This is a genomic window from Meridianimarinicoccus marinus (genome assembly GCF_040689105.1).
In the GTDB taxonomy this organism is placed as follows: Bacteria; Pseudomonadota; Alphaproteobacteria; order Rhodobacterales; family Rhodobacteraceae; genus Meridianimarinicoccus; species Meridianimarinicoccus marinus.
The window spans coordinates 1-50398 of the sequence record NZ_JBFBVU010000029.1 but is presented as its reverse complement, the minus strand read 5'-3'; the positions used below and the strand labels follow the sequence as shown (position 1 = coordinate 50398).

36 protein-coding genes are annotated in these 50398 nt (G+C 65.2%); 19 read left to right on the top strand and 17 right to left on the bottom strand.

The features are described from left to right. The 9 genes from AB0T83_RS17020 to AB0T83_RS16980 all read left to right on the top strand — a co-directional run. On the top strand, positions 1 to 208 hold a 208-nt coding region (locus AB0T83_RS17020), incomplete at its 5' end, for a hypothetical protein (protein WP_366194424.1). Positions 209 to 331: 123 nt separating this feature from the next. Next, entirely contained in the window at positions 332 to 841 is a 510-nt protein-coding gene (napF, locus tag AB0T83_RS17015) for a ferredoxin-type protein NapF (RefSeq protein ID WP_366194423.1), read from the top strand. After that, positions 838 to 1098 (top strand): chaperone NapD, encoded by a 261-nt coding sequence (locus tag AB0T83_RS17010; RefSeq protein WP_366194422.1) that lies wholly within the window; start codon positions 838 to 840, stop codon positions 1096 to 1098. Before napF ends, AB0T83_RS17010 begins: the two co-directional genes overlap by 4 nt. Positions 1099 to 1114: 16 nt before the next feature. Then, positions 1115 to 3607 (top strand): nitrate reductase catalytic subunit NapA, encoded by a 2493-nt coding sequence (gene napA / locus AB0T83_RS17005; RefSeq protein WP_366194421.1) that lies wholly within the window; start codon positions 1115 to 1117, stop codon positions 3605 to 3607. Positions 3608 to 3636: 29 nt separating this feature from the next. Further along, positions 3637 to 4458, top strand: coding sequence for a ferredoxin-type protein NapG (gene napG, locus AB0T83_RS17000; RefSeq protein ID WP_366194420.1), 822 nt, complete (start codon positions 3637 to 3639; stop codon positions 4456 to 4458). Then, complete coding sequence (gene napH / locus AB0T83_RS16995; RefSeq protein ID WP_366194419.1) at positions 4455 to 5366, top strand: quinol dehydrogenase ferredoxin subunit NapH; 912 nt, start codon at positions 4455 to 4457, stop codon at positions 5364 to 5366. Before napG ends, napH begins: the two co-directional genes overlap by 4 nt. 21 nt (positions 5367 to 5387) lie before the next feature. Then, complete coding sequence (locus AB0T83_RS16990) at positions 5388 to 5831, top strand: nitrate reductase cytochrome c-type subunit (protein ID WP_366194418.1); 444 nt, start codon at positions 5388 to 5390, stop codon at positions 5829 to 5831. A gap of 26 nt (positions 5832 to 5857) precedes the next feature. Next, a complete protein-coding gene (locus AB0T83_RS16985) occupies positions 5858 to 6559 on the top strand; it encodes a NapC/NirT family cytochrome c (RefSeq protein ID WP_366194417.1) in 702 nt (233 codons plus the stop codon). 72 nt (positions 6560 to 6631) lie between these two features. Beyond that, positions 6632 to 6889, top strand: coding sequence for a hypothetical protein (locus AB0T83_RS16980; protein WP_366194416.1), 258 nt, complete (start codon positions 6632 to 6634; stop codon positions 6887 to 6889). A gap of 304 nt (positions 6890 to 7193) precedes the next feature. Here AB0T83_RS16980 and AB0T83_RS16975 read toward each other — a convergent pair whose 3' ends face one another. After that, a complete protein-coding gene (locus tag AB0T83_RS16975; RefSeq protein ID WP_366194415.1) occupies positions 7194 to 7325 on the bottom strand; it encodes a helix-turn-helix domain-containing protein in 132 nt (43 codons plus the stop codon). A gap of 106 nt (positions 7326 to 7431) precedes the next feature. Between AB0T83_RS16975 and AB0T83_RS16970 the strand changes: the two genes are divergently transcribed. The 3 genes from AB0T83_RS16970 to AB0T83_RS16960 all read left to right on the top strand — a co-directional run bounded on the left by AB0T83_RS16970 (position 7432) and on the right by AB0T83_RS16960 (position 8973). Continuing rightward, positions 7432 to 7902, top strand: a complete 471-nt coding sequence (locus tag AB0T83_RS16970) for a nucleoside deaminase (protein ID WP_366194414.1) — start codon at positions 7432 to 7434, stop codon at positions 7900 to 7902. Between the two features lie 285 nt (positions 7903 to 8187). Further along, positions 8188 to 8415 carry an ABC transporter substrate-binding protein gene (locus AB0T83_RS16965; RefSeq protein WP_366194413.1) on the top strand — a complete coding sequence of 76 codons (228 nt, stop codon included), beginning with the start codon at positions 8188 to 8190 and terminating at the stop codon, positions 8413 to 8415. Between the two features lie 126 nt (positions 8416 to 8541). Continuing rightward, positions 8542 to 8973, top strand: coding sequence for an ATP-binding cassette domain-containing protein (locus AB0T83_RS16960; RefSeq protein ID WP_366194425.1), 432 nt, complete (start codon positions 8542 to 8544; stop codon positions 8971 to 8973). A gap of 470 nt (positions 8974 to 9443) precedes the next feature. Here AB0T83_RS16960 and AB0T83_RS16955 read toward each other — a convergent pair whose 3' ends face one another. From AB0T83_RS16955 to AB0T83_RS16945, 3 genes are read right to left on the bottom strand one after another with little or no spacing between them, the layout of a single operon-like run. Next, on the bottom strand, positions 9444 to 10292 hold the full coding sequence (locus AB0T83_RS16955; RefSeq protein WP_366194412.1) for a fumarylacetoacetate hydrolase family protein: 849 nt from the start codon (positions 10290 to 10292) through the stop codon (positions 9444 to 9446). Further along, positions 10289 to 11599 (bottom strand): phosphopyruvate hydratase, encoded by a 1311-nt coding sequence (eno, locus tag AB0T83_RS16950; RefSeq protein WP_366194411.1) that lies wholly within the window; start codon positions 11597 to 11599, stop codon positions 10289 to 10291. Before eno ends, AB0T83_RS16955 begins: the two co-directional genes overlap by 4 nt. Continuing rightward, positions 11596 to 12633, bottom strand: a complete 1038-nt coding sequence (locus AB0T83_RS16945) for a phosphotransferase family protein (RefSeq protein WP_366194410.1) — start codon at positions 12631 to 12633, stop codon at positions 11596 to 11598. Before AB0T83_RS16945 ends, eno begins: the two co-directional genes overlap by 4 nt. Positions 12634 to 12715: 82 nt before the next feature. On the opposite strand from AB0T83_RS16945, the gene AB0T83_RS16940 reads away from it, so the two are divergent. Continuing rightward, positions 12716 to 13705 (top strand): LacI family DNA-binding transcriptional regulator, encoded by a 990-nt coding sequence (locus AB0T83_RS16940; protein ID WP_366194409.1) that lies wholly within the window; start codon positions 12716 to 12718, stop codon positions 13703 to 13705. Between the two features lie 57 nt (positions 13706 to 13762). Here the strand turns inward: AB0T83_RS16940 and tal are convergent, their stop codons facing one another. Then, a complete protein-coding gene (tal, locus tag AB0T83_RS16935) occupies positions 13763 to 14701 on the bottom strand; it encodes a transaldolase (protein WP_366194408.1) in 939 nt (312 codons plus the stop codon). Between the two features lie 138 nt (positions 14702 to 14839). Here tal and AB0T83_RS16930 point away from each other — a divergent pair, with 138 nt between their 5' ends. Both AB0T83_RS16930 and AB0T83_RS16925 read left to right on the top strand, forming a co-directional pair. After that, positions 14840 to 16621, top strand: a complete 1782-nt coding sequence (locus AB0T83_RS16930) for an SLC13 family permease (RefSeq protein ID WP_366194407.1) — start codon at positions 14840 to 14842, stop codon at positions 16619 to 16621. 74 nt (positions 16622 to 16695) lie between these two features. Continuing rightward, complete coding sequence (locus AB0T83_RS16925; protein ID WP_366194406.1) at positions 16696 to 17409, top strand: endonuclease/exonuclease/phosphatase family protein; 714 nt, start codon at positions 16696 to 16698, stop codon at positions 17407 to 17409. Between the two features lie 17 nt (positions 17410 to 17426). Here AB0T83_RS16925 and AB0T83_RS16920 read toward each other — a convergent pair whose 3' ends face one another. The 6 genes from AB0T83_RS16920 to AB0T83_RS16895 all read right to left on the bottom strand — a co-directional run bounded on the left by AB0T83_RS16920 (position 17427) and on the right by AB0T83_RS16895 (position 23775). After that, the gene (locus AB0T83_RS16920; protein WP_366194405.1) at positions 17427 to 18344 is read right to left on the bottom strand and encodes an N-carbamoyl-D-amino-acid hydrolase; all 918 of its coding nucleotides are present in this window, start codon (positions 18342 to 18344) and stop codon (positions 17427 to 17429) included. Further along, positions 18341 to 19570, bottom strand: a complete 1230-nt coding sequence (locus AB0T83_RS16915; RefSeq protein WP_366194404.1) for a Zn-dependent hydrolase — start codon at positions 19568 to 19570, stop codon at positions 18341 to 18343. Before AB0T83_RS16915 ends, AB0T83_RS16920 begins: the two co-directional genes overlap by 4 nt. Beyond that, positions 19567 to 20808, bottom strand: coding sequence for a diaminopropionate ammonia-lyase (locus AB0T83_RS16910; protein ID WP_366194403.1), 1242 nt, complete (start codon positions 20806 to 20808; stop codon positions 19567 to 19569). The genes AB0T83_RS16915 and AB0T83_RS16910 overlap by 4 nt, the downstream gene beginning before the upstream one ends. A gap of 75 nt (positions 20809 to 20883) precedes the next feature. Beyond that, positions 20884 to 21921 (bottom strand): TRAP transporter substrate-binding protein, encoded by a 1038-nt coding sequence (locus AB0T83_RS16905; RefSeq protein WP_366194402.1) that lies wholly within the window; start codon positions 21919 to 21921, stop codon positions 20884 to 20886. 37 nt (positions 21922 to 21958) lie between these two features. Beyond that, positions 21959 to 23242 (bottom strand): TRAP transporter large permease, encoded by a 1284-nt coding sequence (locus AB0T83_RS16900; protein ID WP_366194401.1) that lies wholly within the window; start codon positions 23240 to 23242, stop codon positions 21959 to 21961. Further along, the gene (locus tag AB0T83_RS16895; RefSeq protein ID WP_366194400.1) at positions 23242 to 23775 is read right to left on the bottom strand and encodes a TRAP transporter small permease; all 534 of its coding nucleotides are present in this window, start codon (positions 23773 to 23775) and stop codon (positions 23242 to 23244) included. Before AB0T83_RS16895 ends, AB0T83_RS16900 begins: the two co-directional genes overlap by 1 nt. A gap of 141 nt (positions 23776 to 23916) precedes the next feature. Between AB0T83_RS16895 and AB0T83_RS16890 the strand changes: the two genes are divergently transcribed. Both AB0T83_RS16890 and AB0T83_RS16885 read left to right on the top strand, forming a co-directional pair. Further along, a complete protein-coding gene (locus tag AB0T83_RS16890; RefSeq protein WP_366194399.1) occupies positions 23917 to 24738 on the top strand; it encodes a MurR/RpiR family transcriptional regulator in 822 nt (273 codons plus the stop codon). A gap of 187 nt (positions 24739 to 24925) precedes the next feature. Beyond that, positions 24926 to 42568 (top strand): Ig-like domain-containing protein, encoded by a 17643-nt coding sequence (locus AB0T83_RS16885; RefSeq protein WP_366194398.1) that lies wholly within the window; start codon positions 24926 to 24928, stop codon positions 42566 to 42568. Between the two features lie 51 nt (positions 42569 to 42619). Here AB0T83_RS16885 and AB0T83_RS16880 read toward each other — a convergent pair whose 3' ends face one another. The 6 genes from AB0T83_RS16880 to AB0T83_RS16855 all read right to left on the bottom strand — a co-directional run bounded on the left by AB0T83_RS16880 (position 42620) and on the right by AB0T83_RS16855 (position 48681). Further along, positions 42620 to 43630, bottom strand: coding sequence for an ABC transporter ATP-binding protein (locus AB0T83_RS16880; protein ID WP_366194397.1), 1011 nt, complete (start codon positions 43628 to 43630; stop codon positions 42620 to 42622). Then, a complete protein-coding gene (locus AB0T83_RS16875) occupies positions 43627 to 44655 on the bottom strand; it encodes a Gfo/Idh/MocA family protein (RefSeq protein ID WP_366194396.1) in 1029 nt (342 codons plus the stop codon). Before AB0T83_RS16875 ends, AB0T83_RS16880 begins: the two co-directional genes overlap by 4 nt. Next, positions 44652 to 45491 carry a carbohydrate ABC transporter permease gene (locus AB0T83_RS16870; protein WP_366194395.1) on the bottom strand — a complete coding sequence of 280 codons (840 nt, stop codon included), beginning with the start codon at positions 45489 to 45491 and terminating at the stop codon, positions 44652 to 44654. The genes AB0T83_RS16875 and AB0T83_RS16870 overlap by 4 nt, the downstream gene beginning before the upstream one ends. 11 nt (positions 45492 to 45502) lie before the next feature. Beyond that, a complete protein-coding gene (locus tag AB0T83_RS16865) occupies positions 45503 to 46426 on the bottom strand; it encodes a carbohydrate ABC transporter permease (protein WP_366194394.1) in 924 nt (307 codons plus the stop codon). 75 nt (positions 46427 to 46501) lie between these two features. Continuing rightward, a complete protein-coding gene (locus AB0T83_RS16860; RefSeq protein ID WP_366194393.1) occupies positions 46502 to 47758 on the bottom strand; it encodes an ABC transporter substrate-binding protein in 1257 nt (418 codons plus the stop codon). A gap of 35 nt (positions 47759 to 47793) precedes the next feature. Further along, a complete protein-coding gene (locus tag AB0T83_RS16855) occupies positions 47794 to 48681 on the bottom strand; it encodes an N-acetylmuramic acid 6-phosphate etherase (RefSeq protein WP_366194392.1) in 888 nt (295 codons plus the stop codon). A gap of 158 nt (positions 48682 to 48839) precedes the next feature. Between AB0T83_RS16855 and AB0T83_RS16850 the strand changes: the two genes are divergently transcribed. After that, positions 48840 to 49724 (top strand): glucosamine kinase nucleotide-binding domain-containing protein, encoded by an 885-nt coding sequence (locus AB0T83_RS16850; RefSeq protein ID WP_366194391.1) that lies wholly within the window; start codon positions 48840 to 48842, stop codon positions 49722 to 49724. Continuing rightward, on the top strand, positions 49721 to 50398 hold a 678-nt coding region (locus AB0T83_RS16845), incomplete at its 3' end, for a GntR family transcriptional regulator (protein WP_366194390.1). The genes AB0T83_RS16850 and AB0T83_RS16845, both read left to right, overlap by 4 nt.

The following is a 50398-nucleotide window of genomic DNA, read 5'->3' as shown; positions in this document are numbered from 1 at the left end:
CCTCCGAACGCATGGGGTGAGCGCGGGCACGCTGATCCGAAACCCGTCCAAATTCACCTTCGGTGCGGTCCGTCTGAGCCGTGGATTGGCCTGTCCAGAGGCAGAGGTCATGTCGCGCGGCGCACGCGGATACTTGATCCTGCGGAAAGCGACAGAAATACGTGGGAATATCTTCGCGCAATGTCAAATGGCCAGACGGAAAATCTAAAGATATGCGACAAGATGGCCTTTGGAGGGCTGCGAAAATGGTGCATCCTTGGGCTGCGGGTCGGATTCTGGTGCAGACAGCAGAAGGGACGCTCCGCCGCGCAAGAAAAAGATCGGCAGCTGAATGGCAACCGCAACAAGTCGCAGGGAATTTCTGAGGGGGAGGATCGGGCACGACGCCCGCTCTGTGATGCGTCCGCCGGGCGCGTCTGCCGCGTTTCTGGACGCCTGCACGCGCTGTTCCGACTGCATTTCCGCCTGCCCCGAAGGGATCCTTGTGCGCGATGCGGATAACGGCCCCGTGGTGGATTTTTCGAAAGGCGCCTGCACGTTTTGCGGGCAATGTGCCGAGGCCTGTCCGACCGAGGCCCTGATGCCGGATCGGGTCGCGGCCTGGTGCTGGAAGGCGCGGGTGGCTGACAATTGCCTGTCGATGAACGGTGTCACCTGCCGCAGCTGCCAGGATTCCTGCGAATCTTCGGCAATTTCATTTCGTTTGGCGTTGGGAGGGATTTCTCGGCCTGTAATTGACCTCGGTCAATGCACGGGGTGCGGCGGATGTGCTTATTCCTGCCCAACTGGCGCCATCGACTTCTATCATCCGGAAATCACGAACAAGGAGGCTGCGGAGTGAACATCTGTGGATGCCTCGTGCATGTTGCAAAGGACAAGGCCGACGCGGCCAAGTCCAAAATGACCGGCATGGCCGGGGTCGAGGTCCATGCCGCCACCGACGACGGAAAATTCGTCGTGGTGGTGGAAGACACCGACGACAAACGCGCCTCTGACCAGATCATGGCGCTTCACCAGATCCCCGGCGTGATTTCGGTCACGCTGAACTACCACCATTTCGAAGACCTTTCCCAGCGGGTCCCACTCGCCAGTCGCTAAGCCGGAGAACAGACGCATGACCATTTCGGACTCTCGCCGGACATTCCTGAAAGCCACCGCCGCCGCCAGCACCGCCGCGGCCGCGGGCATTCCTCTTGCAAGCGGCCAGGCCGCCGCACAGGTACGCACCCCCGACATCCGCTGGGACAAGGCCGCCTGCCGCTTCTGCGGCACCGGCTGTTCGGTTCTGGTCGGCACCAAGGACGGCCGCGTCGTGGCCACCCAGGGCGACCCCGATGCCCCGGTGAACCGCGGGCTGAACTGCATCAAGGGCTATTTCCTGTCCAAGATCATGTATGGGCAGGACCGGCTGACCACACCGCTGCTGCGCAAGACCAATGGCGTCTATGACAAGAACGGCGAGTTCGAGCCGGTGAGCTGGGACGAAGCTTTCGACATCATGGCCGAGAAGTGGAAAGAGGCGCTGGCCAAGAAGGGCCCGACTTCGGTCGGCATGTTCGGCTCGGGCCAGTGGACGGTCTGGGAAGGCTATGCCGCCGCCAAGCTGATGAAGGCCGGCTTCCGCTCCAACAACATCGACCCCAACGCGCGGCACTGCATGGCCTCGGCCGTGGTCGGCTTCATGCGCGCCTTCGGCATCGACGAGCCGATGGGCTGCTACGACGATCTGGAACATGCGGATACCTTCGTGCTCTGGGGCTCGAACATGGCCGAGATGCACCCGATCCTGTGGTCGCGCCTGACCGACACCCGCCTGACCAAGCCGGGCTGCGAAGTGCACGTGCTGTCGACCTTCGAGCATCGCAGCTTCGAGCTGGCCGACAACGGCATGGTCTTCACGCCGCAGGCCGATCTGGCGATCCTGAACTACATCGCCAATTACATCATCCAGAACGACGCGGTGAACTGGGATTTCGTCAACGCCCATGTGAACTTCAAGCGGACCGATACCGATATCGGCTATGGCCTGCGCCCCGAGCATGAGCTTCAGCAGGCTGCGGCCAACCCGGATTCGGGCAAGCTGTCGGACATGACCTTCGAGGAATACGCCGAGTCGGTGTCCGAATATACGCTGGAGAAAGCCTCCGAGATTTCCGGCGTTCCCGAAGCGCAGCTTGAGCGTCTGGCCCAGCAATACGCCGACCCGGACCGCAAGGTCATGAGCCTGTGGACCATGGGCTTCAACCAGCACACCCGCGGATCCTGGGTGAATGGGCTGATGTACAACGTTCACCTGCTGACCGGCAAGATCTCGGAACCCGGCAACTCGCCCTTCTCGCTGACCGGCCAGCCCTCGGCCTGCGGCACCGCGCGCGAGGTCGGCACCTTTGCCCACCGTCTGCCCGCCGACATGGTGGTCGCCAACGACAAGCACCGCGAGATCTGCGAAACCGCCTGGAACATCCCCGAAGGCACCATCCCGCCGAAGCCGGGCTTCCATGCAGTGCTGCAGAACCGGATGCTGAAGGACGGGGTGCTGAACGCCTATTGGGTGCAGTGCAACAATAACATGCAGGCCGCCCCCAACATGAACGAGGAAGGTCTGCCGGGCTATCGCAACCCGGAGAACTTCATCGCCGTGTCGGACCCCTATCCGACCGTGACCGCCATGTCCGGAGACCTGATCCTGCCCACGGCCATGTGGGTGGAAAAGGAGGGCGCCTATGGCAACGCCGAACGCCGCACCCAGTTCTGGCACCAGCAGGTGGATGCACCGGGCGAGGCGAAATCGGACCTGTGGCAGTTGATGGAATTCTCCAAGCGCTTCACGGTCGAGGAAGCCTGGGGCGATGAACTGCTGGCCAAGATGCCGGAGCACGCGGGCAAGACCCTGTACGAGGTCCTGTTCGAGAATGGCGTCGTCAACCAGTTCCCGCTGTCGGAAACCGCCGAGGGCTTTGCCAACGCCGAATCCGATCACTTCGGCTTCTATGTCCAGAAGGGCCTGTTCGAGGAATACGCCGCCTTCGGGCGCGGCCACGGCCACGACCTGGCGCCCTTCGACATGTACCACAAGGCCCGCGGTCTTCGCTGGCCGGTGGTCGACGGCAAGGAAACGCTCTATCGCTTCCGCGAGGGCTATGACTCCTATGTCGAAGAGGGCAAGGGGGTCGAGTTCTACGGCAACCCGGATGGCCGCGCGAAGATCATCTTCGCCCCCTTCGAGCCTGCCCCTGAAGTTCCGGATGAGGAATTCGACCTGTGGCTCTGCACCGGTCGGGTGCTGGAGCATTGGCATTCCGGGTCGATGACCCGTCGGGTGCCGGAACTGCACCGCGCTTTCCCGTCCGCCGTGGTCTACATGCATCCTGACGATGCCCGCGACCGCGACCTGCGCCGGGGGCAGGAGATCCTGATCTCCTCGCGCCGGGGCGAGATGCTGAGCCGGGTGGAAACCCGGGGCCGGAACAAGCCGCCGCGCGGCCTGGTCTTCGTGCCGTGGTTCGACGAGGGCCAGCTCATCAACAAGCTGACGCTGGATGCGACCTGCCCGCTGTCGAAGGAAACCGACTTCAAGAAATGCGCCTGCAAGGTCGAGCGCGCCTGAGCCCGGACTGAGCCAAGGAACGCAACGCCATGCCTGCCGAAGGAGGAAAGCCACGCTCTACCGACCGCCGCCGGTTCCTTCGGGACGCGGCGCGGGCGGCGGGCGGGTGCGCGATTGCCGGGATGGGTCTGACCTATCTGGCGCGGGATGCCCGCGCCTTGCCGGCCGAGGCGTTGCGGCCGCCCGGCGCGTTGCCAGAAGACGACTTTCTGGCGGCCTGCATCCGCTGCGGGCTGTGCGTGCGGGATTGTCCCTATGACACCTTGAAACTGGCGGAACTGGGAGAAGACGGGCCGGCCACCGGCACGCCCTATTTCACCGCCCGCGACGTGCCTTGTGAGATGTGCGACGACATCCCCTGCGTGGCAGCCTGTCCGACCGGCGCGCTGGATCCGGCGCTGGACAATATCGACGACGCCGAAATGGGGGTCGCGGTCCTGGTCGATCAGGAAAACTGCCTGAACTTCCTCGGGCTGCGCTGCGATGTCTGCTACCGGGTCTGCCCGGTGATCGACAAGGCGATCACGCTGGAATTGCGCCACAACGAGGTCTCGGGCCATCACGCCATCTTTGCGCCCACGGTGCATGCGGAATATTGCACCGGCTGCGGTGTCTGCGAGAAAAGCTGCGTCCTGCCGGAAGCCACGATCAAGGTGCTGCCGATGCGGCTGGCCCGGGGCAGCTCGGCGGAGCACTACCGCAGGGGTTGGGAAGAAAAGGAACTGAAGGGCGCGCCGGTGGTCGAAGGCATCATCGATCTGCCCGACCGCCTGCCCGGACCGGGCACCGACAACCTTGCCGCGCCCGGCGGGTTCGAGCCGGCCTTCAAGCTTCCGGGGGCAGGGCAATGAGCGTCAAGACAAGACTGCCCGTCGGACAAGAGGCCATCCGCGAAAAAGGCTGGATCGGCGCGCATCGCTTCTTGCTGTTGCGGCGCCTGAGCCAGGCGTTCTTCCTGGTCTTGTTCCTGCTGGGACCGTGGTTTGGCCTATGGTGGGTCACCGGCACGCTGGCCGGGTCGCGCACCTTCGGGGTGCTGCCGCTGACCGATCCGCTGGTGCTGCTGCAAGGCATGGTCGCCGGGCATTGGCCGGAGTTCACCGCCCTGCTGGGCGCGGTCATCGTGTTGGTGGCCTATGGGCTGATTGGCGGTCGGGTCTATTGCTCGTGGGTGTGCCCGATCAACCCGGTCACCGATGCCGCCCATTGGCTGCACGACAAGCTGGGGATGCCGAGGGGCTGGCAGCCCAAGCGCAACACGCGCTTCTGGATCCTTGGCGCGGTTCTGGCGGCCTCGGCGATCTCGGGCACCATTGCGTGGGAGTTGATCAACCCGATCACCATGCTGCACCGCGGCCTTGTCTTCGGCATGGGCTTTGCCTGGGCGCTGGTCGTGGCGGTGTTCCTGTTCGACCTGGTGGTCGCCCGGCGCGGCTGGTGCGGTCACATCTGTCCGGTCGGCGCATTCTACAGCCTTGTTGGCGCCCGCAGCCTGCTGCGCGTCAGTGCGGTCAACCGGCAGGCCTGCGACGACTGCATGGACTGCTACGCGGTCTGCCCGGAACAACAGGTGATCTCGCCTGCCCTGAAGGGCAAGCCGGGGGAGACCCCGATCATCCTTTCCCCAGACTGTACCAACTGCGGGCGCTGCATCGATGTCTGCTCGGTCGATGTCTTCGCCTTCACCCATCGCTACGACCAACGTGTCGTCCCCCTCACGGAACCGGCAGAGCCCAATGCCACCAGAAACGCCGCCTGAACGGAAGAACGGAGAACAAAGATGAATAAGCAGGTCCTTGCGGGTGTCTCCGCCCTGGTCGTAACCCTTTCTCTGGCCGGATGGGCCGTGGCGCAGGGGGCCGGAGGCGTCACCTCGCTTCGCGGCGCCGATGTGGACGAGCCGCAGTTGCTCGACCAGGTGCCGCGCCAGATCGAAGGCCGCATGGTGCGAAACTACCGCCAGCAACCACCCCTGATTCCGCATTCCGCCACCCAGTACCAGATCGATCTGCGCACCAACCAGTGCCTGAGCTGTCACGACTGGACCAACGCCGGAGAACGCGGCGCGCCGACCCTGTCGATGACCCATTACCTGGATCGCGACGGCAACGAGCTGGACCAGGTCGCCGGAACCCGCTGGTTCTGCAACCAGTGCCATGTGCCGCAAGCCAACACCCCTGAGCTGGTCGGGAATGATTTCCAACCGTCCACGAACCTGCGCTGAACCGGTGAGGTCAAGGAGACACCAACATGGCTGATCCAAAAGACAAGACACGACGCAAGGGCCTGCTTGGCTTGTGGGACAGGTTCTGGACCCCGAACGGGATACTCAGCATCGGTTTCATTCTGATCGCGGGCTTTCTGACCGGCATCATGTTCTGGGGCAGCTTCCACTGGTCGCTGGAACTGACCAACACCGAGGAATTCTGCGTGTCCTGCCACACGATGGAAACAAACCTCGGCGAATACCGCGAGACCATCCACTACAACAACCACTCGGGCGTGCGCGCAACCTGCCCCGATTGCCACGTTCCGAAGGAATGGAACCACAAGGTCAAGGCCAAGATCATGGCCGCCAAGGACGTGTACCACGAGTTGCTGGGCACCATCGCGACCGAAGAGAAATACGAGGAACGGCGGTTGCACATGTCGGCCTCGGTCTGGCGCAAGATGAAGGCCTCGGACAGCCGCGAATGCCGCAACTGCCATGCCTTCGAATACATGGATTTCACCATTCAGGAAAACCGCGCCTCGGCCGAACACCAGCGCGCGCTTGACAACAATATGACCTGTATCGACTGTCACCAGGGCATCGCCCATGCGCTGGCACCGGGATACATGGAAGAATACAAGAAGATCGTCGAGGAACTGGGCGGCGAGCCGGAACTGTCGCAAAGTTCGATTGTCGATCTGCAGGCGATCCGCAGCTTCCTGAGCGAAAAATCCGAATGAGCAGAGACATCGACCGGCCCTCCGCCGTGTGCGGGTGGCCGGGTGGACAGACATCTACTTGGGAAGGCTGGTATGCTTGATTTCTTTGGAACCATTGCGGGCAACATCCTCAGTTTGCCGGGGATTCTGGGCCTTGCCCTTGGGATGATGACGCGAAACTGGTCGCTGGCGGCCTCGATGGGCGGCTTTGTCGGCATCCTGAACACGCTGATCTTCGCGCATTTCTCCTTCGCCGAGATTGCCGTCTACGACCTGTTGATCGCGGTCGGTGTGGGCGCCGCGGCGGGCCTTGTTGGCTGCGCCATCCGGCACCGGGGCGCGCTGGCCTGACAAACCGGCGCGGCGGCGCGGCCAGGCAGGCGCGGAACAGGCCGCCGACCTTCGGGTTCGGCGGCTTTTCCATGCGATAGGGCCGCTTTCGCGGATCCCGGACCCTGCCCTCGGGGCCGTGACCGGGCGCATGGACCGCACCCAGATGGTACTGGCGGGTCTGCACCACCACCAGCCAGGACAGGCGTGGCATGTGAAGGCGACGATCATGTCCAGCTCCAGCGCACCGCCGCGTCCCGCAGGGCCTCGCCCCGGCGGTCAGGCCGATGCGGCTGGCGATGCGCACCAGAAGCCGGGTGTCGAATCAGCGCTCCAGTAACTGGCTCTGGCAGCTGAGCGCTGGGACCGAAATGTTCAGCCGGTCTGTCACGGCGTGGATGGAATCCGACTGCGACACGACGATGAAGGATCGGATTTCACGGGTGAAGACAGACATGGGGCATGTGTTAGAATTCACGCAACGCCATGTGACGTGTTTTCTACCCTTGAAACGGCCCGGGTCGGTCTAGGACTTGGGCGACCCCACCAACCCCGGAGGTTCCATGCCCGACGATCTGAAACTCCTGCAACGGACAATCGACATTGCCCTGGAGTCCCGCGCCTCGGGAAACCATCCTTTCGGGGCGCTTCTGGCGGATGCGGATGGCAACATCCTGATCGAATGCGGCAACACCCACAGCACCGATGGCGGCACCGGCCATGCCGAGCTGAACGTGGCGCGGGCCGCCGCCGGTGCCCATAGCCCCGAGTTCCTTGCCGGATGCACGCTTTATACTTCGGTCGAACCCTGCAGCATGTGCGCCGGGGGCTGCTATTGGGCCGGGATCGGCCGTGTGGTCTTTGGGATGACCGAGGTGCGGCTGGCCGAACTGACCGGCGACAATCCCGAGAATCTGACCATGTCGCTGCCCTGCCGGCAGGTGCTTGCCGCCGGCCAGCGCGACGTGCAAGTTTCGGGGCCGTTTCCCGAACTCGAAGCGCAGATCCTGCGCACCCACGAGGGGTTCTGGTGATCTGTCGTCAGCCCCGGAAATTCCGCGAGAAGGTAAACCGAATGACACGGGCCCTCTGACCGCTTCGGCCGGGTTGGCCGGACTGGCGCTGCCCGCCGTGTCGCAGGACAAGGTGACCGATCCGCTGACCAAATCCGATCCCGGCGCGCTGGGGCCGCCGCTGATGACCGGACGCGCCGATGCCATCATCGCCTGGCTGACCGACGAGGCGCGCTCCAAGGGGCAGGCCGCCGAAGCCGGCGGGGATGGTGGTCCTGCCCTGGGCCGATGCCGGTCTGGCGCTGTATGCCGCCGCCCGTGGCCGCGGACAGGTTCCTCGCAAAGCGTCCCGACGTGGCCCGCCGCTTTGTCGCGGCTTTTCGGAACTCGCTGGAGTTCGCTCAGGCCAACCCGGATGCCGCAGTTGCCGCACAGGTGCCGGAACTGTCGGCGGAAGACGTCAAGGGATCGTGGCTGGATGCCTCGCAACTGGTGTTCAACCGGTGTCCGACGAGCCGGGACCGGGCACTTTGATGCGGAACGGCTGGCCGCCACATGGGCGCGGATTTCGGCGGCACAGGGGTTGGACGCAGATGCGCTCGATCCTGAAAGCGTCGTCGACCGTTCCTTCCAGATGTCGGAGCAAGCCCCTTGGCCCTGGTGAAAGATGCCATCCGCGTCGACGGCCCGAACCAGAGCTTCGCACCCGAAAGCGGGCCGCTGACCGCGCTTTCCGGCGGTATGCAGCAAAGGGTGGGCATCGCCCGCGCGCTTTTCCTGAACCCCGACATCCTGCTGATGGACGAACCGTTCTCGGCGCTGGACGCGCTGGCCCGCGACGCCATGGCGCATGAACTTCTGTCTCTGAGCGACCCGAACCCCAAGACCGTGCTGTTCATCGCCCATTCCATCCCCGAGGCGATGTTGCCGGCCGACCGGATCGTGGTCATGGGCGCCCGCCCGGGCCGGATCGGCGCCGACATGGCGGCGCCGCTTGGCCGCCCCCGCGATGACACCGCCCTGCGCGCGCCCGAGGTGCAGGAGTTTGCCGCCGAGTTGTGCAACCTGCTGATCGTGAGGGAGGTCGCGTGATGTGCGTCGATGCCGATATCGCTGCTCCGGTGCAGAAGCGCGCGGACCCGCTGCTGGTGGTGATCCAGTCGGTGCCTGTGGTGGCGGTGGCTCCGATCATCATCGTGGTGCTGGGCACCGACGATGCGCCGCCCAAGGGCGGGGTCATGGCCTGCACCATCGGCGACATGCCGATGCGCTGGTCCGATGACAGGCTGCTGTCATATCTGCGTCGGATGCGGATGCCGAAACCCGCCGAAGACGTGGGCCCGCGCTATTCGAACGCCTATTTCGCGCAGGCCAACATGGACACGCTGTTGGCCGACCCGGAAGGCAAACACGCGGCGTTGACGGCGCATGACGGCACCCAGATGCGCCTTGGGGCCAATGGCGGCAAGAATTGGGCCGCACCAACACTCAGCATCCCGCAGAGAGAAAAGCGCCCCCCGCCGCGGTGCGGTGGGAGGCGCCAATGGTCGGATCGTGAAGTCCTACAGGTCGACCACGGTCTGGCGCTGCTCGCCCAGCCCGTCGATGCCCAGAGTCACCACGTCGCCCTGTTTCAGCCAGACCGGCGGCTTCATGCCCATGCCAACGCCCGGCGGGGTGCCGGTGCAGATCAGATCGCCAGGCTCAAGACGGGTGAATTCGGACATATAGGACACGATGGTTTCCGCGTCGAAGATCATCGTGCCGGTGTTGCCGGTCTGCATCCGCGTGCCGTTCACGTCCAGCCACATGCCAAGGGCGTTCACATCGCCGATCTCGTCCGGGGTCACCAGTACCGGGCCGGTGGGGCAGAAGTTGGGGAAGGACTTGCCCTTGACCCACTGGCCCGCGCGCTCGACCTGCCAGGCGCGTTCCGACACATCGTTGATCAGCACGAAGCCCGCGATGTGATCCATCGCCTGATCCTTCGAGATGTTCAGCGCCGGTTTGCCGATGACGATGCCCAGTTCGACCTCCCAGTCCAGCTTGGACATCTTCGGGCTGTAGAGAATGTCGTCGTTGGGGCCGCAATAGGTCGAGGACGCCTTGTTGAACAGGATCGGCTCGGGCGGGATCTCCATGCCGGCCTCGGCGGCGTGGTCGGAATAGTTCAGACCGACGCACCAGATGTTCAGCGGCTGCGCCACCGGCGGGGCCAGGCGCTTGCCGTCGATATCGGCCACCGGAAGGCTGGCCGGATCGACGCCGCGCAGCTTGTCCAGTGCGCCCTCGGCCAGGCTTTTCGGGCCAAAGTCGCCCACCACCGAGGAGGCATCGCGCGCCACCCCGTCGGCGTCGAGCACACAAGGGATCTTGGCACCGTCGCGGGCACCGTAACGTGTCAGTTTCATGCGGTCTCTTTCTGTTTCTTTCCCCACCAGGTGCCGGCCAGCGGCGCGCCACCCACGAAACTGCCCGATCCAGGCTCGTCCTGGATGCGCAGACATTCATTCCATTTCACCATACGTTCCGAGCGAGTGAAACTGCCAACTTTCAATTGACCGCCGCCAAGCCCGGTGGACAGGTGGCTGATCGAGGTGTCCTCGGTCTCGCCCGACCGGGCCGAAACGATGGCGCCCCAACCATGCGCGCGGGCGGCCTTGAAGGTCTCGACGCTTTCGCTGACGGTCCCGGCCTGGTTCACCTTGACCAGCACGGCGTTGCAGGCCCCGGCCTTGGCGGCCTCTTCGACCAGCTTGGCATTGGTCACCAGATAGTCGTCGCCGATGATCTGCACCCGGTCGCCGAAGCGGCGGGTGAATTCGACCATGCCGTTGACGTCATCCTCGCCCACCGGATCCTCGATCGAGGCGATGGGATAGGCGTCCAGCCAGCCGCCCAGCATGTCGATCAGCGCGCCGCTGTCCATGTCGCGATCTTCCAGCGCCAGACGGTAGCTGCCGTCCTTGCGGAATTCCGACGCCGCGATGTCCAGCGAGATCACGACCCGGTCGCCGGGGGTTTCGCCGGCCTTCTCGATGGCGGCGACAAGGGTTTCCAGCGCCTCTTCGTTGCTGTCGAACATCGGCCACCAGCCGCCCTCATCGGCGACGCCGGCCAGTTTGCCCTTCTGGGCCATGATGTCTCCGGCGGCGAAATAGACCTCGTTGGTGATCTCCATCACCTCGTCGAAGCTGGTTGCGCCCGGCACCATGATCATGAAGTCCTGAATATCGACGCGCCGCCCGGCATGGGCGCCGCCGCCGAAAATCTGGATCTCGGGCAGGGGGATGCGGGGCGTGGTGCCATAGTGATCGGCCACATGACGCCACAGCGGCTTGGCCGCCGCCGCCGCCGCCGCGTGCAGCACCGCCAATGAGGTTGCCACGGTGGCATTGCCGCCCAGCGTTTCCTTCAGCGGCGAGGGGTCCAGCGCCAGCAGCGCCTGATCCGCCGCCGCCTGGTCGGTGACATCGCAGCCGCGCAGCGCTGCCGCGATCGGGCCATTCACGCTGGCCAGAGCCCGGCTGACGTTCTTGCCGCCCAGGCGGTCGCCGCCATCGCGCAGATCGATGGCTTCCCGCGTCCCGCGTGAGGCCCCGGCGGGGGCGATGGCGCGGCCCAGAAGACCGTTGTCCAGCACCACATCCACTTCGACCGTCGGATGCCCGCGCGAGTCCCAGACCCTGCGCCCGCGCACTGTTTCAATGGATGTCACGTGTCGTGCTCCTTCAGGTGTGTGTTCAGTCGGTCTACGAATTGCGCCAGCGTTTCGGCGGGGTCCGACAGAAGATCGGTAGCCGCCACGCGCACGATTTGGCGTTCGGTCTCATCGAGGTATTCCACCGGCGATTTGCCATCGACCCGGCCCAGCATCAGTCCCGGCAGCAGGCGGCAGATGCGGGCCTCCAGATCGGCGGCGGGCTCCCAGCTGACATGCGGGGCATGGGCGGCCCAGAGGGCGCCGACGCTGTCCAGAAGGCGGGTACGGCTGTCGGGCAGGTGGATCGCCTTCAGCACCAGATGGTTCAAACAGAAAGAGGGGTCAAAACTGGCGTCGCCCATTGTGGCGCATTCCGCGTCCAGCAGGACCGGCCCGGCGGCGCGGAACAGGATGTTCTTGGGGCTGACATCGCCGTGCACCAGCACCTGCGTGCTGTCATAGAGCATCTCGGCCAGCCCGTTCAGCTTGTCGGCCAATGCGGGATGCGCCTGCGCGGTGAATGTCAAATAGGGTTCGATCCGAAGGGCGCGGAAATCATCACGATTGTCGAAGGGACCCCGGTCGAAATCCGGCGCGGCCGAGGCCGCATGGATCTGCCCCAGCAACTGGCCAACCTTCGCCGCTTCGCCCCGGTCCGGCTTCTGATCCAGCAGCGCGGACTTCCACAGATAGACATCGTCGCCGTCCAGGAATTCCATGGCGAACCCATGCTGTTCGGGGGAACGTCCGAACAGCTGCACCGCCCCCTCGGGGCAGACCTGTGCCGCCACCTGCAACCACGCGTATTCCGCCGCATTGCGATGCACCGGCGCGTGCCAGTCAGCGGCCACCTTCAGCTTTGGTAGGGCAAATTTGACGACGAAGCTGCGCCCGCCCGCCGTCACCCGCGCAATGTCCGAGGCAACGCCCCCGGTCAGCGGTGCGACGGTGTCGATCTGGTCGCGCGCGGCGATCCCCAACTCTTCGGCCAGGGCCGCACAGCGGTCGTGCAGGGCATCCATCGGCAGCTTCCCATTGTTTATGTTCACGTGAACATGTCTTGCTCATCCTGTCGAAACTGTCAAGACTGGGACGCAGAATCCCTGCTCCCGACCTGATCCGAAAGCCGCAATGTCCGAGCGCGTCACGATAAAATCCATAGCCCGCGATCTGGGGATTTCGCACATGACGGTGTCGCGGGCGCTGTCCGGCCATCCCAGCGTGCTGAAGGAGACCCGCGAGGCGGTACAGAATCGGGCCCGCGAGCTGGGCTATGTCAAACATGCGGCCGCCAATGTGATGCGGGGCCAGACCACGCGGATCGTCGGCCTGCTGCTGCCCAATATCGTCAACGAGTTCTACGCGCGTTTCGCCAACACCATGGCGCTGGCCTGCGAGGCGCAATCGCTGCAACTGATCATCCATCTGACCGGCGACGAGGCCGGGGCCGAGCGTCAGGCGCTGGCGCGGCTGAACGAGGTGCAGGCGCAAGGGGTGGTGATGGTGCCGGTGCCCGGCAGTGACGGGGCCATGACGCTGAAGCCGCGCCCGATGTCGGTGGTGCAACTTATTCGGCAAAGCGGCGCGGATGCCGCCCCAACGATTCTTGTGGATGACGATCAGGCCTTGCAAGGCGCGGTGGCGCATCTGGCAGAGAAGGGGCATCGGGCGATTGCCTATATCGGCGCCGACAGCCGGTTGTCGTCGGGCCAGTCGCGGCTGGCGTCCTTTCGCGCGGGGCTGGAACGGGCCGGCGTGGCAGAGCGGCCCGAACTGCTGTTTACCGGTACCCCCACGGCAGAGATCGGCGCGCAACGGATGCGGCAGGTGTTGGGGGACGGCGCGGCCACGGCGCTGGTCTGCGGCGGGGTCGAAATATCCAACGGCGCGTTGTCGGCCATGATGGCGGCAGGGGTGTCGCCCACCGGCCCGTTCGATCTTGTGGGCTATGGCGATCCGTCGTTCTACGCGTGGATCGGTGGAGGACTCACCACCATTGGCGTGCCGGTTGAGCGTCTGGCGCACAAGGCTGTGGAGTTGATGGTTGCCGCCTCGCCACCGCCCCGCATCCATCGGTTCGAGGCGGCGTTGATCGTCAGACCGGGATCCCCGCCGGGATAGGATCAAGGGCGGGTGGGCGCAGGTTGTATCCGCCGCCCGAACCCGTCCGAGTATTTCTTACCGGGCCGCGACCAGCTCGATCAGCTTGCGGTGGTCGGCGTCGAACTTGCGGATGCCTTCGGCCAGTTTCTCGGTCGCCATGGCGTCGGCGTTCAACTCCCAGCGGAAGGTGGCCTCGTCCATGGTGATCGGGGCCATGCCGCTGGCGGCATCGGGCGACAGCACGCGGGGCAGATCGGCCTCGTCGCGCGACAACTCGTCCAGTAGAGCGGGGGCGATGGTCAGGTTGTCACATCCCGCCAGAGCCTTGATCTGGCCCGCGTTGCGGAAGGACGCCCCCATGACCACCGTGCCGATGCCGTTCGACTTGTAGTAGTCATAGATCTTGCGCACCGACTTCACGCCCGGATCTTCCTCGGGGGCATAGTTCTCGACGCCTTCGGCGGCCTTGTGCCAATCGGTGATGCGGCCCACGAAGGGCGAGATGAGGAACGCGCCGGCATCGGCACAGGCCACGGCCTGGGCCATGCAGAACAGCAACGTCAGGTTGCAGTCGATGCCCTCTTTCTGCAGGACTTCCGCCGCGCGGATGCCTTCCCAGGTCGAGGCCAGCTTGATCAGGATGCGGCTTTTGTCGACACCGCGCGCGGCATAGTCGGCCACGATGTCATGGGCACGCGCCACCGAGGCCTGCGTGTCGAACGACAGGCGGGCGTCCACCTCGGTCGATACCCGGCCCGGCACCAGCTTGGTCAGTTCGGCACCGACGGCTACGGTCAGCGTCGCGGTGATCTGTTCGGGGCTCAGCCCCTTGGCGCGTCCGGCGGCGATCTCGCGGGCGATCATCTCTTCCGATGCGGGATCCTTGGAGGCGGCCAGCACCAGCGAGGGGTTGGTGGTGCAATCCACCGGTTCATAGCGCTTCACCGCCGCCACTTCGCCGGTGTCGGCGACCACCACGGTCATGGCGCGGAGTTGTTCAAGTACACTGGTCATTTTCTTGCTCCTGTGTTGGCGCCTGTATCTCTCAAAAGTCTGTTGCGGGCAACTCTTGTGTTAACGCTATCAAGCCGAAAAGAAGTTGGCGGCTGCTGCGTGCTGGCCCGAGTCCGAACCCTAGCATACAACTGGGGCATGACTTCGGACCAGATCATCCTGTTCGGCCTGTTCGGCTTCGTGTTCGCCCTGCTGTTGTGGGGGCGGTTCCGCTATGACCTCGTGGCGTTTTCGGCGCTGATCCTGGGCGTCGTGCTGGGGCCGATCCCGGCCGAGGATGCGTTTTCCGGCTTCGGCCACCCGGCCACGCTGGTGGTGGCGCTGGTACTGATCGTCTCGGCGGGGCTGGTCCGGTCCGGGGCGGTGGGGCTGATCACCCGCACGCTGGTCGATCCCGAGCGTGGGCTGGGCGCGCATATCACCTTCATGGGGGCCATCGGCGGGGTGCTGTCGGCCTTCATGAACAATGTGGCCGCGCTGGCGCTGCTGATGCCGGTGGACATCCAGACCGCGAAAAAGGCCGGGCGCGCGGTGCGTCTGTCGCTGATGCCGCTGTCGTTCTGCACCATCCTCGGTGGCATGGTCACACTGATCGGCACGCCGCCCAACATCGTCGTGGCCACCATCCGCAAGGACACGCTGGGCGAGGGCTTTCGCATGTTCGACTTCGCGCCGGTGGGCGGGGTCACCGCGCTGGTCGGGCTGGCCTTCGTGGCGCTGGTCGGCTGGCGGCTGATCCCGCAGCGCGACGGTGAAGGCGCGATTTCCGATGCCCGGCAGGCGGTAAAGGACTATGTCGCCGAGCTGTCGGTGCCCGAGGGTTCGCCCCTGATCGGCAAACGCCTGTTCGAACTCTATGAACCGGCCGAGAAGAACGACGTGGCGATCCTGGGACTCGTGCGCGGCGGCCAGCGCCGTTATGGCACGCAGCGTAATACGCTGCTGGAAAGCGGCGATACCATCGTGATCGAGGCGCAGCCCGAGCCGCTGGACGACTTCCGCACCACCCTGGGGCTTGAATTCGCCGGCGAGGCCGACCAGAAACGCCTGTCTGCCGAGGGCGCGGGTCTGTCGATCACCGAGGTGGTGGTGCCCGAGAGTGCCCGCATCGCCGGGAAGACCGCCCGCAGTCTCGGGCTGGCCTGGCGGCAGCGGACGATCCTGCTGGGTATCTCGCGGCAGGGCCGTTCGATCGCCAGGGAAGTGCGCAAGACCACGGTGGAGCCGGGCGACATCCTGCTGCTGCTGACCCCGGAGGGCGAGGGTGAGGCGGTGGCCGACTGGCTGGGCACCCTGCCGCTGGCCGACCGGGGGCTGGCGGTGACCGATGCCAGCAAGGTCTGGCTGGCCATCGGCATATTCGCCGCCGCCGTGGCACTGGCCTCTGTCGGGCTGGTGTATCTGCCGGTGGCGCTGGGGATGGTGGTGGTGGCCTATGTGCTGACCGGGATCCTGCCGCTGTCGGACATCTACGATCACGTGGAATGGCCGGTGATCGTGCTGCTGGGCTCGATGATCCCGCTGGGGGCGGCGCTGGATGCGGCGGGGGGAACGGCCCTGATCGCCAACGCGCTGGTCGGGCTGACCGCGGGCTGGCCGGCCTGGGCGGTGCTGACGGTGCTGATGGTGGTGACCATGACCCTGTCGGATGTGCTCAACAACACCGCGACAGCGATTGTCGCGGCTCCGGTGGGCATCCAGATGGCCCGCAGTCTGGACGTCAGCCCAGACCCCTTCCTGATGGCCGTGGCGGTGGCCGCGTCCTGCGCGTTCCTCACGCCCATCGGTCACAAGAACAACACGCTGATCCTGGGGCCGGGGGGCTATTCCTTCGGCGACTACTGGCGGATGGGGCTGCCGCTGGAAATCCTTGTGGTCGCCACCTCGGTGCCGATGATCCTGCTGGTCTGGCCCATGTGACCCGCGCCCGGACGGGCTTGCGCTGCGCCTGCGTGCCGTCCTATGCCCAAGGGGACCCGACAGGACTTGCCCCGATGACACGACAGCTTCGCCTTGCCAGCTACAACATCCGCAAAGCCGTGGGGCTGGACTATCGCCGTGATCCGGGGCGGATCCTTGATGTCATCAACGGGCTGGATGCCGATGTCGTCGCCATTCAGGAAGCCGACAAGCGTCTGGGCAACCGGCCCACGGCGCTGGATGTCGAGGCCTTGTTGCGCGACACCGATTTCCAGATCGCGCGTCTTGCCGACAACGAGGTCAGCCTGGGCTGGCATGGCAACGCGGTGCTGGTGCGGCGCGGGCTGACCATCCACCGGGTTGACCGCATCGAACTGCCGGGGCTGGAGCCGCGAGGCGCGGTGCAGGTCGACGTGGGCACCGACACCGGCCATCTGACCGTGGTCGGCACCCACCTGGGCCTGTTGCGCCCCTATCGGCTGGAGCAACTGACGCGCATCCGCGCCCATCTGGCCGAAACCGGGGCGGGGGCCACGGCGATTCTGGGCGATTTCAACGAATGGTCCGACACGGCGGGGCTGGAGCCGCTGGCCGACGGGTTCGCGGTCATCAGCCCCGGCAAATCCTTCCACAGCGCCCGCCCGATGGCGGGGCTGGACCGCATCGCGCTGAGCACCGGGGTCGCGTTGCGCGATGCCGGGGTCGAACAGGGCAAGCTGGCGAAGGTGGCCTCGGATCACCTGCCGATCTGGGGCGATGTCACCCTGCCCGACCTGACCGGAGGCTGAAGCCGAGGCCGGAGCCGTCAGCCCGTGGGCTTTGGGGCCGTGATGGCGGCATAATCCTGCGGCTCGCGGTGCAACGCGAAGTTGAACACATTGGCGCGGGTTTCCGAACAGCGGTTAAGATCGACCTCGGCGGTGATGATCTCGTCGCCGCTGGTCGCGGCACGGGCCAGGATTTCCCCGGTGGGCGCGACGATCACGCTGCCGCCGATCAACTCGCTGCCTTCCTCCATCCCCGCCTTGGCCACCGCCACGGCCCAGACGCCATTCTGGTAACACCCGGCCTGGATCGACAACTCGTTGTGGAAATACTGCAGGTGGTCGTGTTCAGGCGCGGGCGGGTAATGCAGCGGCGTGTTGTAGCCCAGAACCACCAGTTCGGCCCCGCCCAGACCCAGCATCCGCCAGGTTTCAGGCCAGCGCCGGTCGTTGCAGATGCACATGCCCAGCTTGCCGCCGAAGGCGTCGAACACCGGAAAGCCCAGATCGCCCTTTTCGAAGTAGCGTTTTTCCAGATGCTGGAACGGGCGCCAGGGTTCGTCTTCGCGGTGGCCGGGCAGGTGGATCTTGCGGTACTTGCCGACGATGGCGCCGGTCCTGTCCACAAGGATCGCGGTGTTGAAATACCGCCCCTCGGCGGTCAACTCGCCATAGCCCAGGTGAAAGCCGATACCCAGATCGCGGGCCAGATCGAACAGCGGCTGAACCTCGGCATTGGGCATGGCGGTTTCGAACCAGCCGTCGATCTCGGCCCGGTCGGTCATGAACCAGCGTGGGAAGAAGGTGGTCAGCGCCAGTTCGGGAAACACCACCAGTTCTGCGCCACGCGCATGGGCGTCACGCATCAGCGCGCACATGCGCGCCACCGCCGAGGCGCGGCTGTCCCCGCGCTGGATCGGGCCCATCTGGGCCCCGGCCACGACGAATTTCCGGCTCATGGTTCCACCCCTGCCAAATCGCACACGAGGTCGAGCAGCACCTGCGTGCCCGCGATGATATCAGCCTCGTCGCTGTGTTCCTTCACGTTGTGACTGAGCCCCTTGTGCGAGGGGATGAAGATCATCGCCGTCGGACAATTGGGCGCGAACATCTGCGCGTCATGGCCCGCGCCCGAGGGCATCCTTTTCACGGACAACTGGCGCGACCTCGCGGCGGCCTCGACCTTGTCCACAAGCCCTGCGTCGAAGGCCACGGGGGCAAAGCGGGCCAACGGACGATGGGTCAGGGTGCACCCGGCCTCGGCGGCGGCGGCCTCGGCAAAACCCGTCAGCCGCCTGGTGGCGGCCTCCAGCACCGCGCCGTCGGTGTTGCGCAGATCGACGGTCAGCCGGGCGTGGTCGGGCACCACGTTGACCAGACCGGGGGACACCTCGAAGACGCCGACAGTGGCCACCTGCGGCGGGCCGTTGTCGGCGGCGATGGCGTCGGCCTCCCGCGCGATGCGCATGGCCACCTGTCCGGCGTCGCGGCGCAGCGCCATGGGCGTGGTGCCAGCGTGGTTGGTCTGGCCGTGCACGGTGAATTCGGTCCAATGGATGCCCTGCACGCCGGTGACCGCACCAATACGCACCCCGTCCTGTTCCAGAACCGGCCCCTGTTCGATATGCAGTTCCAGAAAGGCTGCCGGAGTGATCGGAGCGGCGTCGCCGCGATAGCCGATGCGGTCCAGGTCCTCCTTGACCACGCCACGGCCATCGGTGGCGGTGACCGCCAGCATCTCGTCCAGATCCAATGCCCCCTGATGCACGCCCGAGCCCATCATGTCAGGCGCGAAACGCGCGCCTTCCTCGTTGGTGAAGGCGGCCACGGCGACGGGGCGTTGGGTGCGCGCCTCGCTGGTGTTGAGCGCGGCGATGATCTCCATCCCCGCCAGAACCCCCAGCGCACCGTCATACAGCCCGCCGGTCGCCACCGTGTCGATATGCGAGCCGACCATGACCGGCGCCCCATCGCCGGTGCCGGGGCGGATGCCCCAGATGTTGCCAATGCCGTCGATCGAGACCGTCAGGCCAAGCGCCCGCATCCCCGCGACCAGCCAGTCGCGCCCGGACTTGTCGGCCTCGGTCAGGGCCAGTCGGCAGACGCCACCGCCCTCCAGCGCGCCGATGCGGCCCAGTTCGGCCAGCCGGGCCAACATGCGGTCAGGGCAGATTTCCGGGGTCATGCGGCGCCTTTCCGAATGGTGGCGGCGGGCGCCCCCACGAGGTCTTGGTACAGCGTGGGATCGGTGTCGCCTTCGGTGCCGAACAGCAGCACGCGGGCGTCGGGGCCAAGGTGCAGCAGGCGCCGAGCCTCGGCATCCTCGGCCAGCGCCAGCAGCCCGGCCAGACCGGCCACGGCGGATTCGCCGGCGACAACCGCGGGATCGCCGCCCGTCGGGAAGGCCAGATGCTTCATCGCGGCCACTGCCGCCGCGTCGGTCACCGCCATGACGGCATCGGCGTGATCCTCCAGCACCGCCCAGGCCAACGCCGAGACCTCGCCGCAGGCCAGCCCGGCCATCAGCGTATCCAGATCGCCTTCGACCACCGCCGGTTTCCCGGCGCGGAAGGATTCCAGGAAACAGGCGGACAGATCCGGGTCGCACAGCACGATCACCGGGCGGGCATCGCCCCAGCGCCGCTTGGCTTGGGCTGTGACCGCTGCGGCCATGCCGCCGACGCCGGTTTGCAGGAAGATGTGGGTCGGGGGCTTGTCCAGCGCGTCGAAGGCTTCGGCGGCCATGATCTCATAGCCCTGCATCACGTCCTTGGGCACTTCCATGTAGCCGGGATAGGAGGTGTCCGAGACCACGAACCAGCCTTCGCGCCGGGCGGTGTCCTGTGCCGCGCGCACGCTGTCGTCATAGTTGCCGTTGCAGCGGCGCACCTCGGCCCCGAAGCTTTCGATGGCGGTCTTGCGGGCCTCGGATACAGTGGCGTGGATGAAGATCACGCAGGCGCAACCAAAGGTCTGTGCCCCCCAGGCGACCGAGCGTCCGTGGTTGCCATCGGTGGCGCAGCACACGGTGATCTTCGCGGCCAGATCGGGGTGGGCGACCTGCGTGACCTCCTCCATTGTCACCGCGCGGCCCAGGGCCTTGCCCAGTTCCGCTTGCAGCAGCCGCGCCACCGCATAGGCCCCGCCAAGCGCCTTGAAGCTGCCCAGCCCAAAGCGCCCGCCCTCGTCCTTGTAATGCAGGCTGGCGACCCCGGCCGTTTCGGCCAGATCGGGCAGCGCCACCAGCGGCGTGGGCGCATAGCCCGGCCACTGGCCGATGGTGTCCCGCGCGGCGGCAAAGCCCGCGTCGCTGAGGATCGCGTTCTGAGCCTCGGTCCAGGGGTTGGTCGGGGCCGCCGCCGGGTTCAGGCGCAGCGTGTAGGCGCCGGGGGTGTCCGGGCCGCGGGTCAGCTCGATGGTCATGGGATCCTCGAATGTCATGCCCCGGTCAGGGCGGGGTCCGGGCACCGAAGCGGCGCCCGGACCGGATGGCAAGGCTCAGAAGTTGCCGCGTTCCTCTTCGATCGAGGCCAGCATCGCGTCCAGCAGGGCCATGCCCTCGGCGCCATAGCTGTCTTCGATCAGCGCGCGCACGGCGGGCTGGGCGGCCTCGGCGAAGCGGGCCTGCTCCTCGGGCGTCACCACGTTGACCTCCATCTTCTCGGCCAGCGCGGGCAGGCCGCGATCCGAGGCTTCGATGACCCGGCTCATGGCGCGGCCCGCGTCGGTGGCCACATCGGCAGCCCAGCGGATCAGGTATTGATCCTCGGCGCTCAGCCCGTCCAGGAACTCGGCGTTCATAGTCCAGATGTAGGGCGTGATCAGGTGGTTGGTGACCGACAGGTATTTCTGCACCTCGTCGAACTTGGCAAAGGCGATGATCGGCACCGGGTTCATCTGGCCGTCGGCCACGCCGGTCTGCAGGGCGGTATAGACCTCGGCCCAGGGCAGCGGTGTCGGCTGGCCGCCCAGCGAGGAAACCATGGTCTCATGGGTCGGCAGGGTCATGGTGCGGATGCGCTGGCCTTCCATGTCCTCGACCGAGGTGATCGGGGCCTTGCCCGAGGTGAAGGCGAAGAACCCACCGGAATCCAGCAGGCCCAGAACCTCAAGCCCGGTCTTGTCTTCCAGATCGGCGACGAAGGCCTCGCCGAAGGAGCTGTCGGTGTCGATCACCTTGGACGCGACGCCGATGTTGGGGAACGCGAAGGGAATGTCGAAGACGCCGACCAGCGGATAGTGCTGCGCGATCCCGCCCGACGAGGAAATCGTGCTTTCCACGAGGCCCGAGCGCACCTGGTCGATGACCTCATTGTCCTTGCCAAGCTGGCCGTTGGGGAAGACCTGCACCTCGATCCGGCCGTTGGAATTGGATTCCACCAGCGAGGCAAAGACCGCCGCCATGGCGCCCGAATGCGAGGCGAAGGGATCGTCGGGGTTCAGATGCGCCAGACGCAGGGTTATGTCGGCGGCGGTCGCGCCGGTGGCAAGGCAGGCACCGATCAGCGCGGCAGAGGCGTATTTCAGCAAAGACATGGGATATTCCTTTCCTATTGGGACGTTCAGCCGGGGGTCAGAGCCCCAGCAGCCGTGGGACGAAGAGAGTGAGATCGGACCAGAAGGCGATCACCAGAAGGATCGCCACCTCGGCCAGAATGAAGGGCCAGAGCTCGCGGGTGATGGCCTCGACCTTCTCGCCGGTGACCGAGGCCAACACGAACAGGCAAGCGCCCACCGGTGGCGTCATCAGCGAGATGTTGAGCGCGAGGATGATCATGATGCCGGCGTGCACCGGGTCCATGCCGATCTGCAGGGTCAGCGGCGCCAGCACCGGCGCCAGGATGATCAGCGTGGCGTTGATGTCCATCACCAGCCCGATCACCAGCAGCAGGATCAGGATCATGCCGATGATGATGTTGGGGTTGTCCGAGACCGCCAGCATGGCCTCGGCAATCGCCTGCGGGATGCGGTTGAAGGTCATCCACCAGCCCAGGATCGAGGCGGCGGCGATGATCAGGAAGATCACCCCGGTGATGCGGGTGGTGCGCACCGCGATCTCGTACAGGTCGCGCCACGTCAGCGCCCGGTAGATCACCCCGCCGACGAACAGCGCATAGGCGACGGCGATGGCGGCGGCCTCGGTCGGCGTGGCAAAGCCGCCCAGGATCGCGCCGAGGATGAACAGCGGCAGCAGGGCCGCCAGGAAGCCTTCGCGCAGGGCTTGTCCCACGGCGCGCAGGCTGGGGCGGCCTTCGCCCTTGGGCAGGTTCTTGCGCCGCGCAGTCAGGGCGATCACCGCCATGCAGATGCCGCAGATCAGCAGCCCCGGCAGGATACCCGCCGCGAACAGCCCGGCGATGGACACCCCCATGATCGAGCCATAGATGATCGCCAGCGTCGAGGGCGGAATGGTCGGCCCGATGATCGATCCCGCCGCCGTCACCGCCGCGGCATAGGATTTCGAATAGCCCGCCTTGTGCATGGCCGGCACCATCGTGTTGCCGAAGGCCGCCGCATCGGCGGTGGCCGACCCGGTGATGCCCGCGAACATGACCGAGGCCACCATGTTGGAATGGGCCATGCCGCCGCGCATCCAGCCCACCAGTGCATTCGCCAGCTTCACCAGCCCCTGGGTGATGCCCGAACGGTTCATGATCTCGCCCGCCAGGATGAAAAACGGCATCGCCAGGAAGGGAAACAGGTCCAGCCCGGCAAACAGCCGGTCCGGCGCCATCTGCATGAAGCGCGGCCCCATGTCGAGAATGCCGATCATGCCCGAGACCCCGATGGCAAAGCCCACCGGCATGCCCAGGGCCATCAGCCCGAAAAAAGCGATTGCAACCAGAAGTGCACCCATCAGTCGTCTCCCGGATCGACCAGCGTCGCGCCCAGAGCCTTGGGCGCCGTGTCGTTGAAAAAGTCGTGGATCCCGATCAGGGCCAGTTGCACGCAGGCCATGCCCGCCGCCAGAGGCACGCCAAGGAAGGGGTAGCCCTTGGGAATGGCGTAGATCATCGTCAGCCGCGAGAACCCCTTCTCGGCGAAGCCGATGCCGTAGTAGAACAGTGCCGCGAAGAAGACGAAAGCGATCACGTCGAACCCGGTGGCCAGCCAGCGGCGCACCGGGGCGGGCAGACGGCTGAAGATGAACTCCACCCCGATGTGTTCGCGATGCGCGATGCCCGAGGAGACCGCCAGCAGCGCCATCCAGATCATCAGGTAGCGCGCCAGTTCCTCGGTGAAGGTCATCGGCAGCGGGATGACATAGCGCGCCAGGATGCCAAGCCAGACATCCAGCACCAGCAGCACCAGAAGTGCGACGCAGACACGTTCCACCACCCAGTTGACGCGGAGGCTGAGCCGCTTGGCTTTTTCCGAGATTGGGGACACGTTGGCTCTGGCCTCTCTGGCTGGGACTTGACGTACAAAGAGAAAGACACTTTTCTTTTATCATGGAACAACGAAAATCCTATTTCATTTTGCCGGCGGCACGACGTGCCTGAAAAGCGGGCAAAAAATGGCACGCGCCCGATGCCGCAGCGCATTCACGAGGCGTTTTCGGGACTGCCCGAGGGCGAGAGGCGCATCGCCGATTCGGTGCTGGAGAACCCCGCCGAACTGGCCGTGCTGACCGGGTCGGAACTGGCGACGCGCGCCGGCGTGTCCAATGCAACCGTCAGCCGCTTTTTCCGGCGCATCGGATATGACAGTTTCGATCAGGCACGGCAGGAAGCACGCAAGCTGCGGGCCGGGGGCTCGCCGCTGTTCACCGGGGCCCGGTCCGGGTCCGGCGGCCATCTGTCGGACCTGCTGCACAGCGAAATCGAGGTTCTGGAAGGCACCCTGTCGCGGCTGAACCCGCTGACCCTGAAAGACATCAGCAGCGCCCTGGCAACGGCCCCCCGCGTGCGCTGCCTGGGCTACCGCAACAGCCACTTTCTTGCGCAATACGTCACCGCGCAACTGGCGCAGATCCGCCGCGCCGTGTCGCCGCTGCTGCTGCCGGGGCAGACGCAGGCCGAAGGGATCGCCCTGCTGGAACCGGGAGACCTGGCCATCGTGGTGGGGCTGCGGCGACGGCCTGCGGGATTCAACCGCGTGGTGGCCGAGATCGCCGATCGCGGGGCACGGATCCTGCTGATCACCGATCAATCCGTGCGCGAGGCCCCGGCGCTGGCCACATGGACCATCGAATGCCAGGTGGACACCCCGCATTTCGCCGACAGCTATGTCGGCGCAATCTCGATCCTGCGGCTTCTTGTTCTGGAAACCCGCCGCGCCCTTGGCGGGGCCGGGCAAAGCTATCTGGAGGATGTCGAGGCGCTGCGCATCCGGTTGAACGAATTGGAGTAAGCTGCGCCGCTGCACGTCCCCGGCTGCGATCTATCCCGGGTCGGGCCATCCGGTTTTCCCAACTCGCTTGCGGATTTCCGCGCAATTTTCTTGCATCTCGGTCCCGGTTGGCATGAACAATGTGTTAACATGACGTTGCGTCGTCAGATTATTTACGATGCCGAAGCCATAAAACCGGGGAAGTTCAGTGGGAAAAATCGAGTATCTGCCTATCGCCAGTGCAACGCAAACCAACACGCAGGTATTCGACAGCTTTCTTCGACCCCTTGACGGCAGCAGCCTGGCGGCTTTCGCGGCACTGTTGCGCCAGTTCAGCCTGACCTTTGACCCACTGGGAGCGGCACAGCCCGTGACCCTCGATCACGCGGGGTTCCGCCTGACCGGAAGCGGGCTTGCGACGCTGCCCGGCCAGATGGCCCCATGGCTGGTGATAGCCGACCCGACACAGCCGTTGCTCGAAGTGCTCAGCGACGGCACCGCTACCCAGTTGCGCTTTGTCCAGGCATCGCGCGGGTTGGATCTGACGGCGGCCACAAGCGGCGACACCGCCGCAACCGCCGATCAACTGGGCCGGGTGCTGACGCTGTTGTCCTCCTATCGCGATGGCCTGCTGGATGCGGATGCGTTGGCCACAGGGCTGGAGGGCGAAAACGTCACCGCGCTGGACAGCGCCCTGGCCGCGCCTCTGGCGGCGCAGGCGGTGGTGCCCTCGGCGGCGGCGTCGATGGGCGTCAACCTGGTCGGCGATGGCAGCGACGAGACCCTGACCGGCACCGATTTCGACGATGTGATCGACGCGCGGGCGGGCAATGATTCCGTCTCGGGCGGGCTGGGCGACGATACGCTGATCGGCGGCGGCGGGGCCGACACGCTTTACGGCGAACAGGGCGACGACACGCTGGACGGCGGCTTCGGCAACGACCTTCTGTTCGGCGGATCGCAGAATGACACCCTGTCGGGCGGCGACGGCAATGACCAGCTGTTCGGCAACTCGGGCGCCGACATCATGGATGGCGGCAACAACTCGGACAGCTATTTCGTGGACCGGTTCGACACGGTCACCGACACCGGCACCGCGGGCTATGACAAGGCCACGATCCAGGATCCGACCGGCGTCGTGCTGGACCTGACCGGGTGGAGCGGCATCGAGCGGATCAACGGCAACGATGGCGACGACACCATCGACGGCTCCAGCCAGACCGCGACCCTGCTGCTGTCTGGGGCCAAGGGCGACGACACTTTGATCGGCGGCTCGGCCAGCGATGCGCTGATCGGTGGCGAGGGCGACGACACCCTCAGCGGTGGCGCGGGCGATGATCTGCTGCTGGGATCGACCGGAAATGACACCTATTCGGGCGGTGCCGGCAACGATGTTCTGATGATCGGCGAGGATGGCGACATCGTCACCGATGGCGGGACCGGAAATGACAAGGCAGTGATCTACAATCCGGCCGGGGTCACCCTGTCGGTGGGCGGCTGGAAAAGCGTCGAACGCTTCACCGGCTACACTGGCGATGACACCATCGACGCCACCGGCGGCACCACACGCGTGGTGCTGTCGGGCGGTGATGGCGATGATACGCTGACCGGCAGCGATGTGGCCGACACGATCTATGGCGGGAAAGACGACGACACGCTGGACGGCGGTATCGGCGACGATCTGCTGGTCGGCGGCACCGGCAACGACATCCTGCGCGGGGGCGAGGGCGACGACCTGCTGTTCGGCGGCGCGGGCAACGACACCTATACCGGCGGCGATGGCGACGATGTCATGCTGATCGGCGAAGACGGGGATTCCGTCACCGATGGCGGCGCGGGCAACGACAAGGCGATCATCTACAACCCGGCGGGCGTGTCGCTGTCGGTCGGCGGCTGGCTGGGGGTCGAGCGGATCTCGGGCTTCACCGGCGATGACACCATTGATGCCACGGGCAGCAATGTGCGGTTCACCATGGTCGGCAACGGCGGCAACGACCGGCTGATCGGGGGCTCCAAGGGCGACACCATCTTTGCCGGGGATGGCGACGACAACGTGTCGGGCGGCGGCGGCAATGACGTGCTGATCGGCGGCGCGGGCAATGACACCATCGAAGGCGGCGCCGGCGACGACTTCCTGCTGGGGGGCGCGGGCCGCAACACCTATGTCTTCGGCGATGGCGCCGGCAAGGACGTGGTGGTCGGCTTCAAGGATGGCACGGACCTGATCCACCTGGCCGGGCATTCGCAGATCAGCTCGCTGTCGGATCTGGACATCACCCAGATGGGCACGCACACGGTTGTCCGGGCCAAGGGCACCACGGCGCATCAGTTCACGCTGGCCGATTTCGATGCCACAAAGCTGACCACCGCCGATTTCCACTTCGGCATCACGCCGGGGGGACCGGCGCAATTCACCGTGGCGCTGAAGACTGACACCGGGGTGTCGGCCAGTGACAAGATCACCAGCAACGCCGACCTGATCGCCACGATCCAGAGCACGGCGGCGGTCAGCCAGGTGCTGGTTTCGCTGGACGGCGGCGCCTTCGTGGCGATCTCGGAAACGCCGGACGCCACGGGGAAGCTGGACCTGACCAAGGCGAGCCTGGACTCCGCGCTGGGAACAAGCCTGTCGGACGGTCTGCATACGGTGCATTTCGCGGTGGATGACGCCAACGGCGCCCGCAGCATCTCGCAGGCGCTGGATTTCACATTCGACACAACGGCGCAGACCTCGACCGCAGCGCTGGCGCCCAGTTCGGATACAGATCCGGTGGGCGACAACAGCACCTCGCTGGCCAAGGTCAAGCTGGTGGGCACGGGCGAGCCCGGCGCCACCGTTTCCGACGGCACGGTCTCGGCACTGGTCAAAAACGACGGCAGTTTCGCGCTGAGTGGGGTGGCCGTGGCCAAGGGCGCCAACACCCTCACGCTGACCACCACCGATGCGGCGGGCAATGCCTCGACCCTGAGCCTGACCATCACCGGGGTCGATCCGGTGGCCAGCGACACGCCGGTGCTGACGTGGAACCAGATCGCGCTGGACAGCATCGTTGACAACGCGGCCGGGGCGACAACGGCCAGCCGGGTCCTGGCGATGCAGTCGGTTGCCGTCTATGACGTGATCGCGGCGCTGGACGGAAGTTCGGCGGTGATGGCGGATGTGGATGCGCCCGCAGGGGCCGATCTGGCGGCGGCGGTCTCGGTCGCCTCGCACGCGGTGCTCAGCTATGCCTTCCCGGCCTTCGCGCCGGAACTGGACACGCATCTGGCCACAACACTGGCAGCCATCGGCGATGGTCAGGCCAAGACCGACGGCATGGCGCTGGGGCAAAGCGTGGCCAGCAAGGTGATCGCGATCCGCGGGCAGGACGGCTGGGATGATTTCGAGCCCTATCCCGGCAGCGACGTGCCCGGCGAGTGGCGCGAAACCGGCCCGTTCTACAATACCGCCGTGACGCCACAATACGCCACCATGGATCCATGGTCGCTGCAATCCACCGATCAGTTCCGGCCCGGCGGCCCGCCCAAGCTGACCAGCAAGGCCTATGCCGATGCGGTGGCTGAGGTGGCCGATATCGGCTCGCGCAACAGCACCACGCGGACCACCGATCAAAGCGAGGCCGCGCAGTTCTGGAAGGACGCGCGCGGCACCGAGACCACGCCGGGGCACTGGAATTCGATCGCGGCGGATTACCTGGCTTCGCAGGGGCTGGGATCGGCCGAGAACGCCCGCACCATGGCGGTGCTGAACATTGCCATGGCCGATGCGATGATCGCGGCGTGGGATGCGAAATACACCTTTGACTACTGGCGTCCCGAGGATGCCATCCGCGAGGCCGACAGCGACGGCAATCCGGCAACCGTGCAGGATGCCACCTGGAACCCCTATCTCTTTGCCCCGGCGCATCCGGAATACGTGTCGGGCCACGGCGCCGCCTCGGGGGCCGCAGCCGAGATCCTGACCGACCTCTTCGGCACCCAGGCCTTCAGCACCGAGTCGCTGGGCCTGCTGGGCACCACGCGCAGCTTTGCCAGCTATTGGGAGGCCGCGCAGGAAAACGCCGACAGCCGCCTCTGGGGCGGGGTGCACTATGATTTCTCGAACCAGGACGGGCTGACGCTTGGTCAGACGGTGGCCGACTGGGCGATGGCGGCCTTTACCTCGACCACCGATTCCGCGCCGCCGGTCATCGTCGTCGACAGCTTCCCGGATTACGTCGCGAACCAGCCCATCGACCTGACCGGTGCCGCGCTGGACGCGCTGTCGGGGCTGGCCGGGCTGACGGTGTCGGTCAACGGCGGGGTACCCACGGATGTCGGCACTGATGCGGCGGGCAATTTCGCCTACACGCTGAACGGGCTGGCGGACGGCCAGTACGATCTGGCCTTCCGCGCCACCGATGTGGCCGGCAACCAGAGCGCCACCCTGAACCACACGGTGCTGGTGGATAGCCTGGCGCCCAGCGTGACGCTGACCAGCACCGATGCCAATGGCGACCTGTCGGGCATCGGCGCCCGGCTGACCGGCACCATCGACGGCACCGGATCGCCGGTCATCGCGCTGGCCTATCAGATCGGCGGCGGCACCACCGTGCCGATCTCGTTCAACAGCACCACCGGCGCGTTCGACACCCGGCTGAACCTGTCCGGCGTTGATGCCGGCGATCACACCGTGACGCTGATCGGTGTCGATGCGGCGGGCAATTCGCTCTCGCAGGACATCGACCTCTCGCTGACCACAGCCGTGCCCTTCGTGGTGACCCAGAGGTATCCGGCCGAGGATGCCAGCGATGTCGGCTCGACCTTCCGGCCCGAGGTGCATTTCTCGCGCCCCGTCGATGCGACCACCCTGACCACCAGCACCTTCTACATCACCGACACCGGCGGCGCGGTTCTGCCGTCGCAGGTCAAGCTCAGCGCCGATGGGCTGAAAGCCTGGCTGTTCCCGGCGCAAGCCATGCCCGGCGCCAGCAAGATCACCGTTCATTTGGACGGCGACAACATCAAGGCCACCGACGGCGCGGTGCTGGACGGCGACGCCGATGGCGCGGCGGGGGGCGGCTTTGCCAGCAGTTTCTCCACCGTCTCGACCGCGGCAGTGTCGAACACCACGATCACCGGTTATCTGGTTGATCCCGGCAATGATCTGAAGCCGATGACGGTGGACGATTACTCGCGCGGCCCGGACGGCACCGATTTCACCGATGACGATGTGTTCAAAAGCCCGATCGAAGGCGCCGAGGTCTATATCCTGGGGCTGGAGCAATTCAAGGTCACCACCGACGCCACGGGGTATTTCGAGCTGACCAACGTGCCCTCGGGCAACGTCAAGGTGGCGCTGGACGGACGCACCGCAACAAATCCGCCCAACGGCATCTTCTGGCCCGAGATGGTGATGGATGCGACCATCATCGCCGGGCAGGAAAACACCCTGATGGCCGCGCAGGGCACCCCCGAACAGCGGGCGGCGGTCGAGGGCCGGGGCGAGGTCTATCTGCCGCGCGTGCCCAGCGAGATCCTGACCGATCTGTCCGACACCGCTGAAACCCAGATCAACGTGCCGGTGTCCGCCGCGCAGGATCTGACCGCCGAGCAGCGCAACGCGATCCAGCTTGTGGTGCAGCCCGGCACCGCCGTCGATGAACACGGCGATCCGGTCAGCAACGCGCAGGTCGGCATTTCGACGGTGCCGCCGGAACTGGTGATGGACATGCTGCCTGCGGGCATCATGCAGCACACCTTCGACCTGACCATCCAGGCCCCCGATGCGGCGGTCTTCACCACGCCGGCGCAACTGACCCTGCCCAATGTGTTCAACGCCGCGCCGGGCACCAAGCTGAACCTGCTGTCCTTCGATCACACCACCGGACGGCTGGTGATCGAGGGCACCGGCACCGTCAGCGCCGATGGCAAGACCGTCACCACCGATCCCGGCACCGGCATCACCAAGCCCGGCTGGCACGGTATGACCCCGCCGGGCGGATGCGGCGGCGACGGCGATGCGCCCGAGCAGCCCGATGATCCCTCGCCGGCGGACATGACCACCTATTCCGATCCGGTCATTCAGGCGTTGATGCTGGGCGATGGCGGCAATGTCGTCTTCACCCGCAGCTTCAGTGCCGAAGCTGCCCTTCCGAATACGCCGACCCCGCCGCCCGGCGGCGCGGACTGCGATCCCCCGGCCCCGGCGCAGGACACGGCCACCGAGAAACAACCCGACAAGGTCATCAAGATCACCGTCGACGGCAAGGCCGCCGAGTATCTGAAACTGACCGGCAGCATCAACGGCTTCAGCCACACCGAGAACCTGAAGGCCGGATCCGGCAAGACCGCGAAATTCGAACTGACGTCAAAGACCTTCACGGAAATGTTCGGCGCCAAGAAACTGGCGGATCCCAGCGTGATCCAGGACATCTTGTACGCGTCCTCGGTGGTGATCGAGACCACCAAGACCAACACCGACGGCTCCAAGGACACCACGATCGAGAAGATCGTGCTGTCGCGCCTGATCGACGTCGCGGATGACGATCACACGGCGCCGACGCTGGAGTTCTCGGAAACCGTCAGCACCGGTTCCGTCAAGCGAGATCGCCCGATCAAGATCGAAGCGGGCGCCGATGCGCCGACCCTGAAAAGCACCGGAAGCAACGAGTTTTCCGTGGATGCCACGGGCAAGGTTACCTTCGATCCGAACGCGAACGGCGCACGGACCGGCAAGCTGGCGGTCGAATTCAACGTGACCAACGGTGACAAGTCGAAAACCGCAAACGCGCTGGAGCTGGCCCTGAAGGGCAAGGGCGCACCGATTCAGAAAATCCTCGTGGACGAGGCCGAGATTGCCGCCGCCCTGAAGGTGATCGCGGATGGCACCGACCCGAACATCACGGCAAACACGACGGCGGCCGAGAAGGGGCTGATCGACAACATAGCGCCGCCGCCGCCCGTTGGTCCCCCGGCCCCGAATACCGAGCGCGCGGATCTGGCAAAAGCCATTCGGGATCGCGTCAAGGATTTCTTTGATCCTTACAAGGAGGGGATCCTGCTGGGCGCCTCGGGCGATGCCAACCTGATGGAAATCGACTTCAGCAGCAAGGCGCCCACTGTTCGCGGCGGCAAAACCTTCTACACGTTCGGAACAGTTGGAACGACGACGCAACGTATAGATAATACGGGTGATATCAAGGCGCTCGTGACAAACAAGGACAAATACGGAGCGCCCGAGCAAGCCTTCCGTCTCGATAAGGCAATCAACCAGAGCTACACCGATCCCGGCGATGTCAGCATCTACATGAACTCGTTCTTCGAGATCGCCAATTTCACGACCGCCGACCAGATCCGGAACTCGGTTGCCAAGACGATTACCCATGAATTCGGGCACACGCTGGGCCTGCGGCACACCCATACGTCCAACAACAACATCACGGTCAACGGGGTTGCGGGCGTCAAGGACATCATGAAACAGGGTCTGGACAATGCCGGCACCCTGGTCGTCACCGCGATCACGGCGGGGGCCCTGAAGCTTGCGACCAATATCGCCTATACGGCGGCGGATGCGGCCAAGGCGTTGAACTATTACGTGGCGCATTTTGCCGAGAAGGCCAACGGCTTTGACCTGCATATGGTGGGGGCGGCGCATGCAGACGGCGCCTATCTTGATGGCTCGCCCGGACTGGTCGAGGAAGAGGTCATCCCGGACCCGATTGTCGGCACCGTTGCCGCGATTTTCGAGGCGGGGACGGGCGTCCTGGTGACCGGACTTGCCGATTTCGGGTTTGTGGCCGTTGATGGCCCAGGCGGGCAGGCGGTCACCAAGACGTTCCAGATCATCTCTCTGGGCACGGATCCATTGGTCATCGATGATGTTGCCGCGGCCAATGCGCTGTTTGCCGTCACCAATTTCACCGGACCCGTGACACTGAACACGGGCGAGGTCGCCACGTTCGATGTGACCTTCGATCCTTCCCACAAGGGCACGGTCGCCGATCAGTTGACCGTGTCCTGGAACCAGGATTCGGGCGATCAGGTGATTCAGCTGACCGCCAGTGGCGTTCTGCCGACCCCGTCAATTTCCGTCACCAGCGACACTTCGAACCTGGGTGGCGTGGATCGCGGCGCGACGGCCACCCAAGCCGATATGTTCACCATCACCAACGACGGTCTGCAGGATCTGGTGATCGACGGCATCAGCCTGGATCCGGGCGCCGCGTCGTTCGGCCTTGTCGGGGTGCCGACGGACCTGGCGACCAATCCGATCACGCTGACCACGGGCGAGTCCTTCTCGTTCGGCGCGTCGTTCAAAGGGGTTGCACCGGGATTGGCACGGGGGGCGGTTTCGATCTCGTCCAATGACCCGAACACACCCAGCTTCGAGGTGGCCGCTGTCGCGACCTCCTTCGACGGGCAGCATTATTTCGACTGGGGCAATGACTTCATCGCGGTGGATATCGCGGGCGACGTGTTGCGGACCAAATCCGACGACGATGGCAGCTTCAGCCTGTTCCTGCCGTCGCAGGAAGACTATACGATCACGGTCTTTGATCCCGACAGCGGGCTGGTTGCAGTCAACTACGGCACCACGTCGCCTTCCGGGCAGGGCACCGATCTGGCCTCGGGGCTGGTGTTCCGGCCCTCGACGGCCGAGGACAAGGATTTCGACGGGCTGGCGGCAGACATCGAGCACGCGGTCGGCACCTCGGACATCAACCCTGACAGCAACGCTGACGGCATCTCGGACTTCAACGCGGTTCTGTCGGGGATCGAGGCGCTGGACCCGTTTTCGACCAACCTGGGCGTGGTGCGCACGCTGGCGCTGAACGGCGAGGTCAAGGCCATGTTCGCGGCCCGCGATCAGGCCGCCGATGGCTCGACCACCGATCCGTTGCTGGTGCTGACCGCCACCGGGCTGTCGGTGATCGACGTCACCGACCCGCGCGCGCCGACTGTGGAGTCCGTCACCGCCATCGCCAAGGTTCGCGACGGAGACTTCGACGCGGCGCTGGACCTGATGGTCGTGGTCGCCACCGATGGCACCACCCACATCTGGGATCTGAGCGACACCAGCGCCCCGGTGGATCTGGGTGAGCTGACCACTGGCGCGGGCCATGTGGCCGCGCGCGACGGGCAGGCGCTGATCTCGGTCAGCGGTGCGGTCAAACTGTTCGACCTGACCACCGGCGACGAGATCGAAAGCATCTCGCTGGGCAGCAATGTCGCCTCGGTCCGAGGGCTGGTGCAGGAGGGCGCCTTTGCCTATGCGCTGGACAACCGCGGCACCCTGCATGTGATCGAACAGCTGGGCGATCAGCTTTTGCTGCGCGGATCGGTGAGCGTCGGCCTGTCGGCGGCAGAGCGCAAGCTGTTTGCTGGCGACGGCGTGGTTTATGTGCCGGCCTCCAACGGGTTCCAGGGCGGCTATGTCACGGTGGACGTGTCCAGCCCCGACGCGCCGTCGGTCATCAGTGGCGCGGATGACACCTCGCTGGGCGGCAACGCCATTGCCCTGAACGGCGCCGGGCGCGGTCTGGTCGTCGGCGATCCGGGCGGCGTGTTCGGCGTGGATGCCATCGATGTCATCAACACGTCCAGCCCGGCCAATACCGGCAGCTTGATCACCCGCTACACAGTGGACAGCAAACCCACCGATGTGCTGATCGCGGCGGGCGTCGGCTATGTCGGCGCGGCCGATGGCAAGCTGCATATCGTCAACTTCCAGCCCTTCGACACCAGCGGCGTGGCGCCCCAGGTGTCGCTGATGTCGGCGGATGTGGACATTGACCCGGCCACCGCCGGGGTGCAGATCCTGGAAGGCAGCCTGATCTCGCTGGATGCGATGATCACCGACGATGCCGGGCTGAGGTCGGTGTCGCTGCTGGTCGACGGCGATCCGATCATCGTGGACCTGTCCTATCCCTTCGACCTGAACGCGCGCATTCCGCTGCTGGGCAGCGGCGAGACCAGCCGGCCGATTTCGCTGCAGATACGAGCCACCGACACCGGCGGCAATGTCGGGCTGAGCACGCTGATCAACGCCGAGATCGTGCCGGATACGATCCCGCCGATGCTGGAATTCTCGACCCTCGATCCCGGCGCGCTGTACGGCCGGTCCAAGCGCGGCTTCAGCTTCACCTTCGATGAAGCGCTGGATCCCACAATCGATCTGGCGGCGGCGTTCCAGTTGACCGGCCCGTCGGGGGTGGTGACGCCCGCATCGATGCTGTTGCGGTCGGGCGACCGGACGGTGTCGCTGACCTACCCGGTTTTGGAAGAGGGCAGCTACACCATGGCGCTGGTGGGTGGCGCGATCACCGATGTGGCCGGCAACGCCACCTCGGCCACCGACCAGACCTTCGACTTCGAACTCGGCACCTTCTCGAACGAATGGACCGGGGCGGCGGGCGACAACCTGTGGGGCACGGCAGGCAACTGGACCACCGGCGTGGTGCCCGATGCCACCGACGATGTGTTCGTCGGCAATCTGACCGGCGAGGTCGTGTTGCGCAACCTTGGCGATGTGGACCTGAAATCGCTGGTGGCCGAGGCGCCGCTGCGGATTTCCCACGGCACCCGGCTGACGACCGAGTTCGATGCATTGCTTGAGGATGTGACGCTGGAGTCGCATACGGCGGCGCTGGAAGTCGGCAGCATCGGCCAGATCGACATTCTGAACCTGACCCGTGGCACCGTGGACGGGCCGGGCATGATCAATATCGAGGAAGAGCTGAACTGGCGCGAAGGCACCTTTGGACAGGGCGGGCTGCTGACCGTCGAGAATGGCGCGCTGGCGCGCTTTGGCGTGGACTATGACCCCGAAGCCGACGTGCCCTATCCGACGACGCAGCGCCTGTATCGCGATCTTTTGCTGGAAGGCAACGGGACCGTCGGGGCCGGGCAGCTTCGACTGGGTCTGACCCAATACAACCCGACGCTGGCACAGAACGAAACCATCGGCGGGCGGCTGACCATCGCGGCGGGGTCGGAACTGGAACTGACCAACTTCAATTCCGACATTCTGCTGAACTCCCACTTTGGCGGCGCCGGGGTCGAAAACCTGGGCACCCTGCGCAAGACCGGCGGCGGCACCTCGCAGGCGGCGCCGTTCAACGACACGCTTGGACAGGTGGTGATCGAGGACGGCTTCGTCTCGATCCCCTCCGGGGCAACACTGCGGCTGACCGATCAGGACGACCTTGCCCAACTGAAAGGGCTGAAGATCGACGGCGGCACCCTGATCCTGGACAGCGATGTGACACTGGGCGACTTCCAGATGGCCAGCGGCACCGTGCAGGGCGTGGGCGACCTGACTCTGACCAGAACCGCGCTGGTCACCGGCGGCACCTTCCGCGGGACCGGCGACATCGTGGTGCCTGATGGCGAGACGCTGAAACTGGGTCAAACCTATGACCCCGAGGTCTATCCCTCGACCGGCTACATCACCATGGCCCGCGATCTGGACGTGTCCGGAGATGTGATCCATGCCAATGCCAATCTGGGGCTGGGCGACGCCGTCTACGACCCGACGCTCGGGCAATACGTCTATACCGACAGCGCGATCACCGTGCAGAGCAGCGGCGTCTACACGTTCAGCAGCCCCTTCGCGGACATGAGCGTCAACTCCCCGGCGCAGAACACGGCCTCGGGGATCAGCAACGCGGGCGGCATCGTCAAGACCGGCGGCGGGGCGGCAGGCGCGGCTTTCATCGGCGCGCAGACCGGCACCTTCGATTTCCGCGATGGCATTCTGGAAATCACCAACGGCACCTTCACCCTGACGCAGGCGCTGATAGACGCGGGCTTTGACCGGTTGCAGATCGCTGGCGGCACCGTCGTTCTGGACGAGGATGTGACCCTGACGGAACTGACCATACAGGGCGGATCGCTGGAAGGCGCAGGCTCGGCCACGGTGCAGGACATGAAATGGAACGGCGGCGAAGTCTCGCTGGCCGGCGGTCTGGATATTCCAGCCGGGGCAACGGCCACCCTTGGCAACCAGTATTACTATTTCTCCGTGCCGACGCTGGCCACGACCATGACCGTCGACGGTACGCTGACCATTTTCAACAGCGGCCTCACGCTGGGCGCCTCGTTGACCGATGCCGGAACAACGACCCCGACCCCCACCGCGGGCATCGTCCAGTTGAACGCCACCGGCGTGGCCGAATTCCATGGCCAGACATACCTGAACGACGGGCTGAACGACGGCACCCTGTCGGGCTTCACCGGCACCGGGACCTTGCGCAAGGTCGGCGCGAGCACCTCGTCGCTGATGGTACAGGATTTCGCCGGAACCATCGACGATCCCCATGGCCAGTTCCTGTTCAACACGGGCTATTCGACGATCACCCAGGCCACGCTGGACGGCGGGCTTTCGGTGCTGAAGATCGACGGCGCGACCGTGATGGCCAACGAGGATCTGAGCATCGACACCCTGTCGCTGCTCAACGGACGTCTGGATGGTACCGGCAGCCTGACCGTCAACAGCCAGATGGACTGGACCGGCGGCAGCACCAATGGCAGCGGAGATCTGGTGATCGCCAGCGGCGCCCATGTCAACTTCGGCGACACCGCCACGCCCAACGCCTATGTGCGCTATCTCTATCTCGGGCGCGACATGACGATTCAGGGCACGGCCGACATGGGCAATGCCTTTGTGTATCTGGGCAACCGGTACTACGACCGGGCCACCCAGGCGACGATCACGCAGCCGGGCTTTTTGACCGTCGATACCGGCGGCACCCTGGATTTCCAGAACACGCAAGGCGACCTGCGCATCTATAATCACGCCTATTTCGCGGCAGGGGATGCGATCGGGATCGTCAACCTCGGCGCCATCACTGCCAGTGCGGGCACCCAGACGACCCGGCTGACCATGGCGCGTCACGAAGGCAGCATCACCGCCGCCGACGGGCGCTTCGAAATCGACGCGGGCGTGTTCGAAGTGGATCAGGCGACCGATGATGGCATCTTCGCCATCGCCGATGTGGTCGGCGGCACCGTCAACATTCTGGAAGACGTGTCTTGGGCCGAGTTGACCATGGCGGGCGGCACGCTGTCCGGCCCGGGCGACCTGACCCTGACCAGCGCCCTGAACTGGAACAACGGCACCTTGTCCGGCGATGGCAAGGTGATCCTTGCGCAAGGCGCCAACGGAGAGATCGGGGCCGGTGCGGCCAGTACCGCGACGCTGTACCTGCAACGCGAACTGGTGGTCGCCGGAGACGCGGACATGGAAGGCGCGCTGCTGCGGCTGGGCAATTATGTCTACGACGCTACGCAGGGGCTGAACATCAACCAACCGGGGGTTCTGACCATCGATCCCACCGGCACCCTGCGCCTGATCGGGGACAATGCCAATTTCAGCAACTACCGCAGCATCGGCCCGGCGGCCGCGGCCGGCAACCAGATCGACAACAACGGCCAGATCATCAAGGACGGCGGCGGCATCAGTTCGGTCTCGAACGGGGTGCAACTGGTCGGCTCGGGCAGCTACCTGACCCAGGACGGGGTGTTCGAGGTGCGCAGCGGCACGACGCTGGTCATCAACGGATCGGCCGCTCTGTCGCACATCCGCCTGAATGGCGGCACCCTGGACGTGACCGCCGACAGCAGCATCACCGATCTCGAGGTCGTGGCGGGCACCGTGACGGGGGTCGGCGATCTGACCATCACCGGCGATTATCGCCAGACCGGCGGCACGCTGACAGGCACCGGGACATTGATCATCGGCACCGGCGCTGCGGCGCAATTCGGGCCCGAGTACACCGGCGTCAGTGCCGCATCCCACATCTCGCTGGACGTGGCGCGCGACCTGACGATCCAGGGTACGGCCACCGTCGAGCAGGCGTATCTGCGGCTGGGCGTCGCCGGCACGCCGCACGCCGGGGTCGATGTGACCATCGCCACGGGCGGCACCCTGAACATGGAAGGCGCGCATGCGCGGTTGCAGGACTACCGATCCTCGGCAGGCTTGCCCAATGCGGTCATCAACAACGGCACCATCCAGAAAACCGGTGATGGCGTTGCCGAGATCGACCCGACGATCGCCTTGTCAGGCAGCGGCAGCGTGTCCGCACCCACGGGCCAGATCACCACGCCCGCCGGAGATGTCGGCAGCTTCACGCCTCCGGCCACGACGCCGATCTATGCCGATACGGTGGGCAACGGGGTCACGCGGGTCGTGACCGCCGCCGACGGGGTCACCGACATCTCGGTCACTGGCGGCGTGTTGCAGGTGGACGAGGACATCACCCTTGCCAACCTGTCGATGACCAACGGCCGCATCGAGGGCACCGGCATCATCACCGTCACCGGCCGTTTCGACTGGCAGGGCGGCGAGTTCCGGGCGGGAGGCGAGGTCATCGTCGCCGCCGGCGCGCAGGCGGTGCTGGGCGAGGCTCTCAACGTCGAGGCCCCGGTCAACCACGGCAGCCTGTATCTGGGCCGCACCCTGACCATCGCGGGATCCGCGGTGCAGGAGCAGGCGACCCTGCGGCTGGGATCGACGCAATCGGGCCCCGACACCCACGGCATCCTGAACATCACCAGTACCGGCAGCTATGAGGCGCGCGATTTCAACTCGGACATCTATCGCTATCGCGATGCCAGCGACGGCACCCTGTCCGAGATCATACTGGACGGCAGCTTCACCAAGACGGGCACCGGCCAGACTCGCCTGAACGGCCTGCCGGTCTCGGGCAGTGGCACGCTGTCTCATGCCGGAACCGGCACCGGCACCCTGTATCTGGACAACATGACCACTACCATGGACAGCCCCGGATCCACGCTGACCGGCGATATCGAGATCTCGGGCGGGCGGTTCATCATCGACGCGGATACCGATCTCAGCGGTCTGACCAGCCTGCGGGTCATCAACAGCACGCTCATCGTCTCGGGCGATGTCAGCCTTGCAGGGCTGATCCTGCAAGACAGCACCATGCATGTGATCGATACCCTGACCGTGACCGGCAGCTACACGGCCTATGCCTCGACCGTGACGGGGGGCGGCGAGGTGATCGTCGATGCGGGCGCAAGTGCCGAGATCCTGTCCAACCGGAGCTATCCCACCAATCACTACCTTGGGGTCACCCTGACTGTCGATGGCGACCTTGTGGTCGATGGCAGCGTGGTTCGGATGGGTCAGTCGTACTATGACAGCACCCAGGCGCAATACGTCTCGTTCGGCGGCCGGGTGGACGTGGGCACCACGGGCAGCCTGACCCTGCGCGGCGATTACGGCGATATCGTGCTTGGCCAGACCGTTGCGGGCGTCACCGCCGAGGTTGTTGTCGATGGCACTCTGATCAAGGAAGGCGGCGGCACCAGCAATATCTACGGGGTCCAGCTTGGCGCCACTGCGACCGTGCAGATCGTGGACGGGGTCCTGGAATTGACCGGCGGGACGCTGGATCTGACACAGGCAATGGTGGACGCGGGCCTGACCGACATCGCGCTCAGCGGCGGCGAATTGGTGATCACCGAGGACATCACGCTGACCAGCCTTGCGATCTCGGGCGGCACTCTGTCCGGGGATGGCGATCTGACGATCACCACCGCGCTGACCACCACTGGCGGCGGCACCTTGAGCGGCGGGGAGATCATCATCGCCGATACCGCCAAGGCCGAGATCGGCAGCTACTACTACAGCGCCCTTGGCCGTAACCTGACGGTGCATGGCGAGGCTGAAGTGACCAATGCCATGTACCTGGGCGTACAGACCTATGACCAGACACTGGCGCAATATGTCTACACCGGCGGCGTGCTGGATGTGTCGGCAACCGGCACCCTGCGGGTGTCCGGTGCGGGCGCGATCCATCTGACGACCACGCCGCCCGCGGGCACCAACTGGGGCGTGACCTCGACCGGGACCATCGTGTCCGAAGTGCCGGAACTGAACATCCCGCTTCTGGATGGCAGCGCCAGCAGCTTCCAGCTGAACAACGGGGTTATTGTGCATTCGCGTGGCGATCTGCTGCTGACCCAGGCCATGGTCGATGCCGGGCTGACCGGACTGAAGGTCACCAGTGGGACTGTCACCGTTGACGAGGATGTCACCCTGCCGCGCCTGAGCCTCAGCGGCGGCGAGGTGAAGGGCACGGGCACGCTGACGGTCAGCCAGGACTTCGACTGGGTCTCCGGTACCATGAGCGGCACCGGCGTGACCCATCTGGCCGATACCGCCGACGTGCTGTTCGGATATGACCCCGCCACCACCACCGCGTCCGGATTCGGATACCTGACCCGCACGCTGGAGATCGAGGGCGATGCCGACCTGGGCAACATGACCCTGTCGCTGGGCCAGCGCGGTATCTATGACAGCACCACGGGCCTGTATGCCTTCGACCACGGGGTGGTGTCGGTGCTTGGCACCGGGATGCTGACCATCAACGGGGATCGCAACAGCATCAGCCGCAGGTATTCGGGCTATGACGAGGACGACAGCGGGGTCGCCAACGCGGGCGCCATCGTCAAGACCGGCGGCGGCATCTCGGCGATATCGCTGCTGTCCAACACCGGCACCTTCGATTTCCAGGACGGGATTCTGACCCTCAGCGGCGGAGAGCTGACCTATTCGCAGGCATTGATCGACGCGGGCTTCACCGAAATCGTGGTGCAAAGCGGCACCTTCACCGTGTCCGAGGCGCTGTCGGTCGACAATCTGACCGTCACCGGCGGCACGCTGATCATTCAGGACGATGTGACCGTCCTGCAGGCGTTCGACTGGCAGCACGGCACCATCGAGACCGGGGATGCGACGCTGACCATCGCCGACACCGCCACGGCCACGTTCGGCCTGCCCTTCGATCCCGAAAACCCGTTCAGCAGCCACACTGTGAACCTGCGCGGCGACATGGACGTGGCGGGCACGGCGGCGTTCGGAAGCGTGCAACTGTATCTTGGCCAGTCCACCTACAATTCGCAGTTGCGTCAGTACGAACAGAAGCCCGGAACGCTGGACATCCTGTCCACCGGGGTTCTGACCATGGACGGGCCGCGGGCGGATATTCTGGTCAGCTCGTTCAACAACGGGGTCACAACCGGCGTTGATGTCGGGGTCAACGTGCAGGGCACGCTTGCCAAGATCAACGGCGGGTCCAGCGAGGTGCCGCTCTACGGCGACAATACCAGCGGCACCTTCCAGCAGGTTTCGGGACAGTTCGCGCTGACCGCGCCCTGGCAGGACTCGGGCCTCACCGAGGTGGTGCTGACCCCCGAGATGGTGGCCAACGGGCTGGATCACGTGCGGGTCGAGGATGCCGTGCTGTACGTCGGGCAAGATCTGTCGGTCGGAACGCTGGAACTGGCAAACAACGCGGCGCTGGCCGGGCCGGGCGATGTCACCGTCACCGGCGGGTTCGAGATCAGCGATGCCTCGCTTCTGGGGACCGGGGATCTGATCCTCGACGCCGCTTCGGTCAGCCGCTTCGGTGAGGCCGCGATCCCGGATCAATACGATGTCGCCGAGGCGATCCTGATTGCCCAGACCGTCGAGGTGCGCGGCACCGCGATCATCGAACAGGCCGACATGCTGCTGGGCGGCAGTCAGGCCAGCGGAAATGGCTTCTTCGACACCGACGCCTTCCAGTTCGTGACCGATCTGGACACTGCCGCGCCGGGCACCCTGGTCATTGCCGATACTGGCACGGTTGAGTTCTTTGGTCCGCAGACCGATTTCGACCTGGGCAACGACGCCCCGGCCACTGCGGCCAGCGGCATCAGCAATGCCGGGACCATCCTGAAGTCGGGCAGCGGCACGACCACCATCAACACCGGCATCGATTTCGACAGCACCGGCATCATCCAGGTGATCGGCGGCAGTTTCGACGCGCCGGGCACGGTGTTCGACTTCGGGATCTGACGAAAGTCACCCCGCCCCGGCGTTGCGGCCGGGGCGGGGTTTGGCAGCGGCTCAGGCCGCCAGCGGCAGGATGCGCTGATCGTCGGCGTCAAAATAGAACGCGTCGTCGGGATTGTAGCCCAGCGTCACGCGGGCGCCGACCGGCGTGTTGTCCTGCCCGAACAGGCGCACCGTCAGTGTCTCGCCCTGATCGGTGCGCACCAGCAGGTTGGTGTCGCCACCCAGACGTTCCACATGGGTGACCTCGCCCGAGATCTGGCCATCGTCGCGGAAGGACAGGTACTCGGGGCGGATGCCCAGTGTCTGGCCCGCAGGCAGACCCGCCACCGACCGCGCCAGGAAGTTCATCGACGGCGACCCCAGGAACCCGGCCACGAACTTGTTGGCGGGATTGTTGTACAGGTCCATCGGGCTGCCCACCTGTTCGATCCGGCCGTCGCGCAGCACGACGATCTTGTCGGCCAGCGTCATAGCCTCGATCTGGTCATGGGTCACATAGATCATCGAGGCCGACAGGGTGCGGTGCAGGGCCGCGATTTCCACCCGCGTGTTCATGCGCAGGGCGGCATCCAGGTTGGACAGGGGTTCGTCGAACAGGAACAGCTTGGGATCGCGCACGATGGCCCGGCCGATGGCCACCCTCTGACGCTGACCGCCCGACAGTTCCGAGGGACGGCGCGCCAGGTATTTGTCCAGATCCAGCATCGCGCTGGCCTTGCCGACACGCTCTTCCACCACTTCCTTGGACTGGCCTTCCTGTTTCAGGCCCAGCCCCATGTTGTCCTTAACGGTCAGATGCGGATACAGCGCGTAGGATTGGAACACCATGGCGATGCCGCGGCGGGCGGGCGGCACGGTGTTCACCACCTCGTCGCCAATGGTGATGGTGCCGCTGGTGGCATCTTCCAGCCCCGCGATGACGCGCAGCAGCGTTGATTTCCCGCAGCCCGAGGGGCCGACGAAGACGACGAATTCACCTTCTTCCACGGTCAGGTTGATGTCTTTCAGGACATGAACGGGGCCGAAGGACTTGTTGACGTTTTCCAGTTTCAGGGCGGTCATTGCAGGTCTCCCAGAGAAATTGTTTGGCCGGTGCGGATGCTGTCATCGGCGGCAAGGCAGATGCGCAGGGATTGCACGGCGTCGGTCATGTGACGGTCGAGGTCGGTATCATTGGCGATGGCGTCGAGGATCCAGGCGGCTTCGGCGTCGCAAAGCGCCTGGTGGTCGGGCTCATCAGGCAGCTCGATGCGGCGGTCGTTGCCAAGGCGGTGCACCAGCAGGCCACCGACGCGGGTGTGGCCGCCGATGTCATCGCTGTCGCCCTTGTCGGCATCGACGATGGACACCGCGCCATTGGGGCTGACCACATCCTTCACGAAGAAGGCGGTTTCCGACATCATCGGTCCCCATCCGGCCTCGTACCAGCCGACGGACCCATCGTCGTAGATCACCTGGAACTGGCCATAGTTGTACATGTCCGGGGCGATCTCGTCACTCAGCCGCACCCCCATGCCATGGACCCGCACGGGGGTGGCATCGGTGATCTGGCACATGACGTCGACGTAGTGCACGCCGCAGTCCACCAGTGGAGAGGTGGTCTTCATCAAGGCCTTGTGGGTCTCCCACGCAGCCCCTTCGGACTGCTGGTTCAGGTTCAGACGGAACACATAGGGGCCGCCAAGGGCGCGGGCCTCGGCGATCAGCCGCTGCCAGCTGGGGTGATGGCGCAGGATATAGCCGACCCCCAGCTTGCGGTTCAGGCGTCGGGCGGTGTCGGCGACGCGTTGCGCGTCACCGGCCGTGCCCGCCAGGGGCTTTTCCACGAAGACATGGGCGCCCGCTTCCATCGCCGCCACGGCATAGTCGGCGTGGCTGTCGGTATAGGTGGCGATCACCACCAGCTCCGGCTTGGTCTGGGCCAGCGCTTCGCCATAGTCGCTGAAGCGCGGGTAGTTGGCCAGGGCGTCGGGCAGATCCACCGGCGAGCGGTTGACGAGCCCCACGACTTCGGCGTCTCGGTGGGCATGGTGCGCCAGCGCGTGGCTGCACCCCATGTTGCCCAGTCCGGCGATGAGAACCCTCATTTCACCGCCCCCGAGGTGATGCCGCGGATCAGTTGCCGCGAGAAGATCACATAGAGGATCATCACCGGCAGGATCGCCATCGACAGGGCCGACAGAACCGCGTTCCAATCCGTCACGAACTGGCCGATGAACACCTGGCTGCCCAGGGTCAGGGTCTTAACCTCTTCCGCAGGGGCCAGGATCAGCGGGAACCACAGGTCATTCCAGATCGGGATCATGTTGAACACCGCGACCGTGGCCATGGCGGGCCGCACCAGCGGCAGAACCAGCCGGAAGAAGATCTTGTATTCGCTCAGCCCGTCGATCCGCCCGGCGTTCTTCAGGTCGTCGCTGACGCCCTTCATGAACTCCGACAGGATGAACACGGCCAGCGGCAGACCTTGCGCGGTGTAGACCAGGATCAGCGCCCACAGGGTGTTGACCAGCCCGGTCGAGACCATCATTTCCAGAATGGCGACGGTGCCGATGCGGATCGGGATCATGATCCCCAGCGCAAGGTACAGCCCCATCAGGGTGTTGCCCTTGAACCGGTACTCGGCCAGGGCAAAGGCCGCCATGGCGCCGAACAGCAGGATCAGGGTCAGCGAGACCACGGTGACGATCATCGAGTTCTGGAAGTACAGGAAGAAATCCCCCTGTTTCATCACGGTCTCGTAGCCGATCATCGAGAAACTCTCGGCATTGGGCAGGGCCAGCGGTTCGCGGAAGATGGCCTTGCGGGTCTTGAAGCTGTTGATCAGGATCACGAAGACCGGGAACAGCGCGATGATGGTGTAGGTGATCAGCACCGCGTGTGCCGCGAAGGTGGTGCCCAGATTGGTTCTTGATTTGCTCATGTGTCCGCTCCTCAGAACTGGTAGCTGCGCAAACGGCGCTGGATACCGAACAGGTAGATGCACACGCCCACCAGGATGATGCCGAACATGGCCGAGGCGATGGTCGATCCCATGTGCGGATCGCCAAGCTGAAGCTGGAACCCGAAGAAGGTGCGGTACATGAAGGTGCCCAGGATGTCGGTCGAGAAATCCGGCCCGGCCAGCGCGCCCTGGGCGGCATAGATCAGGTCGAAGGCGTTGAAGTTGGCGACAAAGGTCAGGATCGAGATGATCCCGATGGAGGGCAGGATGAGCGGCAGCTTGATCTTGAAGAAGGCCTGCAAGCCGGTGATGCCGTCACATTCGCCGGCCTCGAGGATCTCGTCGGGGATCGACAGCAGGGCCGCGTAGATCAGCATCATCGGGATCCCGACGTACTGCCAGACGGATACAAGGCTCAGGGTGGTCAGGGCGTATTCTTCCTTGCCCAGCCACGGCTGGTACAGGAACTTCAGGCCGATGGCGTTGAGCATTTCAGGTGCAATGCCCCAGATCGGCGACAGGATCAGTTTCCAGGCGAAACCGACGATCACGAAGGACAGGATGGTCGGAATGAAGATCGCCGACCGGTAGAAGGCCGAGAACCGCAGCCGGGGCGAGGACAGGATCGCCGCAAGGGCGACACCGATCGGGTTCTGCACCAGCATGTGGATGAGGAAGAACCAGGCGTTGTTGCCAAGCGCGTTCCAGAACTGATCGGACCAGATCGCATCGCCAAAGAGGGTGCGGAAGTTCTGCAACCCGACCCAGACGCGCTGCTGTTCGATCTCGGAAAACAGGGACAGGCGCAGGGTGTTGAACAGCGGGTAGATCATGACCGCCGTGTAGACAAGGACGGCAGGCGCCAGGAAAACCAGAATGTGCCACCTGACTCGGGGTTTGGACGGCGTCGCCATCGGTAGTCTCCTTCGAATTTCGGGGGAGGGGGGTCCCCGGGCGGAGAGATGCGCCCGGGGCAGGTCAGGTCACGCTTATTGCTGCGGCGCGTACCAGCTGGACAGGCCGTCCTGCAGACGCTGGGCTGCGTCTTCCGGGCTTTCCTCGCCCTTGATCACGGCGACCGAGGCGTTCCAGGTCTCGTTTTCCAGGTTCGGCGTGCCGCGCGACAGGATCTGGTAGGTCGACCGGATCGAGCTTTCGCACTTGTCGCGCCACGAGATGAACTCCTGCGCCAGCGGATCTTCCAGGTTGACCGGCGCGTTGGACAGCGGGAAGAAGCCCGGCAGCGCGTTGGCGAAGATGTTCGAGAATTCCGACGAGGCCACCCAGTTCAGGAAGGTCGCGGCCGCTTCGGGATGCTCGGTGGCGGCGTTCATGCCGATGCCGATGTCGGTGTGATCCGAGATATAGCAGGTGTCGCCCGCATTCGGGACCGGCGGGTTGAAGGCGCCCATCTCGAAATCGGCCTGCGCGTTGAAGCCCGAGATTTCCCACGACCCGGCCGGATAGATGGCGGCGCGGCCCAGGGTGAAGATGTTCTGGCTGTCGGGATAGGTCTGTGCCTCATAGCCGTAGCCCAGATAGTCGCCCCATTTGGCCAGCTGGCGGAACGGTGCGACCCAACCTTCGTCGGTCAGCTTCTGCTCGCCGGCGAGCAGCGCGTTACGGCCTTCTTCACCTTTCCAGTAGTTCGGGCCGATGTTGTTGTAGCCCATGGTGGCAGCTTCCCACTGGTCGTTGGTGCCCATCGCCATCGGGGTGTAGCCGCCGTCTTCCGCGATCGCGTCCAGCACTGCAAAGAACTCGGCTTCGGTGGTGGGAACTTCCAGGCCAAGCTCGGCGAAGGCGTCCTTGTTGTAGATGAAGCCGTGGATCACCGAGGCCATCGGCACACAGTAGGTGGCGCTGCCGTCATCGGTGGACCAGCCGGATTTGGCCACATCCGAGAAGTTGGCCATGCCCTCAAGGCCGCTCAGGTCGGTCAGGTGGCCCGCGTCATACAGCGCCAGCGAGGCGTCGAAGGGGCGGCAGGTGATGATGTCGCCGGCCGAGCCCGCGTCCAGTTTCGAGTTCAGCACGGCATTGTATTCCGCCGGGGCCGAAGGGGTGAACTTCAGCTTGATGCCGGGGTGTGCGGCTTCGAACGCGGGAATGATCTTGTCCTGCCAGATGGTCAGGTCGTCGTTGCGCCAGCTTTCGATGATCAGCTCGGCATCCTGCGCCATGGCGGCGGTGCCGCTCAGCAGCGTGGTGACAAGCAGCGCGCCCTTCAGTGTGTTGAGTTTCATGTTTCTCTCCCTTGGGTTGGTCGTTTGATGAGGATTCAGGGTGTCTTTGCAGCCGTGGTCAGGCAAGCGTGAAGCCGTCCGCCTGCCTCGGCCAGCATCCTGCGGGCGGTGTCGGGGTCATGGCCCGACGCCACCAGCACGGCGCATTTGGTGTTCCAGTCGCAGGCTTTCAGCGCGTCTTGCGCCGCTTCGGGCGCGACGCCGGTGATTCGGCTGACGATGGTGGCCGCGCGCTTGCGCAGCTTGATGTTGTCGGGGATCAGGTTGACCATCAGCCCGTCATGCACATGGCCCATCAGCACGCCGGCCTGCGTGGACATCATGTTCAGCGCCACCTTCTGTGCGGTGCCGGCGCCCAGCCGGGTGGAGCCTTCGATGATCTCGGGTCCTGTCGGCAGGGCGATGGCCACATCGGCCATGGTCAGAAGCGGCGATCCGGGCACATTGGCAATGGCCACGACCGTCTGGCCGCGCGCCAGTGCCGCCTCGGCGAAAGCAATCGCAAAAGGAGTGGTGCCGCTGGCGCTGACCACGATGGCCAGATCGCCAGGCTGCATTGTCGCGACGGCGGTGGTGGCCTCGGCAGTGCTGTCTTCCGTGTTGCCGGGCATGGCGCCATCGGCGGGCACGCCCCCGGCCATGCAGATGCGGATCTGGTCCTGTGCAACCCCGAAGGTGCCGGGCAGTTCGCAGGCATCCGCAAGCGCCATCAGACCCGAGCTTCCCGCCGCCGCCCAGAACACCCGGTGCCCGGCCGACAAGGCCTTGGCCAGATGTGCCGCCCCGGCGTCGATCGCCGGTTTCGCATGGGCAACGGCAGCCACCGCTGCCTGCTGGGATGCCAGCATGGCCGACAGGGCTTCGTCCCGCGACAGGGCGTCGAGGGGCAGGATGCCGGATGCGGTGGACGGTGCGATGCTCAAGCTGATTCCTCCTTCAGTTGCCACAACAATACCTAAACAATACCTTTTGTCTACCAATTATTTTGCAAACTGCGGTTTCCCTCCTAAATCGGCTGTTTTTGCCTGCTTGCGCCGCAATTTCTGTTGGATTGGCTAAAAAGGTATGGTAACGGTATCTTATGAGCAGCCAAACTGAATACCAAATTTGCGCCGTTGATGGCGGAGGAACCGGATGCCGGGCGGTGATCGGGCGTTCGGACGGTGAGATTCTGGCGCGGGCCGCAGGTGGCCCGGCCAATTATACAACCAATCCGATACAAGCTACCGAAAACCTGCGGAAAGCTGTGGATCAGGCATTGTCGCTGGCCGGATCCGGCGCGCTGCCGTTGGAGCGGACCGTGGCGCATGTGGGGCTGGCCGGAATCATGTGTGAAGATGATTCGCAGGCGTTGGCGGCGCAGCTGCCGTTCGCGCACTGCTCGGTCTCGGACGATCGCCTGACCTCGGCCCTGGGCGGGCTGGGCGACCGCAATGGCGCGTTGCTGGCCATCGGCACCGGGTCTTTCGCCGCGGGTCGGCGCGGGGCGTCGGTGCGCTTTCTGGGTGGCTATGGCTTCAAGGCTGGCGACCAGGCCTCGGGCGCCTGGCTGGGGCGGGAACTGTTGTGCCACACGCTGCTGGCCTGCGATGGGCTGGCCGAGCCTTCGGATCTGACGCGCGCGGTTTTTGCCCGCTTCGACGAGAAGATCCATCGGCTGGCAACCTATTCCGCCACCTCCGACCCGTCGCAATTCGCCAGTTTCGCGCCACAGATCGTGGAGGCCGCCGGGGATGGCGATCCGGTCGGGCAAAAGGTGATGCGCGACGGGGCCGCCTATCTGAACGCCGCGCTGGACGCGCTCGCGCTGAAGGAAACGGATGCGGTTTGCCTGATCGGTGGGTTGGGGCCGCATTACGCGACCTATCTTGCCCCCCGCTACCAGGCGCTGATCGCGCCGTCTCAAGGCACGGCACTGGACGGCGCCATGACCCTGGCCCGCAAACATCTGGAGACAGCGTCATGACCGTAGCGGAATTCCTCGAACCGGAGGGGTGGTTCCATCCCGGCGCCGGACCCCGATACATGCAGCTGTGGCAGCGCCTGAACGACGGCGTGTCCCGCGGCATCCTGCAGCCCGGCAGCCCGCTGCCCGCCGAGCGCGAGATCGCCGCGATCACCCAGATGTCGCGCGTCACCGTCCGCAAGGCCTTCCAGATGCTGGCCGACGAAGGCACCATCGTCCAGAAGCAGGGCTCGGGCTCGTTCGTGGCGTCAAAGCCCGAACGGATCGAGCAGACCCTGTCACGGCTGACCTCGTTTTCCGAGGACATGACCCGGCGCGGCAAGACCTCGACCTCGCGCTTTCTGGAGCGCGGTTTCTTCATGCCATCGCCTGACGAGATCACCTCGCTGGGCCTGTCGTCCGAGGATTCGGTGGCGCGAATCGTGCGGCTTCGGATGGCCGATGGCGAGCCCATGGCGATCGAACGGGCCGCACTGCCCACCGACATCCTGCCCAATCCCCTTTCTGTCGAGACCTCTCTTTACGAAGTGCTGGAGCGTGACGGGTTCCGCCCGGTCCGCGCGCTGCAGAAGATTTCTGCCATCAATCTGTCGGCCAAGGATGCCGCGCTTCTGGCGGTGCCGGTCGGTGATGCCGGCCTGATGATCGATCGGACCTCGTACCTGGAAAACGGG

Excerpts from the sequence above, each read along its gene's own strand:
- napF (WP_366194423.1), top strand. The coding sequence starts at position 332 with ATGGCAACCGCAACAAGTCGCAGGGAATTTCTGAGGGGGAGGATCGGG.
- napA (WP_366194421.1), top strand. The coding sequence starts at position 1,115 with ATGACCATTTCGGACTCTCGCCGGACATTCCTGAAAGCCACCGCCGCC.
- napG (WP_366194420.1), top strand. The coding sequence starts at position 3,637 with ATGCCTGCCGAAGGAGGAAAGCCACGCTCTACCGACCGCCGCCGGTTC.
- napH (WP_366194419.1), top strand. The coding sequence starts at position 4,455 with ATGAGCGTCAAGACAAGACTGCCCGTCGGACAAGAGGCCATCCGCGAA.
- AB0T83_RS16990 (WP_366194418.1), top strand. The coding sequence starts at position 5,388 with ATGAATAAGCAGGTCCTTGCGGGTGTCTCCGCCCTGGTCGTAACCCTT.
- AB0T83_RS16985 (WP_366194417.1), top strand. The coding sequence starts at position 5,858 with ATGGCTGATCCAAAAGACAAGACACGACGCAAGGGCCTGCTTGGCTTG.
- AB0T83_RS16980 (WP_366194416.1), top strand. The coding sequence starts at position 6,632 with ATGCTTGATTTCTTTGGAACCATTGCGGGCAACATCCTCAGTTTGCCG.
- AB0T83_RS16975 (WP_366194415.1), bottom strand. The coding sequence starts at position 7,325 with ATGTCTGTCTTCACCCGTGAAATCCGATCCTTCATCGTCGTGTCGCAG.
- AB0T83_RS16970 (WP_366194414.1), top strand. The coding sequence starts at position 7,432 with ATGCCCGACGATCTGAAACTCCTGCAACGGACAATCGACATTGCCCTG.
- AB0T83_RS16965 (WP_366194413.1), top strand. The coding sequence starts at position 8,188 with ATGCCGCCGCCCGTGGCCGCGGACAGGTTCCTCGCAAAGCGTCCCGAC.
- AB0T83_RS16955 (WP_366194412.1), bottom strand. The coding sequence starts at position 10,292 with ATGAAACTGACACGTTACGGTGCCCGCGACGGTGCCAAGATCCCTTGT.
- AB0T83_RS16940 (WP_366194409.1), top strand. The coding sequence starts at position 12,716 with ATGTCCGAGCGCGTCACGATAAAATCCATAGCCCGCGATCTGGGGATT.
- tal (WP_366194408.1), bottom strand. The coding sequence starts at position 14,701 with ATGACCAGTGTACTTGAACAACTCCGCGCCATGACCGTGGTGGTCGCC.
- AB0T83_RS16930 (WP_366194407.1), top strand. The coding sequence starts at position 14,840 with ATGACTTCGGACCAGATCATCCTGTTCGGCCTGTTCGGCTTCGTGTTC.
- AB0T83_RS16925 (WP_366194406.1), top strand. The coding sequence starts at position 16,696 with ATGACACGACAGCTTCGCCTTGCCAGCTACAACATCCGCAAAGCCGTG.
- AB0T83_RS16920 (WP_366194405.1), bottom strand. The coding sequence starts at position 18,344 with ATGAGCCGGAAATTCGTCGTGGCCGGGGCCCAGATGGGCCCGATCCAG.
- AB0T83_RS16915 (WP_366194404.1), bottom strand. The coding sequence starts at position 19,570 with ATGACCCCGGAAATCTGCCCTGACCGCATGTTGGCCCGGCTGGCCGAA.
- AB0T83_RS16910 (WP_366194403.1), bottom strand. The coding sequence starts at position 20,808 with ATGACCATCGAGCTGACCCGCGGCCCGGACACCCCCGGCGCCTACACG.
- AB0T83_RS16905 (WP_366194402.1), bottom strand. The coding sequence starts at position 21,921 with ATGTCTTTGCTGAAATACGCCTCTGCCGCGCTGATCGGTGCCTGCCTT.
- AB0T83_RS16900 (WP_366194401.1), bottom strand. The coding sequence starts at position 23,242 with ATGGGTGCACTTCTGGTTGCAATCGCTTTTTTCGGGCTGATGGCCCTG.
- AB0T83_RS16890 (WP_366194399.1), top strand. The coding sequence starts at position 23,917 with ATGCCGCAGCGCATTCACGAGGCGTTTTCGGGACTGCCCGAGGGCGAG.
- AB0T83_RS16880 (WP_366194397.1), bottom strand. The coding sequence starts at position 43,630 with ATGACCGCCCTGAAACTGGAAAACGTCAACAAGTCCTTCGGCCCCGTT.
- AB0T83_RS16875 (WP_366194396.1), bottom strand. The coding sequence starts at position 44,655 with ATGAGGGTTCTCATCGCCGGACTGGGCAACATGGGGTGCAGCCACGCG.
- AB0T83_RS16870 (WP_366194395.1), bottom strand. The coding sequence starts at position 45,491 with ATGAGCAAATCAAGAACCAATCTGGGCACCACCTTCGCGGCACACGCG.
- AB0T83_RS16865 (WP_366194394.1), bottom strand. The coding sequence starts at position 46,426 with ATGGCGACGCCGTCCAAACCCCGAGTCAGGTGGCACATTCTGGTTTTC.
- AB0T83_RS16860 (WP_366194393.1), bottom strand. The coding sequence starts at position 47,758 with ATGAAACTCAACACACTGAAGGGCGCGCTGCTTGTCACCACGCTGCTG.
- AB0T83_RS16850 (WP_366194391.1), top strand. The coding sequence starts at position 48,840 with ATGAGCAGCCAAACTGAATACCAAATTTGCGCCGTTGATGGCGGAGGA.